We start from the raw sequence: 57,671 nt of genomic DNA on the forward strand, positions 1-57,671 counted from the left end.
CGTGGATGCCCGCCGCGATCAGCGGCAGGAAGAACACCATGAGCACCTGGCGCCGGATCGCGGCGCGCACCTCGCGGCGGCTCATGCCCACATTTTGCAAGATCACGTAGCGCTCGCGGTCGTCGTAGCCCTCGGACAGCTGCTTGTAGTAGATGATCGAGCCGGTCGCCATCAGGAACAGCGTGCCCAGCAAAAGCCCCAGAAAGAACATGCCGCCCCACAGCCGGCTCACCTGATCCCGAAAGTCGCCGACCGCGTCCAGCATAACCCCGTCGATCGTCCCCGCCGCGCCGATCAGCTTTTCCTGCGCATCCTCGGGCAGATCGAACGCGTACAGCGCGCGCGGGTTCGACGCCTTCTCGCCGTAGGCGGCTTTTTGAAGCGCATCGATCCGGCGCACGACCGCCATGTCCTTGACCGCGATCATGTAGGTGTCCGCGCCCATTTGCGTGTCGGGGCGCGAGGCCAGCGCCCGATCGTCCACTTCCATCCGGCGCACCGCGAATGCCTGCCCGAGCACGCTCATCCGGTCGTGGGGATAGTGGAAGCCGTTCGATTCCAGGATCAGCGCCTCGCCGTCGTTCAGTTGGGCCGGCTCCGGCAGCGCGTCCGCGATGTCCCCGATCGGGATGAACGTCAGCTTGGCGGCCTGCGAGTCCACGGTCGCCCGCTCGATCTTTTCAAACGCGTCGCCCGAGCGCATCGCGCCGAATTCCAGATAGTTGTACGCAAGCGCGTTGCGGGGCTGCTCGTTTAGCCTTTTAAGCGCCGGTCTCAGCGCCTGCCCGAGTTTGTCGAGGTCGACATCCACGCCCCTGGCCATCACGTCGCGCGGGTAGTGGTTCAGCACCATATCCTCTTTTCCGACGTACAGCGACACCGTGCTCGACCAGGTGACCAGCAGCATCGTGGACAGAATGCAGATGCTGGCCAGCCCCGCCGCGTTTTGCTTCATCCGGTAGATCATGCCCGACACCGGCACGAAGTTGCGCGTCTTGTAATAAAAGCGCTTGTTCTTGCGCAGCAGTTTGAGCGCGGTCACGCTGCCCGCCGTAAACAGGCAGTAGGTGCCGATGATTACCAGCACCACCGCGACGAAGAAGAACGTCAGCGCGACGATCGGATCTTTTATGGTGACCGCGAGATAGTAGCCGGCCCCCAGCGTCGCGACGCCCAGCAGCGCGATCAGCCAATTGGCCTTGGGTTCCTTCTCGCCCACGCGCCCACCGCGCAGCAACTGTGCCGGATCGACCGTGTGGATTTGAAACAGCGCGCTCAGGAAGGTCAGCAGGAAGATCACGCCGAAGACGATCAGCGCCAAATGAACCGCGCCGAGCGGCACCTCGAAGCCCATGACGGCGCTCACGCCGAGCAGCTTGAGCAGCAAAAGCGCCGCCAGCTTCGACAGCAGGATGCCACCGCCGATCCCGCCCCCGAGCGCCGAGATCGCGACGCAGACGGTCTCATAGAACAGCACGCGCGCGACGTGCTTTTTTTCCATGCCCAGGATGTTGTACAGCGCGAATTCCTGCTTGCGCCGCTTAATCAGGAAGCTGTGGGTGTAGAACAGGAACAGCAGCGCGAACAGCGCCACCACCCAGGTGCCCAGCGTAAGCATCGCGCGCAGCGTATCTGCGCCGTAGGCAAACTGGCCGCCGATCATATTGCCCTGCGCCAACGCGCTGAGGATGTAGAACATGGCGATCGTGCCGACGCAACTGAGCAAATACGGCACGTAGTGCCGCCGGTTGGCGCGGACGTTCGAAAGCGCGAGTTTGATGTAGAAAAACCCCTTACGCACGGCTGTCACCGCCCGTAGAAAGCCTCGTCAAGGTGTCGGCAATCTTTTGATAGAACTGGTCGTCGGTCTGGTCGGCCTTGTACAGCTGGTGGAACAGCTGCCCGTCGGCGAGGAACAGCACCCGCCCCGCGTGGCTGGCCGCGCGCAGCGAATGGGTGACCATCACGATCGTCTGGCCGGTCTGGTTGACCGCGCCCAGCAGTTTTAACAGCGATCCCGCCGCGCGCGAGTCCAGCGCGCCGGTCGGCTCGTCGGCCAGCAGCAGTTTCGGCCCGGTAATCAGCGCGCGCGCGATCGCGGCGCGCTGCTTCTGCCCGCCGGACACCTCGTAGGGGAATTTGTTCAGGATGTCGCCGATCCCGAGCGACAGCGCGAGCGGGGCAAGCCGCACCTCCATCTCGCGGTAGTCCGTGCCCTTCAGCACCAACGGCAGCAAGATGTTGTCGCGCAGCGAGAAATTGTCCAGCAGGTTGAAGTCCTGAAATACGAAGCCCAGGTTGTCGCGCCGGAACGCCGACAGCGCCGCTTCCCCGATCGCCGCCAAATCCGACCCGTCCACGCGCACCTCGCCGCCCGAGGGCCTGGTCAGCGCCGCCATGATGTTGAGCAGCGTGGTCTTGCCGCTGCCCGACTCGCCCATGATGGCCACGAACTCGCCCGGCTCCACTTCAAACGATACGCCCGTCAGCGCCTGCACCTGCGCGCCGCCCAGGCGCGCTGTGTACGTCTTTTTCACATGATTGACCGATAGCATCGGCATTCGTATGACCTCCCTTTTTGGGGTAGCCGCCGATCCGAATCGATCGGCGGCTACCCGGATCATACACAGTATAGCGCGTCTTGCGCCCGCCCGTCCTTCGCTTTGGCTTACATGCGCGGGCCGCAACCTTACGTTTTTGTCATCATTCCCATTCGACCCGCGCCGTATCGAGGCCGATGGTGACCTTGGTGCCGACGCCGACCGTCGACTCAATCTCGATCGTATGCTTAAGCTGCGTCAGCAGCCGCTTCGATAAATACAGCCCGATGCCGCTCGATTGGCGGCCGGTGCGCCCGGCCAGACCCGTATAGCTGCGCTCGAACACGCGCGGCAGGTCCTCGGGGGCGATGCCGATGCCGGTGTCCTCGATCACCAGCGCGCCGCCTTCGAGGTAGATTTTGACCGCGCCCCTTGGCGTGTACTTGACCGCGTTGGACAGCACCTGCTCGACCGCAAACGACAGCCACTTTTCGTCGGTCACGACCATGCGCTCGACGTTCATCAGTTCCAGCCGGATCTTCCTGCCGATGAACAGCGGCGCGTACCTGCGCGCCGCGCGCTTGACGATCGGCGCGAGCGGATATGCGCGGATCACGAAGTCGGTCGCGTCGCTCGACAGCCGCATGTAGGTCAGCGCCATGTGAGCGTAGTCCTCGATCTTGGTGAGCTCCGCGTCCAACTGGGTTCGGCTCGCCGGCTCGTCGGCCGTCAGCAGCAGCCGCAGCGCCGCGATCGGCGTCTTCACCTGATGCACCCACAGCGTGTAGTAGTCGAGCGCCTGCTGCCGGGCGGTTTCGCCCTCGCTGCACGCGACCTGGAGCCGCGCTTGCAGCGCGCGGCAAACCAACTGTGCGTCGCGCTCGAGTGCATTTCGCGGCTCGGGCAGCGCGTCGAGCCCCAACCCCGCCGCCTTCGCAAGCGCCCGATACTTAAGCCGGCGCTTGCGAAACGCATAGAAATCGAGCGCCGCCGCCGTGACGCCCAGTGCGAGGCACAGCGCGCAAGCGTACCCCACGGCCTCGAGCGGCAGATCATATAAGGAAAACACCGCGGCGAAGATCAACCCGAACGCTAAGAGCAGCGCGATGCTCAGCACGCGCGCGCGCAAATACGCGATCATGGAATGATGTACCCCATTCCTTTCTTGGTCCCGATGAAGTCGTTAAGCCCTATGTCGTTTAGCTTTTTTCTCAACCGCGCCACGTTGACCGTCAGCGTGTTGTCGTCGATGAAGCTGTCGGTCGACCACAGCCGCTGCATGATCTCCTCGCGGCTGGCCAGCTTGCCCGCCTTAAGCATGAGCAGTTCGAGAATGCGGAATTCATTCTTGGTCAGCTCGAGCCGCGCGTCCCCGTAGGACAGCGTGGCATCGGCGAGGTTCAGCGTCGCGCCCCGGTGCGTGCGCGTAGCCGCCGGCTCCGCGAAGTCGTAGGCGCGCCGGATCAGCGCCTGAACCTTCGCCATCAGCAGTTTCAAGTCAAAGGGCTTGGCGATGAAGTCGTCCGCGCCCATGTTCAGCGCCATCAGCACGTTCATGTCGTCAGACGCCGACGACAGGAAGATCACCGGGGCCCTCGACACCTTGCGGATCTCGGCGCACCAGTGGTAGCCGTCGCAGAACGGCAGCGAGATGTCCATCAGCGTAAGGTGCGGCCCGAACGAGCGAAACTCGTCCAGGACGCGCCGGAAGTCGCACGCCGGGCGCGCCTCATACCCCCAGGCCGCCAGCTGCCGCGCGACCACACCCGCGATCGCCGGATCATCCTCGACGATGAAGATTTTGTACAAGCCAACGCGCCTCCCGCAAGTAGTATAGCAGGAAGCGCGCCGGCAGACAAGGATACAATCGCTACCGAACCGTGAGCGTCAGCTTGGCCTTCGCCTTGCCGCCGTCGAGCGCGCGCACGCGGATCGTCGTCTTGCCCTTCTTGCGCGCGGTCACGAGGCCGTGCTCGTCGATCGAAGCGACGAGCGGGCGGCTGCTCGTCCACTCGACGGCCTCGCTCAGCGCATCCGCGTCGATCAGCGCTTGCAGAAAGAGGGTGTCGCCCGGCTTGACCCTGGCCTTCTTGAGCGGCTTGCCCGTGCGGTCGGTGATCTCAATCCGCGTCGCCAGCCCCGCGACCGTCACTTTCACCTCGGCGCGCTTGAGGTTGGACGTATAGGCGTAGACCGTCGCCTTACCCGGCGCGACCGCGCGGATGACGCCCTTGTCGTCGACCGTCGCCACCTCGGGGCGGTTGCTGACGAAGAACAGCTCCGCTTCCACCCCGACCGGCTTTACGCGGATCACCAGCGCGTGGCTCGGGCGCTCGGTCAGGTCGAGCGCCAGTTTTTTCACATCCGCCGATATTTTCCCGGCCAACTCGCCCTTGCCGCGCACCGCAAACTTCACCGCGTAGGTCTCGCCCGGTTCCAAGCGCCGGTCGTTCAGCTCGACCGCCTTTGCAAGGGTCTCGGCGACCGTAAAGCGCAGCTCGGTCTCCCCCGGCCTGAGCGCGACCACACTCGCGCCCTTGATGCGCGCCACCGACGCGTCCTGAACCGTCCACGTGCCGCGGTACCCCTTGAGCTTCGGAAGCGCCATCGCCTTGCCCTTCGCCACGGCCAGCACCGGCAGCTGAAGTCCGGGCGGGCGCTTGTCGGGCGGTTCCGGCGTCGGTTCCGGCTCCCCCTCGACCGCGATGCCAAAACGTGCGCTGAACGGCGTGCCTGCGTCCCGCGCCACCACCTCCGTTTCACCCGGCGTCGCCCCGGTCACCAGTCCCTCCGGATCGACCGTCGCCACCTCGGGCCGCTCGCTGGTCCAGGTCAGCGCCGGGCGGCTGGCGTGCTCGGGCGTCCATACGCACGCGAGCCTCGCCTGCTCGCCGGGTTTCAGCGCGCCGGGCTGACCGACGGGCACGAGCCCGTCGATCGGCACGTATTCGACGATGATCCGGCATTCGGCCTCGAACCCGCCGTCCCCGGTTATGGCGCGGATGCGGGCGACGCCGTCCGACAGGCCGGTCACCGCGCCCCGTTCGTCCACCGACGCGACGTTTGGCGCGTCGCTTCGCCAGGATACCGCGCGGTTGACCGCGTTCTCGGGTTCGAGGAACGCCCGCAGCCGCAGTACGCCGCCGACGCCCACCGAGGCCGCGGCGCGATCGAGCGCAATGCCGGTCACCGCCGTCGGGTTGGGCGTCGGCTCGGGCGTCGGTTCCGGATTCGGCGTAGGTTCGGGCCTGGCGACCTCGACCACCGCCGTTTCGGAATCGACGGCGTCGGCATGCTCGGCGCTCACCCGGCAAAAAAAGCCGTGGCTGCCCGCGGCGAGGCCCGTCGGCAACCGGTATTCGGGCTCGGTCGCGCCCGCAATCGCCTCCCCGCCCGCGCGATGCCACTGGTAGCGCGGCTCGCCCTGCTCGACGCGGGCCGCTACGCGCAGCGCGGCGTCGATCGCGCCCTCGGTCGCCGATAAATTTTGTGGCTGGGCGGTGATCGCCACATGGTTCTTCAGATCGACCGACAGCGTCAGCCGGTCGGCCAGCGCGCCTGCGTGCGCGACGACATCGAGCGGATACATCCGCCCGTCGCGCGGGACGCCCGGCTTCAGCCGCACGGCCCCCTCGGACGTGAACTCGATCAGCGCCGCCCCGGCCCCCTCCGCACGGTATCGAACCTCGCCGCCGATCGCGCCCGGCGGTTCGATGGCGACGCGCAGCGCGGCCGGTTGCCCCGGCTTCACGACTTGAGCATCCGCCGCCAGCGAAAGCCCGGACGCGCGCCAGACCACGGTCAGCCGCACCGCGTCCGACATCCGCCCGTCGGTGGCGGCGCGCACGGAAATCACGGCCTCGCCCGGCGCGTGCGGTCGTACGGTCCCGTCGTCCGACACGCCGGCGACCGCCGGGTCGTCGCTTTCAAAGATCAGTTCGGGCGCAGGCGCGTCCGCGGGCCGGTGCTCCGCCTTCAATTGAAAACCGCCGTCGTCCAAAAAGACCGTGCGCCGGTCGGGCAGCGCGACGCCCGCCTCGTCGGTCAGCTTCAGATTGAACGGGCCCTCCTCCACCAGCAGCGTGATTTGCGCCATCGGCGCCTCGTCCACCCGCGCGCAGACGGTGCCCCGCCCCGGCGCGATCGCGGTCACCTCGCCGCTGAGCGGATCGACCGCCAGCACAAATCTGCCCGGCTCATCGACCGCAAACGTCAGCCGCGCGCCGGTGTTGCGCTCGGGCAGCAGCCGCGCCGACAGCTTGCGCGTTTCGCCCACGCGCATGGGCGGCGCTTCATCGCAGCGCAGCTCGACCGCCGAAACCGGGCTGCGCGCGCAAACCGCCACCCGATATGCCCGGCCGCCCACCGTCACCGCGACCGTACCCGACGACCGGGCCGCGCCGGACAGGTCGGCGCGCGGCGTGAGCGTAAGCACGCAATCCGATCCCTCGATCGACAGGCGCGCGTCGCACAGCGCGGCGGCGGCGTTGTCGAGCGTCGCCCGGACGGGCGAGGGCAGCGCGCGCAGCGTAAGCGTTGCCGGCGGGCCGCCCGCCACCAGGTCCACCCGATCGACCGGGCCGTTCCCATCCACAAAGCCGGACGGCGCGGCGAAGGCGATCACCCGAACCGTCTCGCGCGCGCCGTCCTCAAGCCTCGCCGACACCGTGGCTTCGCCCGGAGCGTGCGCACGCACCCGCCCGTCCCCGTCCACGGTCGCCACCCGTTCGCTATCCGAATCCCAGTAGACCGTCCCGCGCGCCGATTCCGGCAGCAGGTCGGCATGGATTTGTTCAGCCGCGCCCACCGCGACCGGCAAGATCGCGGCGTCGAGGCGCAGCGCGCCGGCCGGCGGGCGGACGGTCAGCGCCATCGGCGCGCTTGCGAGCGTCCCGGCGCGCGCGACGACGCGCGCCTCGCCCAGGCCCACCGCGTACAGCACGCCCGAGCGCTCCTCCACCGCGTCGCCTTCGACCTCATAACTTATTTCAAGCGCATCGGTGTGGTGCTCGGGCGTGAAGACGGGTTCGAGCACCAACGCCTCACCCAACGCGAGCGCCGCGGCCTCCGGCAGCGCGATGCCGGTCGCGTGCGCTTCCACGGCGATCGACAGCGCAAGCACCGCGCCCTCGCAGCTCAGCCGCACCATCTGCACGCCGGGTTTTGAAGCGCGCACGACCAGCGCGCCCGCCTCCTTATCATAGCTGATATCCGCCGCCGTACCCTCCGTATGGATCTGCACGTCGCGCCCCGCCGCGCTGAAAAGCGCACCGCCGGATGAGGCCGACAGCGCGAGGCGACGTTCGGGTTCGCCCAGCGCCAGCCGCAGCGCCCCGCCGTCGGGCGCGCCCTCGACCTTGAGCGCGGTCACCGACGCGGTCGTGCGCACAAGTGTGCACCAGCCGGGCTCCACTTCTTCCAGCCCTTCCACATGGTAGCGCACGCCCAGCGTGCCGCCCGGCGTCCACGACAGCGCCCCGATCGGCAGCCGATGCCCGTCCGCGCCCGGCAGGCCGCGCCAGTTGCCCTCGTCGAAGTATTGCCATACGCCCTTGGGCAGCGCCGCGCCTGCCGGCAGCGCCACCGGCTCCAGCTCGACTTCTTCGGCGTCCCGCGCCACCTGCAGTCTCTCTGGCAGCCAGACGCGCTCGGCGGGCACCGACGCGGTGAGCGTCAGCGAAGCCGTGAGGCCGGCGCGCGGCGCGCGCGCGGTGACGACGGCCCGCCCCGCGCCCAGCGCGCGCACCGACCCCGCCTGATCGACCGACAGCACGCGCGCGTCGCTGCTCGACCAGATCAGCGCTTCGTCCGCGCCCTCGGGTTCGAACGCGGCGCGCAGTTGCCGCTCGGCCCCCACCGGCAGGCTGTCCTCGATTGGTTCGAGGTTCAGTGCCCGCGCCCACGGCCTGACCTCAATCGTGCGCGCGTCGGCAAGACCCCGCGCCCGCACTTCAACCCGATGCTCGCCCGGCTCAAGCGGGCCGGTCCGGTCGCCCGGCAGCGGCGCGCCGTCCAAAAAATACACGGCCTCCGCCCCCGCGCCGGCATGCGCAAGGATCAGCTCGTCGCCCGCGCGCAACCCGGTTCGGGACAGCAGCAACCGCGGTCGGTCGTCCGGCGCTTCGACCGTCACCGCCCGCTCGGCATACACGCCATCCGCCGCCGTGGCGCGGATCACGGCTGCGCCCGGGCGCAGTCCCCATATGCAGCCGCCCGCAACGTGCGCCACCGCCGGGTCGCTGCTCGACCATGTCACCGCCTGCTCGGCCCCGGCCGGCAGCACCTCGGCCCGCCATGAAAGCGGCGCGCCCCCCAGGCCGAGCGAGGTGCCCGCCCCGATGTCGAGCGTCACGGCCGATGCGGCCGGCGGATCCACGAGCACCGTCAGCGTTCCCTCGAGCGATTCGTCGTCCGGGCAATGCGCCCGCACCCGATGCGCGCCGGGAGCCAGCGCGGTGACCCGCGTCCGGTCGAGCGCCAGCGCGCCGTCCGCGACAAAAAACGCCGCCTTTGCCTGCGCGCCGGCGGGCACCGTCCGGCACAGCGGCGCAAGATCAGCCGATTCGCCGATTTCAAGTTCGATCACATTGGGCGAAAACTCGAGCGCGCAGGCCGTCGCCGGCTGTTCGCGCACGGCGAGCATCCGCCGCGCCCGCACCGTCCCGCCCGCGCCGCAGGCGGTGATGACGGCGTACCCCTGCGCGATCGGCGTCACGCATCCGCGTTCGTCCACCGTCGCCACGCCCGGACATAAGCTGCGCCAGATTACCGCCTCGTCGGCATTCCGGGGAAGGCGCGCCAATTCCATTTGCACCGCGCCGCCGCCCGCGACCAGCTCTTCCGGCCCCGACAGCGCGAGCGCCGTCAGCGGTACGCTCGCCGCCTCCACCCGCACGTCGACGTGCGCGCTCAGCGCGTACCGGGGCCAATGAACCGCGATACGCGCCGCGCCCGGCGACAGCGCGCGGATCATGCCCGCCGCGTCGACGCGCGCCACCGACGCCTGGTCGCTCAAAAAAATAAGCGACCGCGCGTCGACGGACGTATCCGCCGCGATTTCAATCATTTGCGCGCCGCCCACGCGCATTGAAGGCGCCGGCACGCGGGCGCGCAGCTCAGTGGGCGCGCGCTCCACGCGCACGGCGCACTCGGCCCGATGCGTCCGCCCATCGGCCTCGGCCTCGGCCACCACGAGCGCCTCGCCCGGCTCCAGGGCCGTCGCCAGCCCGTCGGGCGCAACGCGCAGCACGTCCTGCGCATCCACTGCACGGAATTGCACGCCGCCCTCGGCGGGTGCGCCTTCGAGCGACGCGCGGAAGCGGAACTGCTCGCCCTCGGACAGGGTCAGCCGGGCGCGGTTCAGACACAGCGACGGCCCGCTCCGCGCGACGCGCACCGGCACGCGCTCAGACAGGTCAATCCGCTCGTCGGGCACCCGCAGCCGGACGACCACCTCGGTCTCGCCCTCGCCCACCGCCTCCACAACGCAATCGGGGGCCGCGCCCGAGACGCGGGCCACCGACCGGTCGAGCGCGCCCGCCGTGATGATCGCGCCGTATGCCTCGTCAAGGTACTCGGAACCGATTTCGAGCTTAAGCGGGGCCGCCGCCCGACCGGGCTCACCCAAGTCGAGCTCGATCACATGCGTCTCCGGCGCAAAATCGATCACCGTGACGTACATCTCGAGGTAATAATCGCCGACACAGGCGCGCGGCAACTCCGCCTCCGGTGTGCAGCGGTCCGCGTGAATCACGCCGTTCCCGTCCACGCCGGCCCCTTCAAACCGCAGCGCGTCCGGGTCGGGCCCCGCAAAATCCAGCTGCGCCGCCCAGTCGAACGTGCCCCTCGAGGACAGCGTGACCTCGCCGAGGCGGCTCGAAAACCGAAACACCCGCACGGCGCGCTCCTCCACGGTTCCATCCGGAGCGCGCGCGCTGATCCGCGCCTCGCCCGGCCCCACCGGCGTTACGTAGCCCGCATCATCCACCCGCGCCACGTTCACATCGTCGCTCATATAGCGCAGGCCCGGCCCCTCAAAACCCGCGGGCTTCGAAGCCCGGCCCAGGCACAGCGTCAGCGGCGCCAAGTCGGCCCGAACGCAAACCGGCGCCAAACAAAGCAGCCCGAACAGATAGCAAAGCGATACCCAGCGTAAAACTCGCTTGTCCATCGAGCGCCTCCCTGTCACGGTCGCGCGGGCGGTGTATGTCAAACTGTGTCGAATAATACAATTATATCGGATGCCCGCACGCTAAGCCAGCGCCCAAAGGCAACAAAAAATGCCCGCGGCATCACCGCGAGCATTTTTGGGACCATTCATCGTCACGGCACCGCGAACGTCGCATCCTCGTGCTCAAACAGCGCGTGCATGCGCCGGTCGATGTCGAAAAGGTCGTCGGCACAACGCCTGAGCTCCCGCGCCTCCGCGTCCTCGACCCAGCGGCCCGACTTGTAGCGCAGCTCGTGCTCGAGGCTGGCCCACATATCCATCGCCAGCGAGCGCAACTGCACCTCGACCGGCGCCTTCTCGCAGCGGTCGATCAAGAACACCGGCACCTTGACCACGATGTGGAGGCTCCGGTAGCCGGACGGCTTGGGCTTCTCAATGTAGTCGCTGTACCGGACAAGTTCGATGTCGTCCTGCGCGGTGAGCATCTCGCCCAGGCGGTAGATGTCGCCGATGTGGTTGCACACCACGCGCAGCCCGGCCACGTCCAGGATCTGCTCGCGCAGCGCCTCGATCGTAAACGGCACGCCCTTGCGCCCCATCTTCTCCACAATGCTCTCGGGCGTCTTCATGCGCCGCTCGATGTGGTGAATGGGATTGTGGTCGTGCAGGATTTGAAATTCCTCGTCGAGCACCTCGAGCTTGGTACTCACCTCCCGCATCGCGCCACGATAAAGCGGGGTGATCGCAAGAAACGACTCGATCATCCGAATCGCCTGTTCGTCTATCTGATGAAGTCCCTCAAGCTGGCGGGTATTCCAGCGCATCCGCTTTTCAAGAATCAAGCGCGCATCACCCCTTCCATGCACTTAACACAGAGTATACAGCATTTGCGGGCCACGCGCAAGCAGTTGCGCGCGCGCGCCGACGATGCTATAATGAGGCGCTCTGGAATAGCAATCGCAGGAGGAAGCCCCTTGTTTGAGTTTGAACTTCTACACGTATGCAGGCAGTCGGGCGCGCGGCGCGGGCGGCTGCACACGCCGCACGGCGTGATCGAGACGCCGGTGTTCATGCCGGTGGGCACGCAGGCCTCGGTCAAGACGCTCTCCCCCGACGAATTGGAGGGTCTGGGCGCTTCGATCATCCTGTCGAACACCTACCACCTGCACCTGCGCCCCGGCGAGGACCTGGTCGCCGAGGCGGGAGGCTTGCATAAGTTCATGCGCTGGAACAGGCCGATCCTCACCGATTCGGGCGGGTTCCAGGTGTTTTCGCTCTCGGCGCTGCGCAAGGTGCGCGAGGACGGCGTCACCTTCCGCTCGCACCTGGACGGCTCGAAGCACTTCTTTTCGCCCGAGAGCGCGCTCGCGATCCAGGAGCAGCTGGGCGCGGACATCGTCATGCAGTTCGACGAGTGCTCGGCCTGGCCCTGCGAGCGCGAACAGGCCGACCGCGCCATGCGCCGAACGCTGCGCTGGCTGGAGCGCTCGATAGCGGCCAAGAAACGGCCCGATCAGGCGCTGTTCGGCATCGTGCAGGGCGCGTTCTACGAGGATCTGCGGCGCGAGTGCGCGCGGGAGATGGCGAAGAGCGATCTGCCCGGCTTCGGCATCGGGGGCTTAAGCGTCGGCGAACCCAAGGACATCATGTACCGGATGCTGGACGTCGTGTGCCCGGAACTGCCCGCCGGCAAGCCGCGCTACCTGATGGGCGTGGGCAGCCCCGACTGCCTGGTCGAGGGCGTGTGTCACGGCGTGGACATGTTCGATTGCGTGCTGGCCACGCGCGTCGCGCGCAACGGCACCGTGTTCACCCGCCATGGCCGGCTGGTGGTGCGGGGCGCCCAATACGCGCGCGATTTCGCGCCGATCGAGGAGGACTGCGATTGCTACGCCTGCCGCAACTTCTCGCGCGCCTACATCCGCCACCTGCTCAAGGCCGGCGAGATCCTGGCGCTGAGGCTGTGCTCGATCCACAACCTGCGCTTCCTGACGAAGCTGATGCAGGACGGGCGGCGCGCGATCGAGGAGGACCGCTACCTGGATTTTGCCGAGCAGTTTTACGCGCATAATGGGCGAGGCACTTGGTAGGGCACACAAAAATTTTACATCAAAGCGCGATTCTCGCGGCATTTCCCGGTTGTGTGAGAACGCGTCAGACGGTATAATAAGAAGAATCAATCGTTTGAAGGAGAGAAACGCATGTTGACGAACCTATCCACCTGGCTACTCGAGGCCGCGCCCGCCGCCGCGCCCGCCGCCGACGCCGCGAAACAGGCCGGCGAGACCGGCGGTTTTCTCGGAATGATCCCCCAGCTTGCGATGATGGTAGTCATGGTGGGCGTGTTTTACTTCCTGCTGATCCGGCCCCAGCGCAAGAAGGACAAGGCCGTGAAGGACATGCTGGCCGCAATCAAGGTGGGCGACCGGATCTGCACGATCGGCGGCATCTACGGCACCGTGACAGCACTCAAGGACGACACCGTGACGATCCTGGTGGGCGCGCCCAAGACGCCGATGGTGCTGGCCCGCTGGGCGATCCGCTCGGTCGAGAACGCGCCGCTCGAGAACGACGCCGAACCGCAGGTGTAAGCTGCAGGGCATGATGAGTTCCCCTCTTCGGAGGGGGATTTTTTTATGTGCGATCCCGCCTCTGTCGCCCCGCCCATCGCCCGGTTTGTGAAGTGTTGATATTTTATGATAAAAATTCCCCGCTCCAAACTGTTGATTATGATTGACAATCGCTTTTCATATATTCTATAATGGAAACATCTGCGGATGGTGCGGTTTTGCGCACCGCCCGCAAAAATGACAAGGAGGCATTCCGGTTATGAAGAAATTCCTGGCGATTCTGTTTGTGCTCATCATGGCGCTGTCGGTATTCTCCGTCGCGTCGGCCGAGGAGAAGAAAGAACTGGACATCCGCGGACTGATCTGGAAGTATGACGACACCTACGGCAGCACCGTGCGCGCCGCGATGGAGAAGTACGCCAAGGAAATCGGCGACGAGCTGGGCCTGACGGTCAAGCTCACGATGTACGACGCGGCCGACGACATGGCCAAGCAGGTCGAGCAGGCGACGGCACTGGTCGGCGAGAAGCCGGACTTCGTCATCATCAACCTGGCCGAGGTGGCCTCGGGCCAGCAGCTGGTCGACATGTTCAAGGGCGCGGGCATCCCGTTCCTGTTCTACAACAAGGAGCCCTCGGCCGAGACCGTGCAGTCGGTCGTCGTGGACAGCGGCTCGATCTTCATCGGCACCACGCCGCGCGAGGCGGGCGACATGCAGGGCGAGATCCTGGCCGACATGTACAAGGCCGATCCCTCGATCGACAAGAACGGCGACGGCGTGCTGCAGTACATCATGTTCATGGGCGAGCCCAACAACCCCGAAGCCATCGCGCGCTCGCAGTACTCGGTCGAGACCGCGATCGCGAACGGCCTCAAGATGGAACAGCTGGGCCAGACGCTGGTCTGCAACTGGGACCAGACCCAGGCGCTCGACGCGATGACCTCTACCTGGGCGAGCTTCGGCGATAAGATCGAAGTGGTGTTCGCCAACAACGACATGATGGCGATGGGCGCCGTGGCGGCGCTCCAGCAAGTCGGCTACAACACCGGCATCGACGGCGATCCGCAGGTCGTGGTGATCGGCGTGGACGCGGTGGACTCGGCGCTCGAGTCGATCAAGGACGGCGGCATGACCGCAACCGTGCAGCAGGACGGCGACGCGATGGGCAAGGCCAACATCCGCATCGCGATCAACGGCGCGCTGGGCAAGGCCTGGCTCGACGGCACCGATTATCAGCTGTCCGGCGACAATTACTCGGTCCGTATCCCCTACGCGAAGATCACTGAATAATTCGGTTTTCGCCATGCCCTTACGGTGGGCGGCCTGGGGAAGCGCTTCCCCCGGCCGCCTGTCCGATATTTGACCGAAGGCCGGTGATGAACATGAATCAGTCCCCTGCGCCGTATCTGCTCGAGATGGAGGGCATCGACAAGCAGTTCCCGGGCGTCAAGGCGCTCGACCGGGCGATGCTGCGCCTAAGGCCGGGCACGGTGCACGCGCTGATGGGCGAAAACGGAGCGGGCAAGTCCACGCTCATGAAGTGTCTGTTCGGCATCTACAAGAAGGACGCCGGCACGATCCGCATGGATGGCCGCGAAGTCAATTTCACAAACCCCCGCAACGCGCTCGATAACGGCGTAGCCATGGTGCACCAGGAACTCAACCAGGTGCTTCGGCGCAACGTCATGGAAAATGTCTGGCTGGGCCGCTTCCCCGCGCGGTTGGGCTTCGTCGACTCGCGCAGGATGTACGCGGAGACGAAAAAAATCTTCGATTCGCTCGACATCGACGTCGATCCGCGCCGGATTATCGGCGACCTGTCGGTGTCGCGCCGCCAGATGGTGGAAATCGCCAAGGCCGTGTCCTACGACGCGAAGATCCTGGTGCTGGACGAGCCGACCAGCTCGCTGACCGAGAACGAGGTCGAGCACCTGTTCCGCATCATGAAGAAGCTGACGGCGTCGGGCGTCGGCATCATCTATATCTCGCACAAGATGGACGAAATCCTGCGCATCTCCGACGAGGTCACGATCATGCGCGACGGGCAGTGGATCGCCACGCGCGACTCGAAGGAGCTCAACACCGACGAGATCATTCGGCTGATGGTCAACCGCGACATGGAAAACCGCTTCCCGCCCAAGCACAACGCGCCGGGCGAGGTGCTGCTTGAGGCCAGGAACATCACCGGCAAGTACGAGCCGGCCTGCAAGGACGTCAGCTTCGAGCTGCGCGCCGGCGAGGTGCTGGGCGTGGCCGGGCTCGTGGGTTCGCGGCGGACCGAGCTGTTAAGTACGCTGTTCGGCGTCAACACCAGGGAATGCGGCACGCTCACGCTGCGCGGGCAAAAGATCGACAACCGCGACGCGTCCACGGCCACCAGGCAGGGCTTCGCCTACCTGACCGAGGAGCGGCGCGCGACCGGCCTCTTCCCGCAGATGTCAGTCACCTTCAACTCGGTCATCGCCAACATCAAAAGCTACGGCAAGCTGCTGCTGAGCGGGCTCAAGATGAACAAGGACGCCGACTGGGTAATCGATTCGATCCAGGTCAAGACGCCGAGCAAGCGCACGCAGATCAAGAGCCTGTCCGGCGGTAACCAGCAGAAGGTCATCATCGGGCGGTGGCTGCTCACCAAGCCCGACATTTTGCTGCTCGACGAGCCGACGCGCGGCATCGACGTAGGCGCCAAGTACGAAATCTACCAGCTGATCCTGAAGCTGGCCGAGGAGGGCAAGGCGGTTATGATGGTGTCGAGCGAGATGCCGGAGCTCGTGGGCATCTGCGACCGGATCCTGGTCATGTCGGGCGGCCGGCTCGCCGGCATCCTCACGCGCGGCCAGGACTTCGGCGGCATCCCGGGCGAGCAGGAGACGATCATGCGGCTGGCCGCACAATACGTTTAGGCAGGGGTTGAATGTATATGGAAAACACGCGGATCATCAGCGGCAAGCGCGTGGGCGAGTGGCTGCTCGACTATGCGCTGTATGTCATCCTGGGCTTGATCCTGGTCACAGTGAGCGTGATCCGGCCGGATTTTCTGAAGGTCGATAACATCATCAACATCGTCAAGCAGGCGTCCACCAAGGGCATATTGGCGCTGGGCTGCGCGGGGCTGATCGTGCTGGCCGGCACCGACCTGTCGATCGGGCGGGTGCTGGGGCTGTCGGCAGCGGTGACCGCGTCGCTGGTGCAAAAGGTCGGCTACGCCTCGCGCTACTACCAGAACATGACCGAGCCGCTGCCGCTGATCGTGCCGTTTCTGGCGGCGATCCTGATCGCGGTGGCGATCAGCCTAATCAACGGCTTCGGCGTGGCGAAGCTGCACCTGCACGCGTTCATCATCACGCTGGGCACGCAGCTGATCGCGTTCGGCGCGAACTGCCTGTACATCGAGGCGCAGCCCTCGGGCACGGCGCAGGCGCTCTCGACGTTTGAGAAGGACTTCTTGAACGCGGCGGCGGGCAATATCATGATCGGCGGCTTCAAACTGCCCAAGGTGGTGCTGTACTTTTTGGTCTGCGCGGTCGTCATGTGGGTGATCTGGAACAAGACGCGGCTGGGCAAGAACATGTTCGCGGTCGGCGGCAACACGGAAGCGGCGGCGGTTTCGGGCGTGAACGTAGGAAAGACGATCATGCTGATCTACCTGATCGCGGGCGTGCTGTACGGCATCGCGGCATTCCTGGAGACGGCGCGCATCACCTCGGTGGGCGCGAACACGGGCAATGGGTACGAGCTGGACGCGATTTCGGCCTGCGTAATCGGCGGCGTTTCGTTCTCGGGCGGCGTTGGAACGATCCAGGGCGTGGTGATCGGCTCGATCATCCTGCAGGCGATCAACTACAGCCTGTTCTTCTTGCAGGTCAACCCGTACATGCAGTACATCATCCGCGGGCTGATTATCATCCTGGCCGTGACGATCGACGTGCGCAAGTACCTGGTGAAGAAGTGATGGAAAACAGGCGGCCGTTGGATGAGGCGCGCGAGGACAATGAGCGCGCTTATGCGCCGCGCGTGACGCTGCATGAGCGCAAGGAGCGGCTGTACGAGAAGCTGCGCGGCAAGGTGTCGGTCGCCGCGATGGATCGGATTATCTGGGCGATCGTTGGGCTGATCGTGGCGGCCGTAATCGTCGGCATGGCGATGGGCAACCCCGCGTGAGCGTGACGGGAGCCCAGGGGTGCCGCCCTTTGGCGGGGGCTTGAGGGGGGGCGCACCAATGTTTCCACTGTTTCGCAACCCGACTTCCCGGTTGCGTTTTCGCCCCTGCCATGGTACAATCACTCTGTGATGAACTTCACAATCTAAAGCGAGGAGGAAAAATCCATGAGGAAACTATGCTCTACCCTGTTGGTGCTCGCGCTGCTGTTGACGGTGCTGGGCGCGCCGGCCGCGTTTGCGGCGGGCTATTCCGCCGGTACGTATACGGCGGCGGCGAAGGGCAACAACGGCGACGTGACCGTTAACGTGGTTGTGTCGGCGGACAAGATCGAATCGGTCCAAGTGACCGGGCATCAGGAAACGCCGGGCATCAGCGACAAACCCATTGCCGAGCTGCCCACCGCGATCGTGGCGGCGCAGGGCCTCGGCATCGACACGGTGTCGGGCGCGACCAACACGTCGCATGCAATCCTCGAGGCGGTCGCCGACTGCATGGCGCAGGCCGGGGCCGACGTGGAAGCGCTCAAGGCCGTAGGCTCCGCCCCGGCTGAAAAGGCCGCGGACGAGACGCTGACCGCGGACGTGATCGTGATCGGCGCGGGCGGCGCGGGCATGGCGGCGGCCGTGCAGGCCAACCAGGATGGCGCGAGCGTGATCGTCATCGAGAAGCAGGCGCAAATCGGCGGCAACACCATCCTGTCGGGCGGGGCGTTGAACGCGGTGGACGACCGCAGCGAGACCGCCATCCGCAACAACGACTCGGTCGAGTGGCACTACACGCAGACGATGAACGGCGGCGATAACAAGGGCGATCCGCTGCTGGTGCACACGCTGGTGCGCAATGCCTGGGCGGGCGTGACCTGGCTCAAGGAGCTCGGCATGGAGTTCATCCCGGACAAGATCTTCACCGTAACGGGCGGGATGTGGCCGCGCGCGCACAAGCCGGTCATGCCGGTGGGCACGGGCTTCTTCGACACCTATCAGAAATATGTGGACAGCCATGAGAACATCGAAATTCGCCTGAACACCAAGGCCGACCGCCTGATTGTGGACGGCGGCAAGGTGGTGGGCGTCGTGGCGACCGGCGAGACCGGTAACGCGATTACGCTGAACGCCAACAAGGCGGTCGTGCTGGCAACCGGCGGCTTCGGACGCAATGTCGAGATGCGCATGCAGTACGACACCAAGTGGGGCAACCTGACCGAGGCCGTGCCCTCGACCAACCACGCGGGCGCGACCGGCGACGGCATTGGGATGGCGACCGAGGTGGGCGCGCAGCTGACCGGCATGGAATACATCCAGCTGCTGCCGCTCGGCGATCCCCAGAGCGGTTCGCTGTCGGGCAACATCGAGCACGACGTGGAACGCCGCATCTTCGTCAACAAGAACGGCGAGCGCTTCGTCAACGAGGGCGGACGCCGTGACGACATGACCGCCGCGCTGTTCGCGCAGCCGGATAGCTGGATGTGGATCGTGATGGACAGCGACTGCTACCCGACCGGCGACGAAAAGAACAACTTCAACGAATCGGTCAATCAGTTGATCTCCGAGGGCCGCGCGTTCAAGGGCGAGACGCTGAGCGACCTGGCTGCGGCCATCGACGTGCCCGCCGAGGCGCTGGAAAAGGCGGTCGCCGACTTCAACGAGCACGTGGCCTCGGGCAAGGAAGACGCGTTCGGCCGCACGCTGTACTCGACGCCGATCGACAACGGCCCGTTCTACGCCGCGCCGCGCGTACCCACCGTGCACCACACGATGGGCGGCGTGAAGATCAACGTCAACGCCGAAGTGATTAACGAGGCGGGCGAAGTCATCGACGGCCTGTACGCCGCGGGCGAAGTGACCGGCGGTATCCATGGTGCAAACCGCCTGGGCGGCAACGCGCTGGCGGACATCCTGGTGTTCGGCCGCATCGCGGGGGCAAACGCTGCGAAGTAGTCACACGAATCCGCCTGCGGGCGTATTCGTGTGAGAAGGAACGGGGGACGGCACCTGAAAATTCTGCGGAACTTTCCGGGCGGTGCCGGGATCGGGTGTGCATTTTGTGCGCAAAATGCCGCCCGCCCCGCCGTACATGCCGCCGGTACGATTGAACATGGAGGGCTGCGGCCCTCCAAACCTCCCGAGCGGTAGGCGGCGAAGTAGTCACACGAAAAAAGCAAGGGGTCCTTTGAATCGCCGAGGGGATTCAAAGGACCCCTTACTTTATCTTTTCAGCCACACCGTCCGATCCACGATCTTCGCATAACTCTCGATGAGCTTTATTACCTTGACCGACACGTTCAAATCCGCGTAATCCCCCGGCATCGCGACCGGCTCATCCTTCATCGCGATCGCCAGCTCCACCGCGCGCTCAACCTCGTCGCGCTCGATCCCGCCGATCACTACCGTGCCCTTGTCCAGCACCTCGGGCCGCTCGGTCGACGTTCGGATCAGCACGCCCACGAAATGAAGCAGCGCGCTCTCCTCCGACAGCGTGCCGCTGTCCGACAGCACGCAGCGCGCCGACATCTGCAAGCGGTTATAATCCAAAAACCCGAACGGCGTCAGGCTCCTGACCAACGGGTGAAACCGGAACCCCCGCGCCTCGATGAACTTGCGGCTGCGCGGGTGGGTCGAGTACACCACCGGCAACTGATACTTCTCGGCCATGAAGTTGATCGCGTTCATCAGCGACAGGAAGTTGTCCTCGATGTCGATGTTCTCCTCCCGGTGCGCCGACACCAGCAGATACCCGTCCTCCTTCAGCCCCAGCCGCGCAAGCACGTCGCTTTGCTCAATCCGCGCGCGGTGCGCCTGAATCACCTCGGCCATCGGCGAGCCGGTCACGAACACCGTCTTGCCGTCGATGCCCTCGGACAGCAGGTAGCGCCGCGCGTGCTCGGTGTAGGGCAGGTTGATGTCGGCGATGTGATCCACGATCTTGCGGTTGACCATCTCCGATACGTTCCAGTCCCAGCAGCGGTTGCCGGCCTCCATGTGGAAGATCGGGATCTTGAGCCGCTTGGCCGAGATCGCCGACAGCGCCGAGTTGGTGTCGCCCAGCACCAGCAGCGCATCGGGCCGCAGCTTACGCATCAGAGCGTAGGAGCGCGCGATGATGTTGCCCATCGTCTCCCCCAGGTCGCCCCCGGCGCAATCCAGATACCGGTCCGGCGCGCGCAGGTTCAGTTCGTCGAAGAACACCTGGTTCAGCGCGTGGTCCCAGTTCTGACCCGTGTGCACCAGGGTGTGGTCGAAGTAGCGGTCGGCCTTTTGGAGCACCGACGACAGGCGGATGATCTCGGGCCGGGTGCCCAGCACCGTCATCAACTTGAGCTTTGACATGCTATACCTCCAGCGCGCAGGTGTCGGGGTTTTGCGGGTCGAAGCACTCGCTCGCCCACATCACCGTCACCATGTCGCCCGCGCCCCTATTCTCGATGTTGTGGGTGAAGCCCGGCGGGATGTCCACCACCTCGGGCGCGTCGCCGCGCACATGGTACTCATCCACCGTATCCTCATCCACCTGCCGCAGCCGGATCACGCCCTCGCCCCACACGACCAGAAATTTTTCGTGCTTGGTGTGGTGGAAGTGGTTGCCCTTGACGATGCCGGGCTTTGATACGTTGATCGACACCTGCCCGCGCTCCCCGGTGCGCGCGAACTCGGTGAACGAGCCGCGCGCGTCGCGGTGCGCGGTCAGCGAATAGGCGCGCGCCCCCGCGGGCAGGTAGCTCAAGTAGGTGGCGTGCAGCTTGCGCGTGAACGGGTCGCCCATGTCGGGCAGCTCAAGCGTCGTGCGCGACGCGCGGAAGCCGCGCAGCAGCGCGACGATCCGCCCGAGCGTCGCGCGATGCACGGGCGCAACCGCCCGCTCGGGCGAGGGATGGCCCCCAATCGCATGCACGATCTCGGCCACCACGTCGTCGATGTAGACGAGGCTGAGCTCAGTCGCCGGATCGGTGACCGTTACGGCCAGATCGCGCGCGATGTTGTGGCAGAACGTGGCCACGGCGCTGTTGTAGTTGGGGCGGCACAGCTTGCCGAACACATTGGGCAGCCGGTAGATCAGCGCCTGCGCGCCGGTACGCGCCCCGTGCTCGCGCAGCCGCGCCTCGGCCGCGCGCTTGCTGCGCCCGTAGGGGTTGTCGAGTTCCGCCTGGGTCGACGAGGTCATCAGGATCGGCGCGCGGTTGCCCGCCTTCTCGAGCGCCGCGCACAGCTCCTCGGTGAACCCCAGATTGCCCGTCTCATACTCGGAGGCGTCCCTCGGCCGATTGACCCCGGCCAGGTGCACCACGAAGTCGCAGTCGCCGGCCAGCCGCGCAAGCGCTCCCGGCGCGGCGTCCGTGTCGTAGGGCAGCGGCTCGATCTCACGGTGCTGATGCCGCAGCGTCATCAGCAAATTCCGCCCGATAAAGCCGCCGGCCCCGGTCACGAGCACCTTCACAGCGCGTCACCCGCCTTCCCCGCGAGCGTGTCGCGGATGTAGGAAAGCCCAAGCAGTTTCTGCTTTACCTCCTCGACGCTCAAAATTGTGGTGTTGCTCGAGTTGAACTCGCCGATCTCGGAAAGCTTCTTGTCGCCCTCGATGAAGTACTTGTCGTAGTTCAGGTCGCGGTTGTCGGCGGGTACGCGGTAGAAGTCGCCCAAGTCCTGCGCGCGCGCGCATTCTTCCTTGGTGAGCAGTGTTTCGTGCAGCTTCTCGCCGTGGCGGATGCCGATCACCCGGCGCTCGTGTTCGGGGGCGAACAGTTCGCATACCGCCCTCGCCAGCGTGTCGATCGTGCAGGCGGGCGCTTTCTGCACCAAAATGTCGCCCGGCCGCGCGTTTTGAAACGCGAACAGCACCAGCTCCACCGCTTCGTCGAGGCTCATCAAAAAGCGCGTCATCGTCGGGTCGGTCAGCGTGATCGGCTTGCCCGCGCGAATCTGCTCGATAAACAGCGGGATCACCGAGCCGCGCGAGCACATGACATTGCCGTAGCGGGTACAGCAAATCGTGGTATCCCCCGCCGCGCGCGCGCGCGCCACGGCCACCTTCTCCATCATGGCCTTCGAGGTGCCCATCGCGTTGACCGGGTAGGCCGCCTTGTCGGTGGACAGGCAGATCACCTTCCTGACGCCGGCCTCGACCGCGGCCCCAAGCACATTGTCGGTGCCGATGACATTGGTCTTGACCGCCTCGAGCGGGAAGAACTCGCAGGAGGGCACCTGCTTGAGCGCCGCGGCGTGGAACACGTAGTCGACGCCGTGCATCGCGGCGGCGAGGCCCACCGGGTCGCGCACGTCGCCGATGTAGTAGCGCACCTTGTCGCCGCCGTAGACGCGGCGCATGTCGTCCTGCTTCTTCTCGTCGCGCGAGAAAATGCGAATCTGCGCGATGTCGCCTTCGTAAAATCTGCGCAGCACCGCGCCGCCAAACGAGCCGGTGCCGCCGGTAATCAGCAGCGTCTTGCCTTTGAGCATGGTCTTTTCACTCCCTGCGTATGCCAGTTGAATCGCCCTCTATCATACCACTCATCGCCGCGTTTGTCACGCGGCGGTTTAAGCCTTGCCCGGCGCCCCCATGTACGGGCTTCAATTCGTGCTTGTAACTTCCGCATGGATTTGGTACAATCGGAACATCCTGTTATGGCTATGAAGCAAATCAACAAAGGAGTGTAGATGATGAAGAAACGGCTGATCCTGTTGATCGCGGTATGCCTGTCGATCATGCCCATGGCGGCGCTTGCCGAGCCTGCCGCGCAGCGCGTGACGCTCACGGTCAGGGACCCCTACCTCCAGGTGGGTACGCCCGGCGAAGCCAAGCCGACCAATGTGGTGGACCTGACCGGGCTGTCGCTCTCGTTCGAGGGCAGCATAGAAGATGAAATCCTTTCAGCGCTCATCACGCTGTCGGCAGGCGGCGCGCCGGCCGCGCAGGCGCTTATGCAATTGGGCGGCGCCGGGCTGACCGCCGCGCTGTCGGGCATGGAGCACGCGGCGTATGTGCCGATGGAGTCGCTGGCCGAGCAGTTCCCCGGCTTCCCGGGCGCGGGCGACCCGCTCGACGCGTTGCTCAAGGCGGCGGAAGGCGTAGAGATCGTGGACGAGGGGCTGGTAGAGGCCGAGTTCTACGGCGGCGGCCGGCTGGCGGCCCACAAGCAGAGCTTCACGCTGACCGACGCGCAGCTGCGCGCGCTGATCGAGGCGATGGACATGGGCCTGCCGGTCGACGACATGCCGCGCATCTGCGTGACCGGCGCGCTCTACGGCGACGACGGCGGGGAGCACCTGCGCGTCGAGTACAACTACCACATCGAGGACGTGGTCACAAAGAACGGCGAAGAAGCGGTCAAGGCGCTGGACATCCCGGTGACGGTGACGGCCTACCTGCCCGGCGACGCGCTGTACGCGGCGATTCAGGCGGATGCGACCGAGGGCACCCGTCTGGTCGGCAACCTGATGGCGACGCCTTCCGCGGCGATGCCGGAGTTGCTCGACATCTTCGGCGAGCTGACGGTCTATGAGGACGACGACGAGGTGGAGGGCCAAGTTGAGCTGATCGGCTGGCCTGCCGAGACCTCCGCCGGCACCGAATACACGCTGTCGCTGAATGTCCACGATGGCGATGAGGGCGACGCCGTAGTGGCGCTGAACGCGCACGCGCTCATCGGCCCGCAGGCCGTGGCCTATTCGTTCGGCGTGGACCCGGGCGAGGGCGAGCACCTGATGCTGCGCTACGACGCGGACGTGGTCGAAAATGGGCTGAACGGCACGCTGTCGTTCGACTTTCTCGATCGCTCCAGCGCCCTGTTCGCCCGCGTCGGCATCGACTGCGCCACCTCCGGCGAGCCGGTTTCGGTCGATCTCGGCGGCTATACGCCGATCGACGTGACCCAACTGACCGAGGAACAGGGCGAGCTGCTGGCGGACGAGGCGCAGGCTACCGCGATGCGGGTGGTGGGCGCGCTGATGCAGATTCCGGGCGTGCAGGCGCTGTTCGTAGGCCGTATCTTCTAACCCAAAGCCCAACCATGTCCGCGTTCATGATCGGGATTGGTATAAATGCACAAGGAGCACAGACGATGTACGATTTTGACACGCTGATCGACCGCACGGGCACGGGCGCGTGCAAGTGGGAGCGCCGCTCGGAAGCGGAAAAAGACGACGGAATCCTGGCGATGTCGGTGGCCGATATGGAACTGCCGGCCCCGCCCGCGGTGCGCGAGGCGCTTGTTCGCGCGGCCGAGCACGGCATCTACGGCTACACCGATCCAACCGACGCGTACTTCGACGCGGTGGCCGGCTGGATGCACAAGCGCCACGGGGTTTCTCTGACCGCGCGCGACATCGTGCCGGTCAGCGGCGTGGTGCCCGCGATCTCGGTCGCCATCCGCGCGTTCAGCCTGCCCGGCGACGGGGTGATCGTCCAGCCGCCGGTGTACCGTCCGTTTTATTCGTGCGTGACGCGTAATGGCCGGCAGCTCGAGCGTTGCCCGCTTTTGCTGACCGCGGACGGCTACCGGATGGACTTCGAGGCGCTCGAGCGCGCGGCGCGCAAGCCCACGACCCGCCTGATGCTGCTGTGCTCGCCGCACAATCCGGTGGGGCGGGTGTGGACCGACCAGGAGCTCAATCGCGTGCTGGCGATTTGCCGGGCGAACGACGTATTGGTGCTGGCCGACGAGATCCACGCCGACCTCACCATGACGGCCAGGCACCTGTCGTTTTCAAAGCTCAACGCCCAGGCGCGCGTTGCTTCGGTTACCTTCGTCGCGCCCAGCAAGACCTTCAACATCCCGGGGCTGCAGTGCGCGAGCGCGCTGATCTACGATGAGCGGCTGCGCGAGCGCTTCAAATACCAGGCCCACGTCGACGGCTTCGACAACATCCCCTACTTCGGGCGCGCGGGCGCGATCGCGGCCTACACCGGCGGCGAGGAATGGCTTACAGCGGCGATCGAATACATCAAGGGCAACTACGAACTGCTCGGGGATTTCCTCGACAAGCACCTGCCGCAGGCGCGGCTGCTGCCGATGGAGGGCACCTATCTGGCCTGGATCGACTTCCGGTGGACGGGCATGGACGCCCCGGCGCTCGAGCGCTTCATGCGGGACGACGCGCGCCTGATCCTGAGCGAGGGCTACACCTTCGGCGAGGAGGGCGCGGGGTTCGAGCGGATCAACCTGGCGTTGCCGCGCGCGCAGCTTAAGCGCGCGCTGACCCGCCTGGCCGACGCCTGGGACGCGCGGAAATGAAGGATGGGGCTGTGGCGCCGAGCAAGGCGCCGCGGCCCCCTTTGTATGCTTGCGCATGGAATGTGCCGTGCGCGGCGAAAGGATGCGCAGTCGATGATCGCTTCGCTTTCATGCCAATCGGAATCATGAACGCTCGAATGGTTCCGGTTGGTATCGCCGCCCCGCCCGCGGCCACGCTCCAAAGCGGGGAATGGGAAGGATCGTCCAACAGACGCAGGCCCGGTTTCGCGAAACGGGGACGGACCCGTCCTGAAATATGGCGGCGCTGCCTGTCGGCAGCGCCGCCATATTCCAGAACATCGGGAACGCCGCGGCGGGGAGCAACCACCCCGACCTATACCGTCTCCAGCCAATCCGCCACGTCCGCTTCCCCGATCGCCCTCGCGCGCTCGGCCAGCGCTTCGCCGCGCCAGGGCGCGCCCTCGAGCGCGGTTTCGAGCCGCGCCTTCAGCGTCTCGTCCATCGCGTCGGTGAACACCTTGATGCCGGTCGCGCGGCCACCCAACACATCGGCGAACAGCTCCACGCCGCCCCAGTCGAACCGGGCGCTCAATCGGATCGAGCCCGCGGGCGACGCGCCGTAGTTCCAGTCCCAGCCGGCGTACTTCGCGTTCAGCGCGTCGAGCCCCGGCATCACGACATCTTCCGCGCGGCAGGCCGCCGCCGCGCCATACTCGCGGCAGAAGGCGTCGATCATCGCCCGCTTCATCGACCCGACGTCCACCTCGCCCAACTCCGCCAGGTTGACCACCCGCGACTTAACCGACTTGACGCCCTTGGCCTTGAGCTTATCGGACGCGACGTTCAGGTAGCGCGGCAATATCCCCATGTCCACCGACACCAGGATCGTGCCGTGGTGCAGCGCCGAGTGCTTGAGCAGCCGGAACGCGTTGCCCGAAAACTTGCGCCCGCCGGCCGTCAGGTCGTTGCGCCCGCTGGCCTCGGCCTCAATGCCGTGCGCGCGCACCGCGTCCAGCACCACGCGCAGCTGGCGCGCAACGTCGTAGTCCTCGCGCGGCACGATGAACGAAAAATTCAGGTTGCCCAGGTCGTGGTACACCGCGCCGCCGCCCGACGAGCGGCGCGCGAGCGTGCCGCCCTCGGCCTCCAGCAGCTGCGTGTGGCACTCGCCCCAGGCGTTTTGGCCCGCGCCGATCACCACCGTGTGCTTGTTCTGCCACAAAAACAACAGCGCCTGCCCGGCCGGCAAGTTCGTCAGCAGCGCGTCCTCGAGCGCCAGGTTCCGGTGGGGGTCTACACAGTCGGTCGCCAGGATACGGGTGGATGTAATCATCTGTCTCTCCTTTAATTCAGATACGGGATCAGCGCCATGTAGGCCGGGATCAGCAGCAGAGACAAAAGCGTGGACAGCAGCAGCCCGCCGGCCGCGTACTCGACATCCGCGCCGCGGTCGCCCGCCGCGATCGTGGTCTGCGTCATGACCGGCATCGCCGCCTGGATCAGCAGCACGTTGCGGGTGAACGCGTCGACCGGCGTCACGATCACCGCGAGCAGCAGCAGCGCCGGCGACAGGACGAACCGCCCGATCAGCATCGCCGCATAGCCCCCGTGCCACTTGAGCGACCCGCGCTTTATCATGCGCATAATCACGTAGCCGGTGTAGATCAGCGAGAGCGGCGTGACCAGGGCGCCCAGGTACTTGGCCGCGCGCATCGCAAACGCGGGCAGCGTCCAGCCCATGAGGATCAGGGCGACGCTCAGCAGGAAGGCCACGAACGGCATCGGGAAGAGCTTCCTGATCTCGATCTTCCCGCGCCGGCCGCCGTCGCGCGCCATCAGAAAACAGCCCGCCGACCAGAACAGGCTGGTGTTGGCCACGTAGTACAAGAGAGCGTAGGGCATGGCCCCGTCGCCGAACAGCCCCACCGACACCGGCACGCCGATGAACACCGAATTCGAGAACGCGAACATGCAGGTGAACACCCCGCGCCGATTCCCCTCGATTTTCAAAAGCCGCGCGACGATCAGCCCCAGCGCGACCGTCAGCCCCATCGACAGGTAGGAGGCCGCGATACCGCCCGCGCTCGCAAGCAGGCGTTCGCGGGTGAATTCGGTCAGCATGTTCGAGATCACCAGCGAAAACATGCCCACGTCGACCGTCAGCCGCGCGACCAACTTCGCGCCCGCCTCGTCGAGCCACCCGGCGTGCGTGAGCGCCATGCCCACGCCGATCAGCAGGAAGATCGACGCCACCACCGATACCGCGGCCATGCTACTCGCCCCTTTTGTATAAACTTCATTATTTCAACTGATCCGGGTTCAGGCAGTTGAGGTCCTCCGGCACGAACAGCCCGTCCTTGCGGATCAGTTCGCCGTCGAACCACATCTCGCCCCCGCCCATCTCGGCCGTTTGAATGGCGACCAGGTCCCAGTGGATCGCGGAGCGGTTCCCGTTGTCGCAGTCCTCATAGGCCTTGCCGGGCGTGAAGTGGAACGAGCCCGCGATCTTCTCGTCGAACAGCGTGTCCTTCATCGCGCGCGTGATGTAGGGGTTGACACCGATCGCGAACTCGCCCACGTAGCGCGCGCCCTCGTCGGTGTCGAAGATCTTGTTGATGCGCTCGCTGTCGTTGGCCGTGGCGCGTGTGATCTTGCCGTTCTCGAAGGTCAGGCACACCTGCTCGAATGTGAAGCCATGGCAGATCGAGGGCGTGTTGTAGGTGATGCAACCGTTCACGCTGTCGCGAACCGGCGCGGTGTACACCTCGCCGTCGGGGATGTTGCAATCGCCCGCGCACTTGATGGCCTTCATGCCCTTGATCGAGAACCGCAAATCGGTGCCGGGCGCAACGATGCGCACCCGGTCGGTCGCCTCCATCCGGCGGACCAGCGCGTCCATGGCCGCGCTCATCTTGGCGTAGTCCAGGCAGCAAACGTCGAAGTAATAGTCCTCAAACGCCTCGGTTGACATGCCGGCCTGCTGCGCCATCGAGGGCGTCGGGTAGCGCAGCACCACCCAGCGCGTGTCGGGCACACGGATGTTGCCGTGCACCTTCGACCAGACCTCCTTCGTGAACAGTTGGTGTCTGTCCGCCGGCACGTCGCTCATCTCGCTCGCGTTGTCGCCCGCGCGCAGCCCGATGTAGGCCTGCATCTGCTTCATGAACGCGCCCTCGGACTCGGCCATCAGCTTCGCCTGTTCCCCGGTCAGGCCGCGGGTCAGCGCGCGGTTGACCGAGGCGTCCTTGAGCCACACGAATGGCATCGCGCCCACGGCGTACGCCTCCCCGACCAGCGCGTTCACGAGCGCGGTTTCAAGCCCGGTGTTCTCGATCAATACCTTGTCGCCCGGCCCCGCCTTGCAGGAATACCGGATCAGGTTGCGCGCGAGTTGCGAAATGCGCGGATCCTTCATAAAAAAGCGCCTCCTCGGAATCATACTCTGATTATTATAATAAGCCGTCGGGCGAAAGTCAAAACATTTGCGCGGCGCACGCGTTTGTGGTAGAATGTGTGTTACCGATCCCATTATTTTGGAGGCCTGCCGCATGCCCTTTTGCGCTTTTTCGAGCAATTTTGCCCTGTACGACGTGACGCCGGTGGAAAACCTGTTTCTGCTGGAGTACATGCCCTATGCCCGCGGCGACTACGTACGGGTGTACCTGTACGGGCTGATGCTGTGCCGCCACAGCGCGGCGGGCGACTCGCTCGACGTGTGCGCGCGCGTGCTCAACCTGTCCCCCGACAAGGTGCTCGAGGCCTTTCGCTACTGGGAACAAAAGGGGCTGGTGGTGCGCATGAGCGACCAGCCGCCCTCGTTTGCCTATCAGAACGTGCGCAGCGCCATGCAGGTCGCCGCGCCCGACGATGCGGTGTACGTCTACGGCGAGCTCAACAAGCGGCTCGAGGCCATCTTCGGCAACCTCGAACGCCGCCACCGCGAGGCCGCGGTCGACTGGGTGGAGGAACTGAAGCTTCCGGTCGACGTGGTGGTCGAGATGGCCCGCCAGGTCGACCGCATGCTGACCGAGAAGAACGGCGGCAAGCAGCGCCCGATCAACTACGCGTTCGCCGCGCTCAAGGACTGCGCGCTCGACTGGGCGCGCCGCGACATCCGCACAGTAGAAGCCGCGCACGCCGAAGCCCAAAAGGGGCTGCCGCCCTACCTGGCCGCGCGCAAGGTGCTCTCATCCTTCAACCTGCGCCGCAACCCCACCGCCGCCGAGGTGGAACTGGCCGCCAAGTGGCTGGGCGAATGGGATTATACCGAGCAGGCGATTGGGGCCGCGCTCACCGAGGTCACCAAGACCGCCAACCCCTCGTTTGCCTACCTCGACGGCATACTCCGGGGGCAGCGCAGCCGCACGCATTCGGCCGACGCGCGCGAGGAGGTCAAACGGCTGCTCGAGGCGCTGGGCGCGTCCTCGCGCGCGCCGACCGACGCGCTGATCGAATCCTACGAGACGCTGCTGTCGCAGGGCTTCGCGCCCGAGACCATCCTGCGCGCCGCCAACCTGTGCAACGCGCGCGGCCGGCGCACGTTCGAGAAGCTGACCGACGTGCTGTCGAAGTGGCTGAGCGAGGGGCTGACCACGCCCGACGCGGTGGATCAGTACCTCGACCGGCGCGCCCGGCTGCGCAAGCTGACGCTGACCGTGTTCGAAAAGGCGGGCATCGAGCGCGAGCCGACCGACGCCGACATCGACCAGACCCAGGAATGGCTTGGGTTGGCCGAGCCCGAGCTGATCGAGTGCGCCGCCGAGCGCGCGCGCGGGCTGTCGCTGCCCGCCCGCTCGATCACCAAGCGCCTCAAGGAATGGGCCGCCGCGGGCATCCGCGATGTGGAGGCCGCCCGCGCGTTCAAGCGGCCGGGCGCACGGCCGGGCACACCGGCAGCCCCGGGGGCGGCGACCGCCCGCAACCCGGCGCTCAACTACGAGCAGCGCAACTACGACGATCGGTTCTTTGAAGCCTACTTTGCCGACGTCGAGCGTTCGCGCAGGAAGGACGAAGCATGACGCAGGCCGAGGCCATCCAGGCGCTCGAGCGCGCATACGCGCAGCGGCGCGCGGAAAACGAGGCCGACCGCGCCGAGCGCCTTAACGAGGCGCGGCGGCTGTCGCCCGCCATCGCCCATCTCCAGGGCGAAATCGCGTCGGCGCTTTCCGAGGGCGCGCGATCGATGCTGTTGCCCGGCGACGCGCGCGCCGCAGCGCACGCGCTGAAGGCGCGCGTGGGCGCGCTCAGCGGCGAGATATCCGCCCGTCTCAAAGGAATCGGCCTGCCGCCGGACTACCTCGACATGCGCTACCGCTGCCGGGACTGCCGCGACACCGGCTACGTCGGCGACGCGCTGCAAACCCGCTGCGCCTGTTTCGAGCGGCAGCTGCTGACGATGCAGTTTGAGCGCGCCCAGGGGAACGCCGAGCACCGCTTCGAGCGCTTTGATCCCTCGATCTTCCCGAGCGAGGCGCAGCGCGCGCAGGCCGAAGGGGCCCGCGCGATGTGCGAGGATTACGCCCGGCGCGCCGCCGGCGCGCCGCTCAACCTGGTGCTGATGGGCGCGAGCGGCCTCGGCAAGACCTTCCTGCTGGACAGCATCGCGCACCTTTTGGTCGAGCGGGGGCATCCGGCGCTGATGGTCACCGGCTTTCGGATGTTCGAGGCCATGCGCGCCTATCACCTAAGCGATGACAGCGGCGCGTTTGAGCAGTTGCTTGAGTGCCCCTGCCTGCTGATCGACGACCTGGGCACCGAGCCGATGTTCAAGAACATCACGGTGGAGTACCTGTTCACCTTGCTCAACGAGCGCGTCGCCGCCCGCCGCCGCACCGCCATCGCCACCAACCTCATGCCGGTACAGCTGATCGAGCGCTACGGCGAGCGCGTGGTGTCGCGGCTGCTCGACCGGCAGGCGGCCGAGGTCGTCCGCCTGACCGGCGAGGACTTGCGGCTGAGGAAGAGCTGATGGACGAAAAAGCGCAAATCTACGCGCGGCTTACCGCGCTGGGCCTTCGCTACGAGCGGGCCGGGCACGCGCGGGCCGAAACCATGGAGGATCTCGCGGGCGTTATGCGCTTGCTCGACTGCGTGATCCCCAAGAACCTGTTCCTGACGCCGCGCAACCAGTCGGCGTTCTATCTGTGCCTGACGATGCCCAATGCCGCCTTCCACACCGCCGACATTTCAAAGCAAATCGGCTCCGCCCGGCTGAGCTTCGGCCCGGAGGATCGGCTGATGCAGTATCTGCGCACCTACCCGGGCGCGATCAGCCCGATGGGCCTGATCTTTGACGAGCCGCGCGCGGTGAACCTGCTGGTCGACGAGCGCCTATTCCCCCTGCCCCGCCTGGGCTTTCACCCCAACGACAACCGGGAAACGCTGGTGCTGTCGGGGCGTGATTTCTTCGAGGTCTTCCTGCCCTCGACCGGCCACGCACCGCGAGGCGTGATCCTTTCCAATCCCCCGAATTTGCAATTTTAATCCAATCTGTGGTATGATAATATGTTGAATTCGCTATTTGGGGGATTGACATGGCTAACAGCTATACGGCAAGCGACATCACCTTGCTCGAGGGGCTGGATGCGGTGCGCATGCGGCCGGGCATGTACGTCGGCTCGACCGGCTCGCGCGGGCTGCATCACCTGATCTGGGAGATCGTCGACAATGCGATCGACGAGGCGGCCAACGGCTATGCCACCGAGATTCAGGTGACGCTCAAGAGGGACGGCTCGTGCGAGGTGTATGACAACGGGCGCGGCATTCCGGTGGACATCCACCCGCAGCTGGGCATCTCGGCGGTCGAGGTGGTCTACACCCAGTTGCACGCCGGCGGCAAGTTTGACAACAAGAATTATGAATACTCAGGCGGTCTGCACGGCGTGGGCGCGTCGGTGGTCAACGCGCTCTCGCGCTGGCTGGTGGTGGACGTGTTCCGCGATTTCAGCCATTACCAGATGCGTTTTGCGTCCGTCGAAGACCCGAAGGCCCGCAAGATCCACTCGGGCCAGCCGCAGGGCGCGCTTCAAAAGGTCGGCAACACCCGCAGGCGCGGCACGCTGGTCACCTTTCTGCCCGACGAGCGCGTGTTCGAGGAGGTCGTGTTTGGCGGCGAGATCGTGCGCCGGCGCATCCGGGAGCTTGCGTACCTGAACCGGGGCATCTCGTTTAAGTTCACCGACGAGCGGGTCAAGGACGTCGAGCAGCGCACGCGCGAATACCGCTACGACGGCGGGCTCGAGGATTTCGCCCGTTACCTGACCAGCGACAAGAACCCGGTCGGCGAGCCGATTCTATTCGAAGGCCGACGCGAGGGCGTGTTCCTGCGCGCCGCGATCCAGTACACCGACTCCTACACCGAGAACCTGTTCTCGTTCGTCAACAACATCCCGACCGCCGAGGGCGGCACCCACGAGACCGGCTTCAAGGCGGCGGTGACCCGTGCCTTCAACGACTACGCGCGCCGCGTGGGCGCGCTCAAGGACAAGGACAACAACCTGTCGGGCGACGACTTCCGCGAGGGCATGACCGCCGTGATCGCGGTAAACGTCAAGCAGCCGCAGTTCGAGGGCCAGACCAAGGGAAAGCTCGGCAACACCGAGGTGCGTCCCGCCGTGGAAACGATCGCGCTCGAGCAGCTGAACCTGTTCTTCGAGGACCTCAAGAACCAGGAGCAGGCGCAGCGCATCGTCGAAAAGGCGGTGCAGGCCGCCAAGGTGCGCGAGGCGGCGCGCAAGGCGCGCGACGTGGCGCGCGAGAAAAACAGGCTCGAGGCCGCGCCGCTGGTCGGCAAGCTCTCAAGCTGCACCGGGCGCGACGCTTCAAAAAACGAGCTGTTCATCGTGGAGGGCGACTCGGCCGGCGGCAGCGCCAAGCAGGGGCGCGACCGGCGCTTCCAAGCGATCCTGCCGTTGCGCGGCAAGCCGCTCAATGCCGAGAAGAAGCGGCTCGACCAGGTGCTGGCCAACGAGGAGTTCCGCTCGATCATCACGGCGCTCGGCACCGGGATCGGCGAGGACTTCGACCTCAGTCATCTCAAGTACGACCGGGTGATTATATTGGCCGACGCCGACCAGGACGGCGCGCACATCCGCGCGATTTTGCTGACCTTCTTCTTCCGCTACATGAAGGAACTGGTGGCGAGCGGTCACGTCTACATCGGCATGCCGCCCTTGTACAAGTGCGCCAAGGGCGACAAGGTGATCTACTGCTACGACGATAAAGAGCTCGAACGCGCCACCAAGGCGCTCGGGCGGGGCTATACGATCCAGCGCTACAAGGGCCTGGGCGAGATGAACCCCGAGCAGCTATGGGAGACCACGATGAGCCCTGAGCGGCGCAAACTTATGCAGGTGACCATCGAGGATGCCACCGAGGCCGAGCGCATGGTGACCGTGCTGATGGGCGACAAGGTCGATCCCCGGCGCGAGTACATCACGCAGCACGCCAATTTCAATAAGGAAGACCGCTTCATCGAGCACGTGACGTTGGGAGGCGAGGCGCATGGCGAATAAGAAGACCACTCCGCCTATTCCGCCGGTCGGTGAGGTGATCGTGCAGCGCGCGATGGAAGACGTGATGCACGATTCGATGATGCCCTACAGCGAGTACGTGATCCTGGAGCGCGCGCTGCCGCGCGTCGAGGACGGGCTCAAGCCGGTGCAGCGGCGCATCCTGTACACGATGCACGAGCTGTCGCTGACGCCCGACAAGCCCCACCGCAAGTGTGCGCGCATCGTGGGCGACTGCCTGGGCAAGTACCACCCGCACGGCGATACCTCGGTCTACGACGCGCTGGCGCGCATGGCGCAGCCGTTTGTGATGCGGGGGCTGCTCGTGGACGGCCACGGCAACTTCGGCTCGATCGACGGCGACAGCCCGGCCGCGATGCGCTACACCGAGGCGCGGCTGACCCCATTGTCGATGGAGCTGCTGCGCGACATCGACAAGGACACGGTGTCGTTCCGGCTCAACTTCGACGATACGCAAAAGGAGCCCGACATGCTGCCGGGCCGCTTCCCCAACCTGCTGGTCAACGGCGCGAGCGGCATCGCGGTGGGCCTGGCGACCAACATCCCGCCGCATAACCTGGGCGAGGCGATCGACGCCGTGGTCGCTCAAATCGACAAGCCCGATATCTCGGTCGAGGGCCTGATGCGCTTTTTGCCCGCGCCCGATTTCCCGACCGGCGGCGTGCTGCTGAAGGGCGACGAGTTGAAGACCGCCTACGAGACCGGGCGCGGCAAGTTGCAGGTGCGCGCGAAGGTCATGATCGAGCCGGGCAGCGCGGGCCGAACGCTGCTGGTGATTACCGAGATGCCCTACCAGGTGGGCAAGGCGCAACTGCTCGAGAAGGTCCTCAGGCTGTCCGAGGAGAAGAAGGCGCTGCTCGGCGGCATCTACGACATCCGCGACGAATCCGACCGCACCGGCATGCGCGCCGTGATCGAACTAAAGCGCGACGTCGATCCCGAGAAGACGCTGAACGCGCTGTACAAGTACTCCGACCTGCAGGTGACCTACGGCGTCAACATGGTGGCCGTAGCAAACGGCAAGCCCATCCAGATGGGCCTTAAACAGATGATCGGGCACTACATCCGCCACCAGAAGGACGTGGTCACCCGCCGCACCCGCTACGAATTGGAGCAGGCGCGCGCGCGCGCCCACATCCTCGAGGGCCTGATCGTCGCGGTGGACAACCTCGACGAGGTGATCGCGCTGATCCGCGCGAGCAAGACGCCCAAGGAAGCGCGCGAAAAGCTGATGGGCCGCTTCGCGCTCTCGGAATTGCAGGCGCAGGCCATCCTGGACATGCGTTTGCAGCGGTTGACCGGCCTCGAGATCCTGTCGCTCAAGCGCGAATACGAGGAATTGACGAAGCTGATCGATCGTCTGGAAGCGATCTTGAAGAGCGAAAGGAAATTGCTCGATGTCATCAAGGGCGAGCTCGCCGAGGTCAAGGCCAAGTACCGGGAGCCGCGCCGCACCGCGCTGATCGACCAGCCCGACCAGCCGATCGTGATCGAGGAGGAGCAGCCGGCCGCGGAAGAGACCTACGTGCTGGTCACGCGCGCCGGGTTCGCCCGCCGCATCGCCCCGCGCACCTGGGAGCGCTTTGTACAGTCGGGCGAGGCGCTCGAGCCGCCGCTGTTCTTCTTCAAGGCCGAGACCGACTGGAAGCTGCTTTTCATCACCGACGCCGGTCAGTGTTATCCCCTGACCGCCGCTCAGTTGCCCGACGCCAAGCCCAAGGATCGCGGCTTGCCCCTCGCGGGGCTGCTGGCGGGGCTGGAAAAGGACGAAAAGCTGATTCAGCTGATCCGGCTTCCGGAAAACGCGGAGGGCAACCTGTGCTGCGTGACCGAGGGCGGGCTTATCAAGCGCACGGCGCTTGGCGAATACGCGGTGCGCAAGGCGCGCTACGCGGCGCTCAACCTCAAGGGCAGCGACCAACTGGCGGTCGCGTTCGTCGAGCGGGCCGAGGAAAGCATGCTGCTGGTCACGTATCAGGGCATGGCGATCTGCTTCGCGATATCCGAAGTGCCGATCACCGGGCGCGCGACCGCGGGCGTCAAGGGCATTGCGCTCTCCCCCGGCGACAAGGTGATGGCGGCGTTCACGCACGACGCGGCCGGCGAGGTGCTGATTGCCACCGAGCGCGGCTGCTTCAAGCGCTGCCTGCTGGTGGACTTCGATCCCCAGGCGCGCGGCGGCAAGGGCCTTAAGTGCATCCAGTTCCAGAAAAACGGCGCCAACGGCCGGCAACTGGTCGCCGCGCTCCGCGTGACCGATCCGATTGACCTGGTGGTCGCCCAGCACAGCGGCACGTTCACGGTGATTAACTCCGAATGGGTCAAGCTCGAGCTGCGCGAAGGCCGCGGCCAGCCGATGGTGGTGGCCGTGCTCGACGACGTGGTGACCGATGTGGGGGTAAAATCGGTGTAATACCAAATAACTTCAGCGCACCTCTGCCCAGAACGCGCGCAGCGCGTCGCTCAACGCCTCCGGCGCATCGCGGTTGACCTCGTGGCCGGCGCCGGGCAGGTATTGCAGCCGCGCGCCCGGGATCGCTTGGGCGAGGCGCCGCGCGGCCTTGCGGTTGGGCGCGTCTCTTTCGCCGCACAGCACCAGCGTTGCGCAATCGACGCGGGCCAGTTCGCGGCTGAAATCGAGCGCCGCCATGCTGCCCATCAGGGAAATGACGCCGCCTCTGCCCATGGGAAACTGCTCAAACGCGGCAGCCGGCATCAGCCTGAATATCAAATTCTGCGCCGCCATCAGCGCGCGGGGCATCTTGAACTGCGCGCCGATCAGCGCGAGCGACCGCACGCGGCCCGGATGCTCCAGGCAGTAGTTGAGCGCCAGAATGCCGCCCAGCGACAGTCCGCACAGGTTGAGCGGCTCCGGCAGTCCGTCGCAGTACATAGCGAAAGCGCGGTAGAGCTCAGGATAGGCAAAACCTCGCTGCCCCGGCAACGCATGGATGTCGGGGCAGTCGATTTTGCAATCGGCGCGCAGCGCATCGATCACCGCGCGCCAGCTTTGTGCGCCTTGGCCCAGGCCGTGAGCGATTACGCAGGGCATGTTTTCACCTACAGGATGTACTTCTTCAAATCCTGTTCCTTGTAGTCCTCGTCCAGCTGGCGCTTGACGTAGCTGTCGTCGACGCGCACCTCGGTCTCGGGGGCGTCGCCGCCGCCGGCGTTGAAGGCGATGTCGTTCAGGATCGACTCGAGCACCGTGTGCAGCCGCCGCGCGCCGATGTTCTCGGCGTTTTCATTGGCCACCCAGGCGAACTCGGCGATCGCGTCGAGCGCGCTGTCCTCGAACAAAAGCTCCACCTTGTCCACCTTGAGCAGCGCCTGATACTGGCGGATCAAGGCGTTTTCCGGCTGCACCAGGATGCTGCGGTAGTCCTCCCTGGTCAGCGGCTTCAGGTTCACCCGCACCGGGAATCGGCCCTGGAGTTCCGGGATCAGGTCGGTCACCTTGCTCACGTGGAACGCGCCCGCGGCGATGAACAGGATGTGCGTGGTCTCGACCGGGCCGTACTTGGTGTGCACGGTCGAGCCCTCGACGATCGGCAGGATGTCGCGCTGCACGCCCTCGCGCGACACGTCGGGCCCGTGGCCGCTGGACTTGCCCGCCACCTTGTCGATTTCATCGAGGAACACGATGCCGTCCTGCTCGGCGCGGCGGATGGCTTCGGAATACACCGCGTCCATATCGATCAGGTTCTGCTCGGCGTCGGCGGTCAATATGCGCCGCGCCTCGCGCACCTCGACCTTGCGCAGCTTGGTCTTCTTGGGCAGGATCGAGCCGAGCACATCGCCGACGGCCACGTCCATGCCGGGAATCTCGGTCTTGGGCATCACTTCCTCGACCTCGACCTCGACCAGCGTATGCTCGAGTTTGCCCGCGCGCAGCTGCTGCTCCACCTCGCTCGACTTGGCATCGCGCAGCATGCGCTCCTCGCTCGACAGTTCGGGCTCCTTGGGCTTATTGCCCAGCAGGATGTCGATCGGATTGGCCGCCTTCTTGATCGGGCGGGCGATCAGGCTGACCAGCTTCTCCTCGGCCTGCTGCTCGGCCTGCTGCCGGACCCGCGCGATGTGCTCCTCCTTGACCAGCCGGATCGAGGCTTCGATCAGGTCGCGCACGATCGAGTCCACGTCGCGCCCGACGTAGCCCACCTCGGTGAACTTGGTGGCCTCGACCTTGACGAACGGCGCGTCAACGAGCTTCGCCAGCCGCCGCGCGATCTCGGTCTTGCCTACGCCGGTCGGCCCGACCATCAGGATGTTCTTGGGGGTGACCTCGTCGCGCAACTCCTTGGGCAGCTGCGAGCGCCGGTAGCGGTTGCGCAGCGCCACGGCGACCGCGCGCTTGGCCTCGGCCTGGCCGATGATATAGCGGTCGAGCTCGGATACGATCTGCCTGGGCGTCAATGTACTCATGCTTTACACCTTCTCCACGGTGATGTGGTCGTTCGTGAACACGCAAATCGACGCCGCGATCTCAAGCGCCTTGCGCGCGATCTGCTCCGCAGGCAACTCGGTGTTGCGCAGCAGCGCCTTGGCCGCGGCCAGCGCGTAGCCGCCGCCCGAGCCGATCGCCAGCACGCCGTCGTCGGGCTCGATCACCTCGCCCGTGCCCGACACCAGCATCAGGTTGTCCCGATCGGCTGCGATCAGCATGGCCTCGAGCTTGCGCATCGCCTTGTCCATACGCCATTCCTGCGCCAGCTCCACGGCCGCGCGCGGCAGGTTGCCGGCGTACTGGGTCAGCTTCTCCTCAAATTTCTCCGACAGCGCGAACGCGTCGGCCACTGTGCCCGCGAAGCCCACGACCACCTTGCCCTCGTAAATTCTTCGCACCTTGCGCGCCCCGGCCTTCATGATGGTCTTCTCGCCCGAGGTCACCTGGCCGTCGCCCGCGACCGCGCACTCGCCGTTGCGCCGCACGGCGCAGATCGTCGTACCCCGTATCATAGCGTCCTCCCCAACTCGTCGATCGCCGCGAGCGCGCGCTGCGCGAGCAGCTCATAGCGGTTCTTTTTCCCCTTGACGCGCGCGTCCGGCGGCGTCAGGATGCCAAAATTCGCGTTCATCGGCTGGAAATCCTTCGCAGGCGTACGCACATGCGCCTCGAGCGCGCCGATCACCGTGCGGCCGTCGAGCGCGATCTCCGCCTCGCCCTTGAGCCGCTGCGCCAAGGAAAGCCCGGCCACCAGCCCCGAGGCCGCCGATTCCACATAGCCCTCGACGCCGGATAACTGCCCCGCGAAGCGCAAAAGCGGCCGGTCTTTGAGCGCGTAGTTGCGCGTAAGCACGTCGGGACCGTTCAGATAGGTATTCCGGTGCATCACCCCGTAACGCGCAAATTCCGCGTGCTCAAGGCCGGGGATCATGGAAAATACCCGTTTCTGCTCGCCCCACTTGAGCCGGGTCTGAAAGCCGACCAGGTTGTAGCGCGTGCCCGCCGCGTCGTCCTGCCGGAGCTGCACCACCGCGTAGGGCATCTTGCCGGTGCGCGGATCGGTCAGCCCCACCGGCTTCATGGGCCCGAAGGCGAGCGTCTGCCGCCCGCGCGAGGCCAGGATCTCGACCGCGAGGCAACCCTCGAACACCAGCTTCTTTTCAAAACCGTGCGGCTCGCTCAATTCGGCCGACGTAAGCGCGTCGTAGAACGCGCCGTATTCCCGCTCGGTCATCGGACAGTTGAGGTAATCGTCGCCCTCGCCCCGGCCGTAGCGCGACGCCGGAAACACCTTGTCCATGTCGAGCGAGTCGCGCATCACGATGGGCGCGACCGCGTCGAAGAAGTGCAGCTGCCTAAGCCCCGGAAGCTCCGCTATGGCCTCGGCCAACGCGCCGTCGGTCAGCGGCCCGGTCGCGACGATCGCGGGCGGCTCGGGCAGCCCCGTGACTTCCTCGCGCATGATCTCGACCAACGGGTGCTCGCTGAGCCGCCTCGTCAGAAAATCCGAAAACACCGCTCGGTCGACCGCCAGCGCGCCGCCCGCCGGTACGCGCGCCGCCCGCGCCGCCTCGAGCACCAGCGAACCGAGGCGGTCCATCTCGGCCTTGAGCACGCCCGAGGCGCTCGTCAAATGCTCGGCCTTGAGCGAGTTGGAGCACACCAGCTCGCCGAAACCGGCCATCTGATGCGCGGCAGAGAAGCGCGTCGGCTTCATTTCAATCAGTAAAACCTTCACCCCGCGCCGCGCCAGCTGCCACGCGGCCTCGCAGCCCGCGAGCCCCGCGCCCACCACCGTCACCTTTGTCAATCGTCCGAATCCCCCTGGTTGGATTCAACCAGCACGCGATTGCGGCATTGCTCGTTCACGCACACGTGGTATATCTCGCCCTTGCGCCCGCGCTTTTGCACCATGCGGCTGCCGCAGGCGGCGCAGACTTCCGTCACCGGCAGATCCCAGCTGACGAACGCGCAGTCGGGATAGCGCTCGCAGCCGTAGAACTTGCGCCCTTTGCGGCTGATGCGCTCGAGCAGCCGCGCGCCGCACTCGGGGCAGGGCACGCCGATGTCCTTGAGCAGCGCCATCGTGTGGCGGCAATTGGGAAAGTTTGGACAGGCCAGAAACTTGCCGTAGCGTCCCATCTTGTACACCATCATCGCGCCGCACTTCTCACAGGGCACGTCGCTGACCTGATCCTCGAGCGACACCTTCTCGATCGTCGCCTCAGCCGCCTCGAGCGAGCGCTCGAACGGGCCGTAAAACTGGGCCACCAACTCGCGCCAGGGCTGGCTTCCGGCCTCCACCTCGTCGAGGCTCTCCTCCATACCGGCGGTGAACTGCACGTCCACGATGTCGGGGAAGTTCTTCTTCATGAGGTCGGTCACCACGATGCCGAGCTCGGTCGGGTGCAGCCGCTTCTGCTCGCGGCTGATGTAGCCGCGCGTCATGATCGTGGTGATCGTGGGCGCGTAGGTGGACGGCCGGCCGATGCCCTTCTCCTCGAGCGCGCGCACCAGCGATGCCTCGGTGTACCGGGGCGGCGGCTGGGTGAACTTCTGCTCGGCGTCGATGTCCGCAAGCTTCGCCGTCATGCCTTGGGTAAGTTTTGGCAACGCCGCGTCCTGCTCGTCCTGCGCGTCGTCGAGCACCTCTTCGTACACCGCGGTAAAACCGGCAAACTTGAGTTTCTGACCGGTGAATCGGAAGGTGAGGTCGCCCCCCTCGATCTCGCAGGCCAGCGTATCATAAAGCGCGGGCGTCATCTGGCTGGCCAGGAAACGGTAGTAGATCAGCCTGTATAGCTTGAACTGGTCGCGCGTGAGCGATCCCTTGATCGCCTCGGGCTTGCGAGCGGCGTCGGTCGGGCGGATGGCCTCGTGCGCGTCCTGGGCGCTCTTGCGCGTCTTGTGCACATTGGGCGTCTCGGGCAGGTACTCCTCGCCGTAGGCGGCCTCGATCTGGGCGCGCACGGCGCCCAGCGCCTCCTCCGAGATGCGCGTGGAGTCGGTGCGGATGTAGGTGACCAAGCCCTGCGTGCCTTCGCCCTCGATGTCCACGCCCTCGTAGAGCTGCTGGGCCACCTGCATGGTCTTGAGCGTGGTGAAGCCCAGCTTGCGCGAGGCCTCCTGTTGCAGGTTCGAGGTGGTGAACGGCGGCGCGGGCAGCTTGCGGCGCTCGCCCCACTTGACCGAGGCGACCGTGAAGCTTAGGGCCTTGATGCGTTCGGTCAGCGCCTCGGCCTCGGCGGCGCTGCGCACTTCAAGCTTCTCGCCGTGCTCGCCGTAGAAACGCGCGCGGAACGCGATGCCGTCCGCCACGAAGTTCGCGCCCAGCAGCCAGTATTCCTCGGGCACAAACTCGTCGATTTCGCGCTCGCGGTCGCAGATGATGGCGGTGGCCACCGACTGCACGCGCCCGGCGGACAGGCCCTTGCGCACCTTGCTCCACAGAATCGGGCTGATCTTGTAGCCCACCAGCCGGTCGAGCACGCGCCGCGCCTGCTGCGCGTTGACCAAGCCCATGTCGATCGCGCGCGACTGCTTGATCGCGCTCTTGACCTCCTTGCCGGTGATCTCGTGGAACTCCACGCGGCAGGGTTCGCTCTCTTCGATGTTCAGCACCTTCGACAGATGCCACGAAATGGCCTCGCCCTCGCGGTCAGGGTCGGTCGCCAGGAAGACCTTGGTCGCACCGCGCGCCTCCTTGCGGATCTTGTCCAGGATATCGCCCCGGCCACGGATGGTGATGTACTTGGGCTCGAAGTCGTTTTCGACGTCCACGCCGATTTGCGACTTGGGCAGGTCGCGCACATGGCCGTGCGAGGCCTCCACATGGTAGCCCTTGCCCAAGAATTTTGAAATGGTGCGCGCCTTGGCCGGCGACTCCACGATGACCAATTTATACGGCATACAGTCCTCCAGCTTTTCGATGGATCCGCAGTTTCCTCATTATATCCGGTATATGCGGCCGGGTAACTGCTTTATTATTCCCCGCAACGCGAGGATTGTCAAGAGCGAATTCAGTTTGCCGCTGTTAAAACCGGTCTCGACGGCCAGTTCGTCGAACGACAGCGCCTCGATCTTAAGCAGCTTAACCAGCTTCGCCTCGTCGGGCTCGAGCGGCGGCAGCCGTTCTTTCACGGCCTTCTCGCCGGGCCGGACGCCCCAGCGGTAGAATTCCAAAATGTCGTAGGCGTCGCGCACCGGCTGCGCGCCGTCGAAGATCAACTGGTTGGGCCCCTCGGAGAGCGGCGCGTAGATCGAACCGGGCACCGCGAACGCGTCCCTCCCCTGCTCGCCCGCCAGCGTCATCGTAATCATCGCGCCCGAGTTCTTGCGCCCCTCCACCATCAAGACGCCCTGCGACAGCCCCGAGATGATCCGGTTGCGCGCCGGGAAGTTGGTCGCGTAGGGCGGCGTGCCCGGCAGATATTCCGAAACGACCGCGCCGCCCGATTCGAGAATCTGCCTGTACAGCGCGTCGTTCTCGGGCGGGTAGATCACGTCGAGCCCGCTGCCCAGCACCGCGATCGTCGTGCCCTCGCCCTGAAGCGCGCCCTGGTGCGCCGCGGTGTCCACCCCGCGCGCCATGCCCGACACCACGGCGACGCCTTCGCGGGCCAACCCCTCGCTGATCTCGAAGGCCGCGCGCTTGCCGTCGCGGCTGGCGCGGCGCGAACCCACGACGCCGAGCGCGCGCGCGGCACGGATGTCGGCCTCGCCGAGCGCGTACAGCGTGGGCGGCGGGTCGTAGATCCCGGTCAGAGCGCCCGGATACTCGTCCTGAAGGCGCGTGATCGAGCGGATGTTCAGCCGCTCGAGCCGCGAGAACAGCGCGTAGAACGCGCGCTCGTCGCGCGCGGCAAGAAGCTGCGCGCCCTGTTTCTCGCTCAGCATGCGCGCGGCCTCGCCCGCATTGTCCCACACCGCCCGCGCGTCGCCGAAGCGCTCGATCAGCGCGTAAAACCGCGTGGGCGTCATGCCGGGGGCGGCCGACAGCCAGATCCAGTACTGCGTCATGGCGTCGTATTCCATGCGTCTACCCCCAGTACTTCTTGTCGAGCGAACGGTACTGCACCGCCTCGGCCACCTGCTCGGCCCCGATCACGTCGCGCCCTTCCATGTCGGCGATCGTACGGGCCAGCTTGAGCACGCGCGTATAGGCGCGGCTCGACAGGTCGAGCCGGTCGCTGGCGGCCTTAATCAGCACCTTTGCGCCCGCGTCCATCGGGCAGTATCGGTTCAGCGCCTGAGCCGGTAGCCGGGCATTGCAGGCGATGTTCTGCCCCGCGTAGCGCGCGCGCTGTACGGCCCGCGCCGCCTCGACCCGCGCGCGCACCGAGGCCGAGCTCTCCTCGGCGGCGCCCTCGGCCAGCCGCTCGACCGCGACCGACTCCACCTCGATGTGCATGTCGATGCGGTCGAGCAGCGGGCCCGACACCTTGCCGAGGTAGCGCTGGATCTGGCCGGGCGTGCAGCGGCACTCGCGCGTGCGCGAGCCGTAGTGCCCGCAGGGGCAGGGGTTCATCGAGCACACCAGCATGAACTCGGAGGGGTAACGCATCTGCGCGTTGACGCGCGTGACCGTCACGAAGCCGTCCTCCATCGGCTGGCGAAGCGCCTCCAGCACGTCGCGCCGATATTCGGGCAGTTCGTCGAGGAACAGCACGCCCTGGTGCGCCTTTGAAATCTCGCCCGGCAGCGCGTTTGCGCCGCCGCCCGCCATCGAGGCGCTGGAGGCGGTATGGTGGGGCGAGCGAAACGGACGCTCGGTCAAAAGGCCGGTCTTCGGCAGCAGCCCCGCGGTCGAGTGGATGCGGGTCACCTCGAGCGCCTCTTCGAAGCTCATATCGGGCAGGATCGTGGGCAGCGCGCGCGACAGCAGCGTCTTGCCCGAGCCCGGGGCCCCGACCATGAGCACATTATGCCCGCCGCTGGCCGCGATCTCGAGCGCGCGCTTGGCGCCCATCTGCCCCTTGACGTCGGCGAAGTCGGCGCTGGACACCCGCTCGCCGAGCAATTGCCGGTAGCTGACCGGCACGACCGGTTCGAGCGCGCGCTGTCCGCCCAGATGCGTCACCACCTCGCGCAGGTGGCGCGCGGGCAAGAGCGCGATGCCCGACACGCAGGCCACCTCGCGCCGGTTGTCCTCGGGCAGAATCAGCGCCTTGACCCCCAGCGCGCGCAGTGCGATCGCCATCGGCAGCGCGCCGCGCACCGAGCGCAGCGAGCCGTCGAGCGACAGCTCGCCCACCAGCGCCACCTCCTCGAGGGCGGTCAGCGGCAGCCGGCCCTCGGCCGCGATCACGCCCAGCGCGATCGGCAGGTCGAAGAACGGCCCCTCCTTTTTCTGGTCGGCCGGGGCCAGGTTGACGGTCAGCCGGTCGTCGGGAAAGCCGTAGCCGCTGTTCTTGAGCGCGGCGCGCACCCGTTCGCGCGACTCCTTGACCGCCGCGTCGGGCAGGCCCACCACGTCAAACATCGGCATGCCTGCGCTCAAGTTGACCTCGACCCGCACGAGGAATCCCTCGATGCCGGTGAGCGCGCAGCTGTTGACCGTCGCCAGCATGCGTGAACCCCCTCCCGTAGGGGCCGATGCCCGCATCGGCCCGCCCCCTTGAACCCCAGGTAACCGCCGATTAAAGCACACGCGCGGTGGTGAAGTAAATTCCCGTCAGATCGCGCATGCAAAAGCCGAAGGCATAGCAGCGCTGGTCGGGATAGATCAGCGCCTGCCTAGTAATTGTGCCAATCGAACCAACGCAGGTACTTCACGTATTCGCGCGGCGCGGGCAGTCCGGACAGCAGCGGGAAGAACGCGATGAACATGAAAAGCGCCGCGCCGCAGTAGACATACGCCGTGATCTTGTAGGCGCGCATGCTCCGCTTGCGCACGCTCTCGAACACCGCCACCGTCGCCAGGATGATGAACGGCACCGAGGCGAAGTAGTGGTAGATGAACGTGGAGCGCGTGACGAACGCCCAGGGCAAATACTGCGACAGGAAGCCCACCACGATGAACAGGCAGCGCCGGTCGATCTGACCGCCCGCGGCCAGCCGGCCAGAGAGCCGCCCCAGCAGCCGGAACCGGCCAGACGGGCGGGGCCATTCGTCCCGTCCGCCCGCGAACAGCTTCACGGTCACCCACAAAAGCGCGAGCAGACCGCCCCACCACACGACCGGGTTGCCCATGCAGGAGATCGACGACACCATGCCCTCCGCCAGGTACGCGGTGCCCGAGTAGTACCACATAGGCTTGACGATGAGCGGCCATTCGATCGCGCGCGACGAAAAGCCGTGCTCGAGGCCCGGCCCCGAGTGGTAGCTAAACATCGCCTGCTGCGCGGCCCACACCTTTTCCACCGACAGCCCGCCCGTCGGCTGCATGTGCCAGTAATACGTGAAGTAGTAGATCGCGAGCGGCACCGCGACGAAGAAGATCAGGCATGTGAACAGCGTGATGACGGTCGCGCGAGCGAATTGCTTGACCGCGCGCTGCGCCACACGCCGCCCGTCCATGTCGAGCGTGCGCAGGTTTTGCTTGGCGTAGCGATACTCGCGCAATCGCGCCCAGAGCGTGAAGAAGAAGATACAGGCAAGGCCTAAAGCGCCGTAGATCCCGATCCACTTGACCGCAATCGCCAGCCCCATCATAAGCCCCGACAGCATCAGCGGCAGCAGCGTACGCCACAGCTTCTGGTGGTAGAAACTCATCTGCGCGTAGCGGAACATAAACAAATACATCATCATGATGAAGAACACCGCGATCGCGTCGAGCGTCGCGAAGCGCGACTGCGTAAAGTGCATCGCGTCCGCAGCCAGCAGGAACGCCCCGATCAGCGCAAGCGTCGACTTGCGGAACAGCTGCTTCGCCATGAGGTACATCAGCGGCACCATCAAAACCCCGAACAGCGCCGGCACGAACCGCCAGCCAAAGGGCGTCATGCCGAACAACCGGATGCCCAGCATAATCAGCACCTTGCCCAGCGGCGGGTGGGTGGTCTCGTAGGGACGCAATCCCTTCAAGTGCTCGTAGGCGGTGCGCCCGTGGTATATCTCGTCGAAGTACATGCCGTTGTAATACGACGGATAGGGCGGCACCGTCTGCTGCTCGTCGATCAGCGCGGTCGGGTCGCTGGCCTCTTCGCCGCCGCCCAGGCTGTACACCGAAGCGATCGGCAGCGCTTTGCCTTCCGGGCTCAGAAACGCCACCTCGCCCAGCAGCAGGCCGGGCCGCTCGGCGGTCAGCTTTACGTAGCGCGCGGTCTTGATCGGGTAGCGCTCGTCCTCGAGCGAGCGGAACCGGTCGTTCTCGTCTCGTTCGCCCGCCTCGTACCACAGCCAGCGGTACATCTGCCCTTCGGCGTAGTCGGCCAGGCGCTTTTCCGACCAGACTTTGGCGTCGTCGGACATCTGCACCATAAAGCTCGAAGAACAGATGCCGCCGAAGTAGGTCAGCCGGAAGGCGCGCACCTCGCCCAGGTCGAAGGTGATCTCCTCGCCCGCGGCGGTCGCGCGCCACTGCGTCTCGGGGGCCTTCAGGCTGCCGAGGTTGGTGAACGCCATGAAGGCGTATACCAGCGTCAGCACGCTCATGAAGGCGTAATCGCGCCTCTTGAGGTTGAGCCGCGCGTCGCGGGGTTTGAGCAGCGCCTCCTGTACGGCGGCCGCAGCCCTTTGCGCCCGCCGCTCCTTGCCGCGTTCGGGCCTGTACACCCGCGTAAAGCCCATCGTGCGGCCTGTTACGCACATCTCCCAACCCGTCCAGGCCAACGCGCCCGCCGCCAGCAGGTTGATCGTTGATACCGCGCCGTAGAGCATCTGCCGCCCGTCGTTCATCAGGTATCTGTACTTGAGCACCATCGCCACGTTGACAAACTGGGTCATGCTGAGCACCACGAACAGGATCAGCAGCCGCGCGTCGCGGTCGAAGGCGTAGGCCATGAGCAGCATCACGAGCGCCGGGTACAGGTAGCGCTCGTGCATCATCGGCGCGAGGGCGAACAGGAGCGTCAGCATCACCGAGCCCGCCAGGAACAGCTTACCCCGATCCTTGGCGCGCGCGTACAGGAAAATCGGGTAGGCGACGGCCGCGAGCGTCATGAGCTTGGAAAACAGCGCGATCGCCGGCACGGCGTCCATCCCGCACCAGTTGAGCCCCATCAGCATGTAGAGGTTGCAGGCGTTGACGGTCATGTGGGCATAGTGCGCCATCGTGCCGCCGTACAGGCTGATTAGGTAGCCGATCGGCCGAAGCGCCGCCGGCAGGTCGATCGTCACCCGATAGCCCAGCGCGCCGAACGACAGCGACTCGGGCAGCAGGTTCGCCGGCAGTTTTGCCAGGAACGGCAGCGCCACGAGCAGCGCGATCCCCAGCGCCAGCAGCAGCGCCGAGAGCAATTGAAGCGCCAGCCGCCCCTTCTGCTCGCTCTCGTTAAGCTCCACCACCAGCATCACAAGCCCGAGCGGGGCCAGCATCAGCGCCTGAGGCTTGGTGAGCACCGCCAGCGCGAACACCGGCAGCGCGACGATCCAGCGCCCGCGCGCGGCGTACAGCATCGAGATAATCAAGAGAGCGGTCAACACCGAGTCGACCTGCCCCCAGGCGGCCGAATTCAAGATCGAAGCGGGGTTGAACGCCATCAGCGCCGACAGCGCCAGCGCCAGCCGCTCATGAAGCGACCGGCTCGCGGTGCGGTAGATGAAAAAGGCGGCCACCGCGTCCATCAAGATGGGCGCGAGCTTTACGATCAGCCAGGCGAGCGGGCCGTCTCCGAGCGCCAGACCGCGCAGCAGAGCGCCGGTCGCCCACAGCACGTACAGGTAGCCCGGCGGGTAGTCGCAGAAGGCATCCTTCGCATAGAAGCCGCCGGGGCCGCGCTCGGCCATGCGATGAGACCAGCCGATGAAGCAGTTCATGTCCACATCAAAGCCGCGCACAACCGCCGCGATCGCCAGCCGCACCGCCAGCGCAGCCAGCGCGATCAGCAAAAACGACCGGATCGGCGCTGCGGGCGGCTCGAGCGGCGTTTGCCGGTAGAGGCCGCGCAGCAAAAGCGCCGCCGCCGCGGCCGCAAAGAGCAGCGCTATGCCGATGAACAGCGCGCTCCACGGCGTCTCCCGCGGGATTTGCGACGCCTCCGGCTCCTCTTTGGCGGGCGCGATCGTCGCAAAGCTCACGACATTCCCGACGGCCTCGGCTTCGTCGATTTCCACCATCTCGATTTCATCAAACCAGGCCTCGCCCACATTCAGCGATCCGTACCCGCCGAGCCGCATAAGCACGGCGAGCTCGTATTGATCGGGCCCGGTGCGTCCGGTCAGGCTCAGGTCGCGCCACGCGCCTTGCGTGTCGTACACCTGCTCGGAAGAAGCGAAGCTGTTGTCGATCGACAGCCCCGCGCCCGCCCGATCGCGGTCCGCGCCCGACGCCTTGACCTTGGCCGTGATCCGGTAGCAGGTGTCGGGCTCCACGTCGACCGTCTGCAGGAAGCGCGCGTCGTTCTCAGAGGCATTGTGAATGTGCAGCGCCCGCCCGCCCGCGAACCCGTCGGGCGATACGGTGAGCGCGCTGACCCCCTCGTCCCAATGCCACATCGCGGCCGTCCATGCGGCCGGCGCTCCGTACGCATCGACCGCTTCCAAGCCGCCGTTTTCCAGCAGGTTTTCGCTCGCCAGCGCCGCGCGGCCGATCAATAAAAGGATCAGCGCGAAGCCCAGCATCCATTTCTTGTTCATAAACACCCCTAGTGTCCCGACACAGCCAACCCTTGGGTTTTGCGCAATTGTCAGTTACTTTCAACGCAATCGGGAAAAGTCCTTCAATTTAACGAGATTTTGCGTAAAAGGCGGCGCGCATGTGGCGGATATCGCCGCCCATGACCTCGATCACGTCAAAGCGCACCCGGGCGTCGGCGAGGCGGTTGCTCTTCAAATACCACGCGGCCGCGCGCGCGATATGCGCTTGCTTGCGCGCTCCGACCGCCTCCGCGCCCCGACCGTAGCGCGCGCCGTCGCGGCGCTTGACCTCGACGAACACCGTAAATCCCTCCATCTGGGCGACCAGGTCGATCTCGCCCATCGGGCAGCGGTAGTTGCGCGCGAGGATGCGCGCTCCGCGCTCGTTCAGGTAGGCCTCGGCCAGGCGCTCGCCCTCCGCGCCGTACTGACGCCGGTTCACGGACGTTCTCCCAGGATGCCCCCAATAAACGAGCGCCGGTGCGCCGGACAGGGGCCGACGCGCCTGAGCGCCTCGATATGCTCGGGCGTGCCGTAGCCTTTATTGCGCGCAAAGCCGTATTCAGGATAACACGCGTCGAGCTCCACCATCCAACGGTCGCGCGTGACCTTCGCGATGATCGAGGCCGCCGCGATCATGTAGCTCGTCGCGTCGCCGTGTACCAGCGCCTTCTGCCCGCCCGGCAGGCGCAGGTGCCCGAGCGCGTCCACGAGGAACAGCGCGCCCCGCGCGCCCTCGGCGCACTTCTCCATGCACAGCCGGGTGGCCTCGAGGATGTTGATCCGGTCGATGTCTTTGGGCTCGAGCCGCGCCACCCGCACGTAGTCGGCCGCCCCGATCAACAAATCGTACAGCGCCTCGCGCCGCTTCTCGGACAGCTTCTTCGAGTCGTCGACGCCCGGCACCAGCTTATCCGGCGGGATGACGACGCAGGCGGTGACCACCGGCCCGGCGAGCGGCCCGCGCCCCACCTCGTCGATGCCCGCCACGGCCACCCCCTCGGCCCACAACGCCCGCTCGATCCGCGTCAGGCGCTCCAGCTTTTCCTCGGCGCTTTCTCTGGGCATATGGCTTCCCCCTATGCTTTTGGCAACTCCAGCGTTACCCGCCCCACCTTGCCCGCGCGGAATTCGTCGAGCACCAGCGCGGCGGCGCGCTCGGTGTCGAAGCGCCCCTGCGACAGCAGCCAGCCCCGGCCCTTGCAGGCGGCCTCGAGCAGCTCGTGGCCGGGCGCGTCCAAAGCTATGTCATGGAGTTTGAACCGCGCGCGCGCGGCCGCCTCGTCGATGGCCATCAGCCGCTCGAGCAATTGGCCCGCCAGCTCCTCGCCGTCCATGATCTGATCCTTGATCGAGCCCAAGAACGCCAGGTCGCGCGCCAGATCCTGGTCGCCCAGCTTGGGCCAGAGCAGCCCGGGCGTGTCCAGCAATTCGAGGTACGGCCCCACCTTGACCCATTGACTGGCGCGCGTCACGCCCGGCCGGTCGGCGGCCTTGGCAATCGCCGCGCCGTTGAGCCGGTTGATGAAGCTCGACTTGCCCACGTTGGGGATGCCGATCACCATCAGCCGCACCGTCTTGTTGACGCCGCGCGCCTTCATGCGCTCGACCGCCGGCTTCACCGCGCGCTCAATCGCCGCGAGCACCTCGCCGGTCCTGCCGCCGGTGCTCGTGAATCTGAGCGCCGTTTCACCCCGCGCACGCAGGTGCGTAAGCCACCGATTTGTGGCGTCATCGCTCGCGAGGTCGGCCTTGTTGAGCACCAGCACGCGCTGCTTGCCGCGCGTCAGCTCCATCAGGTCGGGGTTGCGCGTGGCGTCGGGGGCGCGCGCGTCGCATAGCTCGATCACCGCGTCCACCACCTTGAGCTGCCCGGCGAGCAGCCGCCTGGCGCGCGCCATATGGCCCGGGTACCAGTGGATATCCGGCATGTTGCCCTCCCGATAACAACAAAGGCCGCACTATGTGCGGCCTTTTGTAAAAGTACTTACTTTTCCTTGACCTTGGCTGCCTTGCCGCTGAGCTTGCGCAAGTAGTACAGCTTCGCGCGGCGAACCTTACCCTTGCGCATGACCACGATGTGGTCCAGGCGCGGGGAATGCAGCGGGAACGTGCGTTCGACGCCGATACCGTAGGACATGCGGCGCACGGTGAACGTCTCGCGGGCGCCGCCGTTGCGGCGCGCGATAACCACGCCTTCAAACGCCTGCAGGCGCTCGCGCGAACCTTCGACGACCTTGACGAACACGCGCACGGTATCGCCGACGGCAAACGCGGGAAGATCGGAACGCATCTGCGCGTTCTCGATGGAGCGAATGATCTCATTCATGAAATGGCCCTCCTTTCCCTGCGAAGCGTTCATGCCGGCACACCGACAGCGGACCGCCCGATTTCACAAAGCTAAGTCTACCACACGCCGTATAGTACGCGCAAGTTAATTCTTTGGACGGCATCCGCCAAAGAAGCGTATGCCAGGACGGCTTGTCGCCGCTCAACCTGTCACGCGCCTCTTTCGCCTGCGTCCGGCGATCCATGTACAGAAGACAAACAACCCCAGGATTGTTATGGCCGCCGTCTCCATTCGCAGCATGTGTTCCAGGTCATTCAGCCCACGTAACGAAGAAAACGCGTAGGCTTCCGAAGCGCAGTGGTTTGAAGCGACCGTCGGCTGAAAGAGTTTGGGTGTATCGGCGTCAAATACAAGCAGTTTGCGCACCGACTTGTATATGACAAAACATGCCCCCAGCAATATGGACGTAAATTTCATCAGCGCCGCCACAATGCCCGCGGCGGTTAAAAGCAAGGTGTGTTTCGACAGATCCATCGCGCGTGATTTGTGGTACGCGTCAATCAAAACGCGGCTTACGCCCTTATAGCAGGCATGCGCCGCGTAAGGGATGGCGACAATGGATGCGAGGATGGCGCCGCACATGAAGCCCAGCAATACCCTCATTTTCTCAAAAGCCATCGAAATAAAGGTTATTTCGCCGCCAACACGATCGATGATTTCGGCAATCGATTGACGCATCAAGGAATACGCCTGACCCGAGACCCCGCGGATGAAGGCGACATTGGATTCATTCAATGAAGGCCACGGAATGAGCGCCTCGCCCCGAGGCGACTCGGAGCGGTACACGCCGATGACTTCGTAGCTGGTTCCAAACACTTCTATCACGGTCCCAACGGCGTTCTCACCGCCATACAGCACCGAGCTGAGCGCCGTGTCAATGAGCGCGACGCGTCTGTTTTCAAGTACATCTTCATCCCAAATCGTCCGGCCATATTGTAAAATCTTACGTTGGCTCGCGCAGTACGTGCCATCAATGCCGATGACTTGCGAAGGGTTCCCATGGATCGTCGCTTGCCGGGGATAAAACAGCGTATGCACGTCCATCAGACCGGCAATGGACTTCCCCAATTCAGACACATTCGCCATGGAATTTGAATCCAAATTCCTTGCCAGTATCTCGTAATCGTCCCGTATGATGGCGATACGGTATACTGTCGCTATCAACGCGCACAGCATGATCGAGAGCATTGTCAAAAGCACCCGGATCAGTCCCTTTGGCGTACTCATGATATTGTCTTTACCACCCTTACTCTGTCTTCGAGCGGGCTCGTCCAATTGGCCGCAACCGGTGAATTCGTGCTCAGACCCGACCGGATGGCCGAATACGTCTCGTTCGCATCAAGAATGCTCACTTCTGTTTTGCTGGTATAATACTCTTCTCCCCAATAATCCGGTATACGCTCGATGCGGAAAACATACTTCTTGCCCCCCTCGCTGACGACGCACTTCGACGGAATGACGCAATCATACATGGCGCTCTCATTTTTCAGGTTAATCAATGCTTTTCGGCCGATAAGCCGCTGCGTATCGATTGAAAAATCCGAAGGCAGCGCCGCGTAAAACCGAACCTTTTCCTTGCCGTCCATGTTCATATATTCCCAGCCACAATCGAGCAGTTCATAATCGACGCCGGCGTAACTCATGATGATGTTCTGCGCGTTGAGCAACGCGTCCATCTGATTGAGCTCGACGACGGCACGCAGCGATGGGCGCATCGACGTGCTGATCGCATACAAAGGCCCCGCAGCGCCGTACTTTTCACCGGCTTTGATATACACTTCCGTGACGTACCCGTCAGATTCTGCGATGATCGCCTCCATGGCCGCCTTTGCCCGCAGGGTCTCGATTATCGATTGTCGTATGCCCCGTATCTCCTGCGTGGTTTGATATGCGTTGATCGCGTAAGCCAAGTCCCCCGCCTTGACCTTTTTCATATGCTCATCCGTTTTGAGAGACTCCGTTTCAAGGCTTTCACTTATATAGAGATCATATAGCGCAGCGGCGTCCCCAAACCCCGATGCGCGTATTGCAAACTCCCACAGCGTCTCGTCATCCTGCAGCTCGACGCCATGATCCAGCATCAACGCCATAAGCCTGAACCTCAATTTGGACAACTGTATTTCTTTCTCTATACGATCCAATATCGCCATTGCGCTTTTCGAGCTTCTGTTTACTCTTTGAGCAAGCGCGTCCTTGTTTTGCAGCATGAGCTTCGCGTAGGCCGCGCCCAGCCTTTGGTAGTCTTCTTCCAGGTTCAAGCCTATATCCTCAGTAGACTTTGCCCGGAAGAGCACCTGCCCGCGATAAACCTTTTCCCCCGGCCGAACCCGTATTTCGTCGATGACAATGGGGTGTTGCTCCGCCCCATACGCGTACACCATTCTGACTTGATCCCATTCATACGCAGCGTCCAATACCAGGTTCTTTGTTATCACCCTCGCGGTCGGCAGAACAAAGTCCACTTTAGGGGTATACAGCGTTCGAACGGTTTGGGCAAAGAACAGGCACAGTATCAAAAGTGTCAACAGGACAAACAAACCGCGCTTTGCGAGCACCTTCATGTGTTCACCCATCCCCCTTACGCATTTCCCGGCGCTTCACGCCGTCCCGCCTGCGTGTTACTTCAAATCACACATCTGTATGCCGTCTATGATATCCTGATAATAATACAGGAGCAAGAGCAATGGCGGAAGAAGAAACAGCGTGGATTTTGCGAAAATCGTCGCCTTCCCGCCATCCATCATAAGCGCCAACGACAACGGATACAAAGCCCCGTTTTTAAAGTAAATCAACGGTTGCTCCACCAGATTCCAGGCATCCACAAAGGAAAGAACCGCGCCGGCGCAGATCAGGGGTTTGGATAGGGGGACAACCACCCTGAGCAATATGTTCATGGAATGCGCCCCATCCATGACGGCGGCGTCAAAGAGTTCCGACGGCAGCCCGACAAAGTACTGCCTGTACATAAATGTGCAAAAAGGCATAAATATGCCGGGCAGTATGATGGCATAAGGCGTATCCAGCATATTCATTCGATCCAGCACAAAATAGTTGGGGGCCATCGTGACCTGAAACGGCAGTATCATCACGGCCACAAACAGAAAAAACAGCAGATTCCGATGCTTCAATTGAAAACAGCCCAGGGCATAGGCCGTGAATATTCCGATGACCATCTGCCCAAGCGCAACGCTCAGTCCATATATCGCGGAGTTTGCGTAATACCGGATGTACGCCACCTCATCGATGAGGATCCGCTTATATTGACGGATAGAGGCAAACTCCGGAAACAGTTTTATGTTCAGCATGCCCGTCACGGTTGGGGACGCGATCCGTTCGGCGTATTCGGCAATCACGGACAGGGATTCAAACGAATACAGCGCCGTAAGCAGTATGGGTACGGTTATTGTAACGCACAATACGATCAGCAGCGTTCTGTTCAATATGGATTTCATATAAAACCCTCTTCGCTCCATTACATGCCACCGTTTGATATTCTTTTGTCCAACGCAAATGCGAGTCCAAATATTACGGCGAGCATGAACAACAGGATGTATGAGGCGGCGGATAGGCTGTTGTAGTTCATTTTGAGGAAGAGATTGTTTATGAAGTGCTGAACGGTATAGATTGCCTCGTCCGGATACGAGCCGCTCAGCGCGAATATCTCCTTGTATATCTTCATGTTGTTCATAAACGCGATGAAAAAGGCGAATACAAATGTATGCGCCAGCAATGGCGCGGTGATACGCGCATGCTGCCTGATGGGGCCGGCCCCTTCCAGTAAGGCATGCTCATAGTATTCACTCGGCACGGATTGTATCGCCGCGGAAAACACCAGCGCAATAAACCCCGTGTTCCGCCACAGGTAGAGCATGACGATGACCCACCGAAGCGCGCCCGATGTCAGGAGCGACAACGGAACGCCCCACAGCTGGTGCAGCGCGTTGCCGACCACTCCGTTGGGCGCGAGCAGGATCAGGGAAATGGGCGCCGTGGCGGATACGGGCAGCGCATAGGGCATGAAAAAACCGATCCCGCATGCCGTCCCCAGTTTTCCAAAATTCTTCAAAAAACACGCGAGGGAAAAAGACAGGACGACGATAGTCGGAATGCAAGCGGCAAAGAAGAAAAAGATGTTTCGAAGCGATAACCAAAACAATGGGTTTTTGACCAGGTTGGAAACCGCTTGAAGCCCTATATTGACACGGGGATAGCTGTTGCTGGAGAACACAAATCGCACGCCATACAAAAGCGGGATAATGTGAAACACCAGCAGACCAGCCATCCCCGGCAAGAGATATAAATGGGCCGACTTGCTTCGTATCATAGTCTAACCGTCCGTTCTCCCTTAGGATCTGTCGTGACGACAATGCCTGGTAAGCCCATGGGATGAGTTTGCCAATTCTACCCCAAATCCTCTTCCCACCGGCTCATCTTCAGCTTTTCAAGAAAAACATCCGCGCCCTGATCGACCGTCTTTGTGCCGTTTCCGATTTCCAAATTGAGATTGTAAAAATCAATGTGAAGCTCGTCAGCCCATGGGACATCGGCGTACTGTACGCACTTTTCATAGCAATCGGCAAAAGCCCCGCTTACCGGTTCACGGCTCCCTGTGTTAAGCGGCTGCTCCGCTTCCATGAGCACATATGATTCTCCAAGCCGCCGTCTCCCTTCCAGGTATTCGATGAGCTTTAACGCGGTTTCCTTGTTTTCGCTGTACGGATTGACCACCATCCATGTCACGTTGACAGGGAAAACGGGCGCGCCTCTCGCAACCGAAGGAAGCGCTGTGAATTCATCCGCCGCGCTCGCGTCGCCACTGATGTGCTGCAACCGCATCACCGCGTTGGTTCCATCGCCGGAAAAACACCCGCGCTCGCGCATCGACCGCAATGCTTGGAACGCCTCTCTTATGGTCGCCCGCGCGCTCTGTTCGTCGCTTACGTCGACGTTTATGCACTCGTCCGCGATGCCAAACATGATCTCCATTTCGTTGCCGGCGATGGGCGCGGCGCCGCCGGCGATTTTATTCATATGGTCGAGAAAAGCCGCCCAGGTTATGTCTTTTGCGACATCGCCCACATCCGCGTTGTATGCGGGGTTTGCGGACAGACCGTACCCAAACATGGCGATCGGATAACCGAACATCCTGCCGTTTAAGCTGCACAATGCCCGAAAACGGGGAAACCATCCGGCGCTGCCTTCCGCAATGACGTCCGACTCCAGCAGATCGACAAAGTACTGGTTCTCTATAAGCCCATGCGCCCCCCGCGCATTCGAACGAATTTGGTAAATGTCCACGCTTTTGTCGCCGGTCATCATCATGGTCTTCAATTGGTCGCCGCCCATGTCGTCCACTTCCTGAAAAACCACGGAGACATTCGGATGCTCGTCGGAAAATGCGCCGGTATTCAGCCACGTCTCGCCGCGGTATGTCAATACCATCCGGCTGGATGTTCGCTGTCCGGGCACTCGATAAACGGTTTGAGCCGCCGCGGGATTCCACATGAGCACGCCGTCCTGATACGCGCGCAACTTCGTCCGTCCAAGATACGCCCGCGCCAGGAACTCCATGGGGACACTATCCCCCTGCCTTGTAAAGTCACCCGAGAAGAGCGTATTGTCCGACACATAGTAGGCTTTGCCATCTCCGAAGGCGATGCTCGACGGCGCGGCCGCGTTCACTTCGCGTTCGTCCAGCAACTGCAAGGCGGACAGCGAATGGGTGGAATGGATGAACGAAGCTTCGTCCTCATCCCCGCCGTCTTGAAAAGACACGATCGACAGCAGGCCATCCGGCCGTACGGCAAGGCAATTCACGCCTTCCACATCTACCCTATGCCAATCCCCGCTCTTTGTATCGACGACCCAAACGCATGACGCGTCCCCTTCGCTTATGCCATGTACGATGAGAAAATCGCCAAACGCATCCAGACTGATGATTGACGCCAGATCGCCGATCCGCTTGTCATAGGTCTGAA

General features: G+C 64.6%; 43 protein-coding genes (2 of these 43 cut by a window edge). 14 read left to right on the forward strand and 29 right to left on the reverse strand.

Annotated features, from left to right (window positions below):
• The 6 genes from ACH6CV_RS00765 to ACH6CV_RS00790 form a co-directional block, all read right to left on the reverse strand.
• Window positions 1-1,801: the 5' portion of an FtsX-like permease family protein gene (locus tag ACH6CV_RS00765; protein WP_456356241.1), read on the reverse strand. Its footprint begins 179 nt before the window's first position; only the first 1,801 of its 1,980 coding nucleotides appear in the window; its start codon is at window positions 1,799-1,801; its stop codon lies beyond the left edge, outside the window.
• Window positions 1,794-2,561, reverse strand: a complete 768-nt coding sequence (locus ACH6CV_RS00770; RefSeq protein ID WP_456356242.1) for an ABC transporter ATP-binding protein — start codon at window positions 2,559-2,561, stop codon at window positions 1,794-1,796. Before ACH6CV_RS00770 ends, ACH6CV_RS00765 begins: the two co-directional genes overlap by 8 nt.
• Before the next feature lie 142 nt (window positions 2,562-2,703).
• Window positions 2,704-3,681, reverse strand: a complete 978-nt coding sequence (locus ACH6CV_RS00775) for a sensor histidine kinase (RefSeq protein WP_456356243.1) — start codon at window positions 3,679-3,681, stop codon at window positions 2,704-2,706.
• Window positions 3,678-4,349: a response regulator transcription factor gene (locus ACH6CV_RS00780; RefSeq protein ID WP_456356244.1), complete on the reverse strand. Its 672-nt coding sequence runs from the start codon at window positions 4,347-4,349 to the stop codon at window positions 3,678-3,680. Before ACH6CV_RS00780 ends, ACH6CV_RS00775 begins: the two co-directional genes overlap by 4 nt.
• 61 nt (window positions 4,350-4,410) lie before the next feature.
• Entirely contained in the window at window positions 4,411-10,710 is a 6,300-nt protein-coding gene (locus ACH6CV_RS00785) for an Ig-like domain-containing protein (RefSeq protein WP_456356245.1), read from the reverse strand.
• A gap of 152 nt (window positions 10,711-10,862) precedes the next feature.
• Window positions 10,863-11,552: a GTP pyrophosphokinase gene (locus ACH6CV_RS00790; protein WP_456356246.1), complete on the reverse strand. Its 690-nt coding sequence runs from the start codon at window positions 11,550-11,552 to the stop codon at window positions 10,863-10,865.
• 132 nt (window positions 11,553-11,684) lie between these two features.
• On the opposite strand from ACH6CV_RS00790, the gene tgt reads away from it, so the two are divergent.
• The 7 genes from tgt (at window position 11,685) to ACH6CV_RS00825 (ending at window position 19,380) form a co-directional block, all read left to right on the forward strand.
• Window positions 11,685-12,800, forward strand: coding sequence for a tRNA guanosine(34) transglycosylase Tgt (gene tgt, locus ACH6CV_RS00795; RefSeq protein WP_456356247.1), 1,116 nt, complete (start codon window positions 11,685-11,687; stop codon window positions 12,798-12,800).
• A gap of 111 nt (window positions 12,801-12,911) precedes the next feature.
• The gene (gene yajC, locus ACH6CV_RS00800; protein ID WP_456356248.1) at window positions 12,912-13,301 is read left to right on the forward strand and encodes a preprotein translocase subunit YajC; all 390 of its coding nucleotides are present in this window, start codon (window positions 12,912-12,914) and stop codon (window positions 13,299-13,301) included.
• 238 nt (window positions 13,302-13,539) lie between these two features.
• A complete protein-coding gene (locus ACH6CV_RS00805; RefSeq protein ID WP_456356249.1) occupies window positions 13,540-14,571 on the forward strand; it encodes a galactose ABC transporter substrate-binding protein in 1,032 nt (343 codons plus the stop codon).
• Window positions 14,572-14,657: 86 nt separating this feature from the next.
• Window positions 14,658-16,184, forward strand: coding sequence for a sugar ABC transporter ATP-binding protein (locus ACH6CV_RS00810; protein WP_456356250.1), 1,527 nt, complete (start codon window positions 14,658-14,660; stop codon window positions 16,182-16,184).
• 17 nt (window positions 16,185-16,201) lie between these two features.
• Complete coding sequence (locus tag ACH6CV_RS00815) at window positions 16,202-17,233, forward strand: ABC transporter permease subunit (RefSeq protein ID WP_456356251.1); 1,032 nt, start codon at window positions 16,202-16,204, stop codon at window positions 17,231-17,233.
• Window positions 17,233-17,442 carry a hypothetical protein gene (locus ACH6CV_RS00820; RefSeq protein WP_456356252.1) on the forward strand — a complete coding sequence of 70 codons (210 nt, stop codon included), beginning with the start codon at window positions 17,233-17,235 and terminating at the stop codon, window positions 17,440-17,442. Before ACH6CV_RS00815 ends, ACH6CV_RS00820 begins: the two co-directional genes overlap by 1 nt.
• A 165-nt stretch (window positions 17,443-17,607) precedes the next feature.
• Window positions 17,608-19,380, forward strand: a complete 1,773-nt coding sequence (locus tag ACH6CV_RS00825; RefSeq protein WP_456356253.1) for a flavocytochrome c — start codon at window positions 17,608-17,610, stop codon at window positions 19,378-19,380.
• Between the two features lie 267 nt (window positions 19,381-19,647).
• On the opposite strand, the gene ACH6CV_RS00830 is transcribed toward ACH6CV_RS00825, so the two are convergent.
• The 3 genes from ACH6CV_RS00830 to ACH6CV_RS00840 are packed head-to-tail and all read right to left on the reverse strand — an operon-like array spanning window position 19,648 to window position 22,893.
• Window positions 19,648-20,769 (reverse strand): UDP-N-acetyl glucosamine 2-epimerase, encoded by a 1,122-nt coding sequence (locus tag ACH6CV_RS00830; RefSeq protein ID WP_456356254.1) that lies wholly within the window; start codon window positions 20,767-20,769, stop codon window positions 19,648-19,650.
• Between the two features lies 1 nt (window position 20,770).
• Complete coding sequence (locus ACH6CV_RS00835; RefSeq protein ID WP_456356255.1) at window positions 20,771-21,874, reverse strand: polysaccharide biosynthesis C-terminal domain-containing protein; 1,104 nt, start codon at window positions 21,872-21,874, stop codon at window positions 20,771-20,773.
• Window positions 21,871-22,893, reverse strand: a complete 1,023-nt coding sequence (locus ACH6CV_RS00840; RefSeq protein ID WP_456356256.1) for a polysaccharide biosynthesis protein — start codon at window positions 22,891-22,893, stop codon at window positions 21,871-21,873. The genes ACH6CV_RS00835 and ACH6CV_RS00840 overlap by 4 nt, the downstream gene beginning before the upstream one ends.
• Window positions 22,894-23,094: 201 nt before the next feature.
• Between ACH6CV_RS00840 and ACH6CV_RS00845 the strand changes: the two genes are divergently transcribed.
• Together ACH6CV_RS00845 and ACH6CV_RS00850 are read left to right on the forward strand one after the other, a co-directional pair.
• Window positions 23,095-24,429 carry a hypothetical protein gene (locus tag ACH6CV_RS00845; RefSeq protein WP_456356257.1) on the forward strand — a complete coding sequence of 445 codons (1,335 nt, stop codon included), beginning with the start codon at window positions 23,095-23,097 and terminating at the stop codon, window positions 24,427-24,429.
• Between the two features lie 65 nt (window positions 24,430-24,494).
• Entirely contained in the window at window positions 24,495-25,667 is a 1,173-nt protein-coding gene (locus ACH6CV_RS00850) for a MalY/PatB family protein (RefSeq protein ID WP_456356258.1), read from the forward strand.
• Between the two features lie 334 nt (window positions 25,668-26,001).
• On the opposite strand, the gene ACH6CV_RS00855 is transcribed toward ACH6CV_RS00850, so the two are convergent.
• From ACH6CV_RS00855 to ACH6CV_RS00865, 3 genes are read right to left on the reverse strand one after another with little or no spacing between them, the layout of a single operon-like run.
• Entirely contained in the window at window positions 26,002-26,961 is a 960-nt protein-coding gene (locus tag ACH6CV_RS00855) for a lipoate--protein ligase (protein WP_456356259.1), read from the reverse strand.
• An 11-nt stretch (window positions 26,962-26,972) separates the two neighbouring features.
• Window positions 26,973-27,899 (reverse strand): AEC family transporter, encoded by a 927-nt coding sequence (locus ACH6CV_RS00860; RefSeq protein WP_456356260.1) that lies wholly within the window; start codon window positions 27,897-27,899, stop codon window positions 26,973-26,975.
• A 28-nt stretch (window positions 27,900-27,927) separates the two neighbouring features.
• Complete coding sequence (locus ACH6CV_RS00865) at window positions 27,928-29,043, reverse strand: aminopeptidase (RefSeq protein ID WP_456356261.1); 1,116 nt, start codon at window positions 29,041-29,043, stop codon at window positions 27,928-27,930.
• Between the two features lie 133 nt (window positions 29,044-29,176).
• On the opposite strand from ACH6CV_RS00865, the gene ACH6CV_RS00870 reads away from it, so the two are divergent.
• Genes ACH6CV_RS00870 through ACH6CV_RS00890 form a run of 5 tightly spaced genes read left to right on the forward strand, consistent with a single transcriptional unit; the run spans window position 29,177 to window position 36,572 of the window.
• The gene (locus ACH6CV_RS00870) at window positions 29,177-30,646 is read left to right on the forward strand and encodes a DnaD domain-containing protein (protein WP_456356262.1); all 1,470 of its coding nucleotides are present in this window, start codon (window positions 29,177-29,179) and stop codon (window positions 30,644-30,646) included.
• Window positions 30,643-31,596: an ATP-binding protein gene (locus ACH6CV_RS00875; RefSeq protein ID WP_456356263.1), complete on the forward strand. Its 954-nt coding sequence runs from the start codon at window positions 30,643-30,645 to the stop codon at window positions 31,594-31,596. The genes ACH6CV_RS00870 and ACH6CV_RS00875 overlap by 4 nt, the downstream gene beginning before the upstream one ends.
• Window positions 31,596-32,111 (forward strand): YbaK/EbsC family protein, encoded by a 516-nt coding sequence (locus tag ACH6CV_RS00880; protein ID WP_456356264.1) that lies wholly within the window; start codon window positions 31,596-31,598, stop codon window positions 32,109-32,111. The genes ACH6CV_RS00875 and ACH6CV_RS00880 overlap by 1 nt, the downstream gene beginning before the upstream one ends.
• A gap of 50 nt (window positions 32,112-32,161) precedes the next feature.
• Window positions 32,162-34,141, forward strand: a complete 1,980-nt coding sequence (locus ACH6CV_RS00885) for a DNA gyrase/topoisomerase IV subunit B (RefSeq protein WP_456356265.1) — start codon at window positions 32,162-32,164, stop codon at window positions 34,139-34,141.
• Window positions 34,131-36,572 carry a DNA gyrase/topoisomerase IV subunit A gene (locus ACH6CV_RS00890; RefSeq protein ID WP_456356266.1) on the forward strand — a complete coding sequence of 814 codons (2,442 nt, stop codon included), beginning with the start codon at window positions 34,131-34,133 and terminating at the stop codon, window positions 36,570-36,572. The genes ACH6CV_RS00885 and ACH6CV_RS00890 overlap by 11 nt, the downstream gene beginning before the upstream one ends.
• 12 nt (window positions 36,573-36,584) lie before the next feature.
• On the opposite strand, the gene ACH6CV_RS00895 is transcribed toward ACH6CV_RS00890, so the two are convergent.
• The 17 genes from ACH6CV_RS00895 to ACH6CV_RS00975 form a co-directional block, all read right to left on the reverse strand.
• Window positions 36,585-37,211, reverse strand: coding sequence for an alpha/beta fold hydrolase (locus tag ACH6CV_RS00895; RefSeq protein WP_456356267.1), 627 nt, complete (start codon window positions 37,209-37,211; stop codon window positions 36,585-36,587).
• Window positions 37,212-37,219: 8 nt separating this feature from the next.
• On the reverse strand, window positions 37,220-38,584 hold the full coding sequence (gene hslU / locus ACH6CV_RS00900) for an ATP-dependent protease ATPase subunit HslU (protein WP_456356268.1): 1,365 nt from the start codon (window positions 38,582-38,584) through the stop codon (window positions 37,220-37,222).
• Window positions 38,585-38,587: 3 nt separating this feature from the next.
• Entirely contained in the window at window positions 38,588-39,118 is a 531-nt protein-coding gene (hslV, locus tag ACH6CV_RS00905; RefSeq protein WP_456356269.1) for an HslVU peptidase proteolytic subunit, read from the reverse strand.
• On the reverse strand, window positions 39,115-40,416 hold the full coding sequence (gene trmFO, locus ACH6CV_RS00910) for a methylenetetrahydrofolate--tRNA-(uracil(54)-C(5))-methyltransferase (FADH(2)-oxidizing) TrmFO (protein WP_456356270.1): 1,302 nt from the start codon (window positions 40,414-40,416) through the stop codon (window positions 39,115-39,117). The genes hslV and trmFO overlap by 4 nt, the downstream gene beginning before the upstream one ends.
• Window positions 40,413-42,515: a type I DNA topoisomerase gene (gene topA / locus ACH6CV_RS00915; RefSeq protein ID WP_456356271.1), complete on the reverse strand. Its 2,103-nt coding sequence runs from the start codon at window positions 42,513-42,515 to the stop codon at window positions 40,413-40,415. The genes trmFO and topA overlap by 4 nt, the downstream gene beginning before the upstream one ends.
• Window positions 42,516-42,554: 39 nt before the next feature.
• Window positions 42,555-43,640: a DNA-processing protein DprA gene (gene dprA / locus ACH6CV_RS00920; RefSeq protein WP_456356272.1), complete on the reverse strand. Its 1,086-nt coding sequence runs from the start codon at window positions 43,638-43,640 to the stop codon at window positions 42,555-42,557.
• A 4-nt stretch (window positions 43,641-43,644) separates the two neighbouring features.
• Window positions 43,645-45,174 carry a YifB family Mg chelatase-like AAA ATPase gene (locus tag ACH6CV_RS00925; protein WP_456356273.1) on the reverse strand — a complete coding sequence of 510 codons (1,530 nt, stop codon included), beginning with the start codon at window positions 45,172-45,174 and terminating at the stop codon, window positions 43,645-43,647.
• Window positions 45,175-45,341: 167 nt separating this feature from the next.
• Window positions 45,342-49,343 (reverse strand): phospholipid carrier-dependent glycosyltransferase, encoded by a 4,002-nt coding sequence (locus ACH6CV_RS00930; protein WP_456356274.1) that lies wholly within the window; start codon window positions 49,341-49,343, stop codon window positions 45,342-45,344.
• Between the two features lie 88 nt (window positions 49,344-49,431).
• Window positions 49,432-49,785, reverse strand: coding sequence for a YraN family protein (locus ACH6CV_RS00935; RefSeq protein WP_456356275.1), 354 nt, complete (start codon window positions 49,783-49,785; stop codon window positions 49,432-49,434).
• Complete coding sequence (locus tag ACH6CV_RS00940; RefSeq protein WP_456356276.1) at window positions 49,782-50,411, reverse strand: ribonuclease HII; 630 nt, start codon at window positions 50,409-50,411, stop codon at window positions 49,782-49,784. Before ACH6CV_RS00940 ends, ACH6CV_RS00935 begins: the two co-directional genes overlap by 4 nt.
• A gap of 11 nt (window positions 50,412-50,422) precedes the next feature.
• Complete coding sequence (gene ylqF / locus ACH6CV_RS00945; RefSeq protein ID WP_456356277.1) at window positions 50,423-51,274, reverse strand: ribosome biogenesis GTPase YlqF; 852 nt, start codon at window positions 51,272-51,274, stop codon at window positions 50,423-50,425.
• Window positions 51,275-51,330: 56 nt separating this feature from the next.
• Complete coding sequence (gene rplS, locus ACH6CV_RS00950; RefSeq protein WP_456356278.1) at window positions 51,331-51,672, reverse strand: 50S ribosomal protein L19; 342 nt, start codon at window positions 51,670-51,672, stop codon at window positions 51,331-51,333.
• Window positions 51,673-51,834: 162 nt separating this feature from the next.
• Complete coding sequence (locus tag ACH6CV_RS00955; RefSeq protein WP_456356279.1) at window positions 51,835-52,920, reverse strand: ABC transporter permease; 1,086 nt, start codon at window positions 52,918-52,920, stop codon at window positions 51,835-51,837.
• A complete protein-coding gene (locus ACH6CV_RS00960) occupies window positions 52,917-54,254 on the reverse strand; it encodes a hypothetical protein (protein WP_456356280.1) in 1,338 nt (445 codons plus the stop codon). Before ACH6CV_RS00960 ends, ACH6CV_RS00955 begins: the two co-directional genes overlap by 4 nt.
• Window positions 54,255-54,311: 57 nt before the next feature.
• Complete coding sequence (locus ACH6CV_RS00965; protein ID WP_456356281.1) at window positions 54,312-55,145, reverse strand: carbohydrate ABC transporter permease; 834 nt, start codon at window positions 55,143-55,145, stop codon at window positions 54,312-54,314.
• A gap of 20 nt (window positions 55,146-55,165) precedes the next feature.
• Window positions 55,166-56,017, reverse strand: coding sequence for a carbohydrate ABC transporter permease (locus ACH6CV_RS00970; protein ID WP_456356282.1), 852 nt, complete (start codon window positions 56,015-56,017; stop codon window positions 55,166-55,168).
• Between the two features lie 77 nt (window positions 56,018-56,094).
• On the reverse strand, window positions 56,095-57,671 hold part of the coding region annotated (locus ACH6CV_RS00975) for a hypothetical protein (RefSeq protein WP_456356283.1) (this coding region is incomplete at its 5' end). The annotated region continues 81 nt past the right edge of the window; 1,577 of 1,658 annotated nt are visible.

Origin of the sequence: Anaerozeibacter quisquiliarum (assembly GCF_051162045.1) — a bacterium.
In the GTDB taxonomy this organism is placed as follows: Bacteria; Bacillota; Clostridia; order Christensenellales; family Aristaeellaceae; genus Anaerozeibacter; species Anaerozeibacter quisquiliarum.

Excerpts from the sequence above, each read along its gene's own strand:
- ACH6CV_RS00770 (WP_456356242.1), bottom strand. The coding sequence starts at position 2,561 with ATGCCGATGCTATCGGTCAATCATGTGAAAAAGACGTACACAGCGCGC.
- ACH6CV_RS00775 (WP_456356243.1), bottom strand. The coding sequence starts at position 3,681 with ATGATCGCGTATTTGCGCGCGCGCGTGCTGAGCATCGCGCTGCTCTTA.
- ACH6CV_RS00785 (WP_456356245.1), bottom strand. The coding sequence starts at position 10,710 with ATGGACAAGCGAGTTTTACGCTGGGTATCGCTTTGCTATCTGTTCGGG.
- yajC (WP_456356248.1), top strand. The coding sequence starts at position 12,912 with ATGTTGACGAACCTATCCACCTGGCTACTCGAGGCCGCGCCCGCCGCC.
- ACH6CV_RS00805 (WP_456356249.1), top strand. The coding sequence starts at position 13,540 with ATGAAGAAATTCCTGGCGATTCTGTTTGTGCTCATCATGGCGCTGTCG.
- ACH6CV_RS00810 (WP_456356250.1), top strand. The coding sequence starts at position 14,658 with ATGAACATGAATCAGTCCCCTGCGCCGTATCTGCTCGAGATGGAGGGC.
- ACH6CV_RS00815 (WP_456356251.1), top strand. The coding sequence starts at position 16,202 with ATGGAAAACACGCGGATCATCAGCGGCAAGCGCGTGGGCGAGTGGCTG.
- ACH6CV_RS00820 (WP_456356252.1), top strand. The coding sequence starts at position 17,233 with ATGGAAAACAGGCGGCCGTTGGATGAGGCGCGCGAGGACAATGAGCGC.
- ACH6CV_RS00825 (WP_456356253.1), top strand. The coding sequence starts at position 17,608 with ATGAGGAAACTATGCTCTACCCTGTTGGTGCTCGCGCTGCTGTTGACG.
- ACH6CV_RS00830 (WP_456356254.1), bottom strand. The coding sequence starts at position 20,769 with ATGTCAAAGCTCAAGTTGATGACGGTGCTGGGCACCCGGCCCGAGATC.
- ACH6CV_RS00840 (WP_456356256.1), bottom strand. The coding sequence starts at position 22,893 with ATGCTCAAAGGCAAGACGCTGCTGATTACCGGCGGCACCGGCTCGTTT.
- ACH6CV_RS00845 (WP_456356257.1), top strand. The coding sequence starts at position 23,095 with ATGAAGAAACGGCTGATCCTGTTGATCGCGGTATGCCTGTCGATCATG.
- ACH6CV_RS00850 (WP_456356258.1), top strand. The coding sequence starts at position 24,495 with ATGTACGATTTTGACACGCTGATCGACCGCACGGGCACGGGCGCGTGC.
- ACH6CV_RS00855 (WP_456356259.1), bottom strand. The coding sequence starts at position 26,961 with ATGATTACATCCACCCGTATCCTGGCGACCGACTGTGTAGACCCCCAC.
- ACH6CV_RS00860 (WP_456356260.1), bottom strand. The coding sequence starts at position 27,899 with ATGGCCGCGGTATCGGTGGTGGCGTCGATCTTCCTGCTGATCGGCGTG.
- ACH6CV_RS00865 (WP_456356261.1), bottom strand. The coding sequence starts at position 29,043 with ATGAAGGATCCGCGCATTTCGCAACTCGCGCGCAACCTGATCCGGTAT.
- ACH6CV_RS00870 (WP_456356262.1), top strand. The coding sequence starts at position 29,177 with ATGCCCTTTTGCGCTTTTTCGAGCAATTTTGCCCTGTACGACGTGACG.
- ACH6CV_RS00875 (WP_456356263.1), top strand. The coding sequence starts at position 30,643 with ATGACGCAGGCCGAGGCCATCCAGGCGCTCGAGCGCGCATACGCGCAG.
- ACH6CV_RS00880 (WP_456356264.1), top strand. The coding sequence starts at position 31,596 with ATGGACGAAAAAGCGCAAATCTACGCGCGGCTTACCGCGCTGGGCCTT.
- ACH6CV_RS00885 (WP_456356265.1), top strand. The coding sequence starts at position 32,162 with ATGGCTAACAGCTATACGGCAAGCGACATCACCTTGCTCGAGGGGCTG.
- ACH6CV_RS00890 (WP_456356266.1), top strand. The coding sequence starts at position 34,131 with ATGGCGAATAAGAAGACCACTCCGCCTATTCCGCCGGTCGGTGAGGTG.
- ACH6CV_RS00895 (WP_456356267.1), bottom strand. The coding sequence starts at position 37,211 with ATGCCCTGCGTAATCGCTCACGGCCTGGGCCAAGGCGCACAAAGCTGG.
- hslU (WP_456356268.1), bottom strand. The coding sequence starts at position 38,584 with ATGAGTACATTGACGCCCAGGCAGATCGTATCCGAGCTCGACCGCTAT.
- hslV (WP_456356269.1), bottom strand. The coding sequence starts at position 39,118 with ATGATACGGGGTACGACGATCTGCGCCGTGCGGCGCAACGGCGAGTGC.
- topA (WP_456356271.1), bottom strand. The coding sequence starts at position 42,515 with ATGCCGTATAAATTGGTCATCGTGGAGTCGCCGGCCAAGGCGCGCACC.
- dprA (WP_456356272.1), bottom strand. The coding sequence starts at position 43,640 with ATGGAATACGACGCCATGACGCAGTACTGGATCTGGCTGTCGGCCGCC.
- ACH6CV_RS00925 (WP_456356273.1), bottom strand. The coding sequence starts at position 45,174 with ATGCTGGCGACGGTCAACAGCTGCGCGCTCACCGGCATCGAGGGATTC.
- ACH6CV_RS00930 (WP_456356274.1), bottom strand. The coding sequence starts at position 49,343 with ATGAACAAGAAATGGATGCTGGGCTTCGCGCTGATCCTTTTATTGATC.
- ACH6CV_RS00940 (WP_456356276.1), bottom strand. The coding sequence starts at position 50,411 with ATGCCCAGAGAAAGCGCCGAGGAAAAGCTGGAGCGCCTGACGCGGATC.
- ylqF (WP_456356277.1), bottom strand. The coding sequence starts at position 51,274 with ATGCCGGATATCCACTGGTACCCGGGCCATATGGCGCGCGCCAGGCGG.
- rplS (WP_456356278.1), bottom strand. The coding sequence starts at position 51,672 with ATGAATGAGATCATTCGCTCCATCGAGAACGCGCAGATGCGTTCCGAT.
- ACH6CV_RS00955 (WP_456356279.1), bottom strand. The coding sequence starts at position 52,920 with ATGAGTACGCCAAAGGGACTGATCCGGGTGCTTTTGACAATGCTCTCG.
- ACH6CV_RS00960 (WP_456356280.1), bottom strand. The coding sequence starts at position 54,254 with ATGAAGGTGCTCGCAAAGCGCGGTTTGTTTGTCCTGTTGACACTTTTG.
- ACH6CV_RS00965 (WP_456356281.1), bottom strand. The coding sequence starts at position 55,145 with ATGAAATCCATATTGAACAGAACGCTGCTGATCGTATTGTGCGTTACA.
- ACH6CV_RS00970 (WP_456356282.1), bottom strand. The coding sequence starts at position 56,017 with ATGATACGAAGCAAGTCGGCCCATTTATATCTCTTGCCGGGGATGGCT.